Origin of the sequence: Collinsella aerofaciens (assembly GCF_027679495.1) — a bacterium.
Classification (GTDB): domain Bacteria; phylum Actinomycetota; class Coriobacteriia; order Coriobacteriales; family Coriobacteriaceae; genus Collinsella; species Collinsella aerofaciens_AK.
Map to the genome: position 1 here is coordinate 1 of NZ_JAQEKC010000021.1, position 41,239 is coordinate 41,239.

29 protein-coding genes and 1 tRNA gene are annotated in these 41,239 nt (G+C 61.4%); 22 read left to right on the forward strand and 8 right to left on the reverse strand.

The window, feature by feature from the left end:
• Positions 1-196 precede the first annotated feature (196 nt).
• From PGW49_RS07930 to PGW49_RS07950, 5 genes are all read left to right on the forward strand, one after another.
• The gene (locus tag PGW49_RS07930) at positions 197-928 is read left to right on the forward strand and encodes an amino acid ABC transporter ATP-binding protein (RefSeq protein ID WP_055251548.1); all 732 of its coding nucleotides are present in this window, start codon (positions 197-199) and stop codon (positions 926-928) included.
• Between the two features lie 8 nt (positions 929-936).
• Entirely contained in the window at positions 937-1,812 is an 876-nt protein-coding gene (locus tag PGW49_RS07935; RefSeq protein WP_082435536.1) for a transporter substrate-binding domain-containing protein, read from the forward strand.
• Positions 1,813-1,837: 25 nt separating this feature from the next.
• Positions 1,838-2,584, forward strand: a complete 747-nt coding sequence (locus PGW49_RS07940; RefSeq protein WP_035136546.1) for an amino acid ABC transporter permease — start codon at positions 1,838-1,840, stop codon at positions 2,582-2,584.
• Positions 2,585-2,587: 3 nt separating this feature from the next.
• Entirely contained in the window at positions 2,588-3,226 is a 639-nt protein-coding gene (locus PGW49_RS07945) for an amino acid ABC transporter permease (protein WP_055285379.1), read from the forward strand.
• A 170-nt stretch (positions 3,227-3,396) separates the two neighbouring features.
• Positions 3,397-4,020, forward strand: a complete 624-nt coding sequence (locus PGW49_RS07950; protein ID WP_055251542.1) for a cytidylate kinase-like family protein — start codon at positions 3,397-3,399, stop codon at positions 4,018-4,020.
• A 52-nt stretch (positions 4,021-4,072) separates the two neighbouring features.
• Here PGW49_RS07950 and PGW49_RS07955 read toward each other — a convergent pair whose 3' ends face one another.
• The gene (locus PGW49_RS07955; RefSeq protein ID WP_270226188.1) at positions 4,073-5,476 is read right to left on the reverse strand and encodes a helix-turn-helix transcriptional regulator; all 1,404 of its coding nucleotides are present in this window, start codon (positions 5,474-5,476) and stop codon (positions 4,073-4,075) included.
• A 226-nt stretch (positions 5,477-5,702) separates the two neighbouring features.
• Between PGW49_RS07955 and PGW49_RS07960 the strand changes: the two genes are divergently transcribed.
• Positions 5,703-7,694: an LPXTG cell wall anchor domain-containing protein gene (locus PGW49_RS07960; RefSeq protein ID WP_270226189.1), complete on the forward strand. Its 1,992-nt coding sequence runs from the start codon at positions 5,703-5,705 to the stop codon at positions 7,692-7,694.
• Positions 7,695-8,120: 426 nt separating this feature from the next.
• On the forward strand, positions 8,121-14,705 hold the full coding sequence (locus tag PGW49_RS07965; protein ID WP_270226190.1) for a leucine-rich repeat protein: 6,585 nt from the start codon (positions 8,121-8,123) through the stop codon (positions 14,703-14,705).
• Between the two features lie 325 nt (positions 14,706-15,030).
• Here the strand turns inward: PGW49_RS07965 and gltA are convergent, their stop codons facing one another.
• The 5 genes from gltA to glmU all read right to left on the reverse strand — a co-directional run bounded on the left by gltA (position 15,031) and on the right by glmU (position 21,089).
• Positions 15,031-16,440 carry an NADPH-dependent glutamate synthase gene (gltA, locus tag PGW49_RS07970; RefSeq protein WP_022094914.1) on the reverse strand — a complete coding sequence of 470 codons (1,410 nt, stop codon included), beginning with the start codon at positions 16,438-16,440 and terminating at the stop codon, positions 15,031-15,033.
• On the reverse strand, positions 16,431-17,270 hold the full coding sequence (locus PGW49_RS07975) for a sulfide/dihydroorotate dehydrogenase-like FAD/NAD-binding protein (RefSeq protein ID WP_006235793.1): 840 nt from the start codon (positions 17,268-17,270) through the stop codon (positions 16,431-16,433). Before PGW49_RS07975 ends, gltA begins: the two co-directional genes overlap by 10 nt.
• A gap of 374 nt (positions 17,271-17,644) precedes the next feature.
• Positions 17,645-18,274 carry an aminoacyl-tRNA hydrolase gene (pth, locus tag PGW49_RS07980; protein ID WP_270226191.1) on the reverse strand — a complete coding sequence of 210 codons (630 nt, stop codon included), beginning with the start codon at positions 18,272-18,274 and terminating at the stop codon, positions 17,645-17,647.
• 224 nt (positions 18,275-18,498) lie between these two features.
• Positions 18,499-19,485, reverse strand: coding sequence for a ribose-phosphate diphosphokinase (locus tag PGW49_RS07985; RefSeq protein ID WP_022094252.1), 987 nt, complete (start codon positions 19,483-19,485; stop codon positions 18,499-18,501).
• Positions 19,486-19,676: 191 nt separating this feature from the next.
• The gene (gene glmU, locus PGW49_RS07990) at positions 19,677-21,089 is read right to left on the reverse strand and encodes a bifunctional UDP-N-acetylglucosamine diphosphorylase/glucosamine-1-phosphate N-acetyltransferase GlmU (RefSeq protein ID WP_270226192.1); all 1,413 of its coding nucleotides are present in this window, start codon (positions 21,087-21,089) and stop codon (positions 19,677-19,679) included.
• A 199-nt stretch (positions 21,090-21,288) separates the two neighbouring features.
• Between glmU and PGW49_RS07995 the strand changes: the two genes are divergently transcribed.
• The 3 genes from PGW49_RS07995 to PGW49_RS08005 are packed head-to-tail and all read left to right on the forward strand — an operon-like array spanning position 21,289 to position 24,537.
• On the forward strand, positions 21,289-22,176 hold the full coding sequence (locus tag PGW49_RS07995) for an energy-coupling factor transporter transmembrane component T (protein WP_270226193.1): 888 nt from the start codon (positions 21,289-21,291) through the stop codon (positions 22,174-22,176).
• 50 nt (positions 22,177-22,226) lie between these two features.
• Positions 22,227-23,819, forward strand: coding sequence for an ABC transporter ATP-binding protein (locus PGW49_RS08000; protein ID WP_270226194.1), 1,593 nt, complete (start codon positions 22,227-22,229; stop codon positions 23,817-23,819).
• Between the two features lie 4 nt (positions 23,820-23,823).
• Positions 23,824-24,537 (forward strand): DUF6580 family putative transport protein, encoded by a 714-nt coding sequence (locus PGW49_RS08005; RefSeq protein ID WP_270226195.1) that lies wholly within the window; start codon positions 23,824-23,826, stop codon positions 24,535-24,537.
• A gap of 148 nt (positions 24,538-24,685) precedes the next feature.
• Here PGW49_RS08005 and PGW49_RS08010 read toward each other — a convergent pair whose 3' ends face one another.
• Positions 24,686-25,504 carry an exodeoxyribonuclease III gene (locus tag PGW49_RS08010; RefSeq protein ID WP_117746195.1) on the reverse strand — a complete coding sequence of 273 codons (819 nt, stop codon included), beginning with the start codon at positions 25,502-25,504 and terminating at the stop codon, positions 24,686-24,688.
• A gap of 136 nt (positions 25,505-25,640) precedes the next feature.
• Here PGW49_RS08010 and PGW49_RS08015 point away from each other — a divergent pair, with 136 nt between their 5' ends.
• The 4 genes from PGW49_RS08015 (at position 25,641) to PGW49_RS08030 (ending at position 30,387) form a co-directional block, all read left to right on the forward strand.
• Positions 25,641-26,393 carry an NAD-dependent protein deacylase gene (locus tag PGW49_RS08015; protein WP_270226196.1) on the forward strand — a complete coding sequence of 251 codons (753 nt, stop codon included), beginning with the start codon at positions 25,641-25,643 and terminating at the stop codon, positions 26,391-26,393.
• 95 nt (positions 26,394-26,488) lie between these two features.
• Entirely contained in the window at positions 26,489-28,237 is a 1,749-nt protein-coding gene (gene folP / locus PGW49_RS08020) for a dihydropteroate synthase (RefSeq protein ID WP_270226197.1), read from the forward strand.
• Positions 28,238-28,939 (forward strand): hypothetical protein, encoded by a 702-nt coding sequence (locus PGW49_RS08025; protein WP_270226198.1) that lies wholly within the window; start codon positions 28,238-28,240, stop codon positions 28,937-28,939.
• A gap of 251 nt (positions 28,940-29,190) precedes the next feature.
• Positions 29,191-30,387, forward strand: coding sequence for an ATP-binding protein (locus PGW49_RS08030; RefSeq protein ID WP_270226199.1), 1,197 nt, complete (start codon positions 29,191-29,193; stop codon positions 30,385-30,387).
• A 101-nt stretch (positions 30,388-30,488) separates the two neighbouring features.
• Here the strand turns inward: PGW49_RS08030 and PGW49_RS08035 are convergent, their stop codons facing one another.
• Positions 30,489-31,262 carry a type III pantothenate kinase gene (locus tag PGW49_RS08035; RefSeq protein WP_270226200.1) on the reverse strand — a complete coding sequence of 258 codons (774 nt, stop codon included), beginning with the start codon at positions 31,260-31,262 and terminating at the stop codon, positions 30,489-30,491.
• A 196-nt stretch (positions 31,263-31,458) separates the two neighbouring features.
• On the opposite strand from PGW49_RS08035, the gene PGW49_RS08040 reads away from it, so the two are divergent.
• The 8 genes from PGW49_RS08040 to PGW49_RS08075 all read left to right on the forward strand — a co-directional run bounded on the left by PGW49_RS08040 (position 31,459) and on the right by PGW49_RS08075 (position 40,994).
• Positions 31,459-31,535 (forward strand) — tRNA-Met (locus tag PGW49_RS08040).
• A gap of 689 nt (positions 31,536-32,224) precedes the next feature.
• Positions 32,225-34,255 (forward strand): bilirubin reductase, long form, encoded by a 2,031-nt coding sequence (bilR, locus tag PGW49_RS08045; RefSeq protein WP_270226201.1) that lies wholly within the window; start codon positions 32,225-32,227, stop codon positions 34,253-34,255.
• A gap of 449 nt (positions 34,256-34,704) precedes the next feature.
• Positions 34,705-35,100, forward strand: coding sequence for a helix-turn-helix domain-containing protein (locus PGW49_RS08050; protein WP_089573462.1), 396 nt, complete (start codon positions 34,705-34,707; stop codon positions 35,098-35,100).
• Between the two features lie 285 nt (positions 35,101-35,385).
• On the forward strand, positions 35,386-38,268 hold the full coding sequence (locus PGW49_RS08055) for a proton-conducting transporter transmembrane domain-containing protein (protein WP_270226202.1): 2,883 nt from the start codon (positions 35,386-35,388) through the stop codon (positions 38,266-38,268).
• 12 nt (positions 38,269-38,280) lie between these two features.
• Positions 38,281-38,853: an NADH-quinone oxidoreductase subunit B family protein gene (locus PGW49_RS08060; protein WP_270226203.1), complete on the forward strand. Its 573-nt coding sequence runs from the start codon at positions 38,281-38,283 to the stop codon at positions 38,851-38,853.
• Positions 38,853-39,551, forward strand: a complete 699-nt coding sequence (locus PGW49_RS08065; RefSeq protein WP_270226204.1) for an NADH-quinone oxidoreductase subunit C — start codon at positions 38,853-38,855, stop codon at positions 39,549-39,551. The genes PGW49_RS08060 and PGW49_RS08065 overlap by 1 nt, the downstream gene beginning before the upstream one ends.
• 5 nt (positions 39,552-39,556) lie before the next feature.
• Complete coding sequence (locus tag PGW49_RS08070) at positions 39,557-40,645, forward strand: hydrogenase large subunit (RefSeq protein WP_270226205.1); 1,089 nt, start codon at positions 39,557-39,559, stop codon at positions 40,643-40,645.
• A 7-nt stretch (positions 40,646-40,652) separates the two neighbouring features.
• Positions 40,653-40,994 (forward strand): 4Fe-4S dicluster domain-containing protein, encoded by a 342-nt coding sequence (locus PGW49_RS08075; protein ID WP_270226206.1) that lies wholly within the window; start codon positions 40,653-40,655, stop codon positions 40,992-40,994.
• Positions 40,995-41,239 lie beyond the last annotated feature (245 nt).

A 41,239-nucleotide genomic window follows, 5' to 3' on the forward strand; every position in this document is an offset into this window, starting at 1 on the left:
CGTTTTTCGTTAAACGGACGCTAGGGCGTCACCCTTACACCAACATTTTCGACGCGATCCGGATACTCATTTAAGTCTGTCCCCAATGAGTGGGTTAAAGGTTGCGGGTTCTTTACGGGAATGTAGTGTGGGCTGCGGAAACGCGGTTCTTTCCGTACAATAGTTCAACTCGTGTAAACGCAGGGAAGGGACATTCATGGCAGACATGATCGAGATCAAGCATCTCAACAAGTACTTTGGCGACCTGCATGTGCTCAAAGATATCAATCTCACCGTCAAGCGCGGCGAGAAGCTCGTAATGATCGGGCCTTCCGGTTCGGGTAAGTCGACGCTCATCCGTTGCGTCGATTATCTGGAGGAGCCCACGTCGGGCGAGGTCATCATCGACGGTACGCCGCTCACCAAAAAGAATCACCTGGAGATGGCTCGCAAGTATAGCTCCATGGTGTTTCAGCAGTTCAACCTGTATCCCAACATGACGGTGCTGGGCAACCTGACGCTCGCGCCCATCAAGCTGCAAAAGAAGAGCAAAGAGGAGGCGACCGAGATCGCCATCGCCGCGCTCAAGCGCGTCGGCATGGCGCATAAGGCCGGCGAGTATCCGCAGAATCTCTCGGGTGGTCAGCAGCAGCGCATCGCCATCGCCCGTGCCCTGTGCACCAAGCAGCCCATCATCCTGTTTGACGAGCCGACCTCGGCGCTCGACCCCGAGATGGTCCAGGAGGTTCTGGACGTTATGATTGAGCTTGCGCAGGAGGACATCACTATGATCTGCGTGACGCACGAGATGGGCTTTGCACGCCAGGTGGCCGACCGCGTCATCTTTATGGAGGACGGCCGCATCCTGGAGGAGGGCACGCCCGAGCACTTCTTTGATAACCCCGAGAACCCGCGCTGCCGCGAGTTCCTGTCCAAGATTCTGCACTAGGCGCGGTGATGGACATGACGGATATGACGAGGGCGGCCGTGTCGCGCCGTCATTTTTTGCAGCTGGCTGGCGCCGGCATGCTTGCGCTGACGGGGACCGCGCTTACCGGTTGCGGCAACTCCACCAGCGGCGAGGGCTCCGACAAGGGGTCTAAGCTTGCGGCTATCAAGTCGCGTGGCCATCTGAATGCCGGCGTTAAGAAGGACGTTCCCGGCTATGGATATTACGACACTGCCAAGGGTCGCTTTGAGGGCATGGAAGTCGATTTGTGCTACCAGATCGCCGCTGCCGTCTTTGGCGTGAGCTACAAGGAGGCCCGTGCCCAGGAACTTGTCGAGTTTACCGACGTAACGCCCAAGACGCGCGGTCCGCTGATCGATAACGGCCAACTCGACGTGGTCGCGGCGACCTACACCATCACCGACGAGCGCAAGAAGAGCTGGGATTTCTCGACGCCGTACCGCACCGACTACGTGGGACTCATGGTCAAGAAGCGCTCGGGTTTTACCTCGATTGAGGACCTGGACGGCAAGGTCATTGGCGTAAGCCAGGGTGCCACCACGCAGGGCCTGATCGAGCAGATGATCAAGGACAACGGCTTTAGCTGCAAGCCCGAGTTTAGGGCCTTTAGCGGCTACCCCATCATCAAGAGTTCGCTCGACGCCGGCAATATCGACGTCTTTGCCATGGACCGCTCCACGCTGGCCGGTTACATGAACGAGACCGTTGAGCTGCTGCAGCCCGAGGTCAAGTTTGGCGAGCAGGGCTACGGCGTGGCGACCAAGAAGGGCTGCGACCTTTCGGCCGTGGTCGATCAGGTGATTTGCGATCGCCTGGCCGACGGCTGGCTCGACCAAGAGGTCAAGACCTGGGGTCTTGTATAGGCGCATCGTCCAAGGAAGGAATCAAATGCTCGAAGGATTATTTGACGCCGACCGTTGGTCGACGACATTTCAAAACATGGGGCCCTTCTGGGAGGGCTTTGGCGTGACGCTGCAGGTGGTCGTTGCCGGTCTGCTGCTGTCGCTGGTGCTGGGCACGCTGCTGGGCGTGTTCTCTACCACTCGTTCGCGCGTGCTGCGCGCCATAAGTCGCGTGTACGTGGAGTTTTACCAGAACACCCCGTTGCCCGTGCAGGTGCTCTTTATGTACATGGCCGGTCCGCAGTTTTTGCAGGCCATAACCGGTGCCGACCAGCCGGTGCGCATCGCGCCATTCGTGCTGGGCTTCTTGGGCGTGGGCCTGTATCACGCGGCCTACATTTCGGAGGTCATCCGCACTGGTATCGAGGCGGTTCCGCGCGGTCAGATGGAAGCGGCCCAGAGCCAGGGCTTCACCCGTGCGCAGGCGTACTGGTACATCGTGCTGCCCCAGACGTTCAAGATCATTTTGCCGCCGCTGTGTAACCAGGCGCTCAACCTGGTCAAGAACACGTCGGTGCTGGCGCTTGTCGCCGGTGGCGACCTTATGTACCGTTCCGACAACTTTGTGAGTCTGTACGGTTACCTGCAGGGATACATCGTCTGCTGCCTTATGTACTTCATCATCTGCTTTCCGCTCGCCATGCTGGTGCAGTGGCTCGAGCGCCGCTCCAAGGAGCGTCCGCGCGGCGTGAGCCTGGCCGAGCTGGGGCTCGACAACGTAGAGGAGGCCTAGCGCATGGAAATCTTCAACGCGACCAACCTGCTCTACATTTGGGGCGGCTTTGTTAAGACGATCGAGATCTCGGCGCTGTCGATCTTTTTCTCGCTCATCTTTGGCACGGTGCTGGCGCTTGTTAAAAGCTATGCGCCACGCCCGTTCCGTATTTTGGTGAGCGCCTATATTGAGCTGTTCCGTTGCACACCGAACCTGCTGTGGATCCTGTTTATCTACTTTACGGTGCAGGGTTTGGACATTGTGATTTCGACCATCGCCTTTACGCTGTTTACCAGCGCTGTTATGGCCGAGATTGTGCGCGGCGGCCTCAACTCGATTCCGCGCGGCCAGTTTGAGGCGGCGCAGAGCCAGGGCTTCGGCTTCTTTGCCACCATGCGCTACATCATTTTGCCGCAGACGTTTAAGACGATCATTCCGGCGCTGTTTAGCCAGTGCACGACCGTCATTAAGGACAGCTCGTATCTTTCGGGTATTAACGTGGCCGAGCTCATGTACACGGCAAACGTCGTGATGGCCCACGCGATCGACCTGTCGCAGGTGCTTATGCTCTACGGCCTGGTGTTTGCGATGTACTTTGTGCTCAACTTTGGTATCTCGCTGCTGGTGAGGGCATATCAACGCCGTATCGTAGCCGCATAGTCCTGCTTCCCCAAGCACGGCACCTTGCCCCTCAATCGTCGCTTGCGTACATTTAGTACGCGGCGCTCCTCTTTCGGGGCAATCTGCCGCACTTGGGAAACCAGGACGAAGGTGGGGACAAAATGGGAATCAGGGATTGCCTATTTCTCATTTGTTAGAAAGGAATCGCGATGAGCGATCTGGAGAATAAGAAGAATCCTGTGGTCATTACCATCGCGCGCGACTTTGGCGCCGAGGGCCACGAGATTGGTCGCATGCTTGCCGACGAGTTGGGGATTCCGCTGTACGATAACGAGCTGCTGGTGCGCGCGTCGCTGCGCGCGGGCGAGTCGCTCGACAAGATGGCTGCCTACGACGAGCGCCTGGCCGTGGAGAATATGGCGTTTCTGCCCGACCGCTACGATGCACGTTCGTACTCGGACAAGTTGTTCCAAAAGATGAGCCAGGTGATTTTGGATCTGGGCGAGACCGAGAGCTGCATTATCGAAGGCCGTCTGTCCGATTACCTGCTGCGTAACAATCCCAACCACATTGCCGTGTTGGTGACCGCACCCTTTGAGGACCGCGTCGAGATCGTGCGCAAGAAGCGCGGCCTTAACAAAAAGAAGGGCGCCAAGCTGGTCAAGCAGCAGCAGAAGGCGCGCGAGGCGTTCTATAAGCGCTACAGCGCCGGAAAGTGGAAGATGACGAGTGGCAAGGACATCGTCGTCAACCGCGCCAAGCTGGGCCGCGAGGGCTGCAAAGATGTCATCGCCGCTGCCTACCGCTACAAGGTAGCGCAGCTCGAAGGCTAGCCGATCAATAACCACCACAAAGGGGACAAGCACCTTTGCGGTGGTTTTTGTTTTAGGCCGAGGGGAAGGCCTTGGTGAGACCGGCGTGCGTCTGCGTGTCGGTCTTTTGGTAGATGGAGCTCAGGTGGCGCTGTACCATGCGCATCGAGATACCGAGTTCCTCGGCAACCTGCTTGAGCGGGCGTTCATCCTGGGTCACGGCTATGAGCACGTCGACTTCGCGCGGGGTGAGAGCGTGGTTGGCGATGAAGGCCTGGCGTTGCTCCTCGATGGTGGGGGCGGCGAGTGCTTCTTCTGCCAGCTGCTCGCGCTCGCGCTCCCGCTCGGTTTGGGGCAGGCGGAACAGGCCCGCGGCTACAAACGCCGCGCAGGCGGCGACGAGCAAAACGAGCGCACCGATCATAATGAGGGCAACGTTATCCGAGGTCACGAGAGCAAGCGAGATGCCCGATGTGGTGAAAGCGCATACATTGTTGGCGGCGCGGCCCATGCCAGCCCAAAGGGCGGGCGCATGCATGTGCGGTGCCAGCTGTGTAAAGGTGGCGGTAAAGAACGTGACGAAAAAGCCCGAGCTCAGGTAAAAGACGACAAGGCCTAGGTTGGGATCGGCGCCGGCCTCCACGGCCAGGATGGAAATGGTCGAGAGCACGGCGATGCCGAGCATGACAAGTCCCATGTAGCGGCGCTCGGCAAGGTCAAAGATAAGACCGGCGGCAAGGCCGCTTGCCGCCAAAAAGAGGCGCGGCCAAGTCTGCACGGCAATGGTGCCATGGGCGTTGGAGAGTGTGACCACGTTGTCGAGGGTGGAGAACAGACAGGCAAGAATCATGACGAGCGCGATGCTCCAGCATGCCTGCTTGGCGAGGGCATGAGAGGACTCAGCAAAGGGATTGATGGCGGGGCTGGAGCTCTCGGCAGCTTTTTGGGGAACGACGCTGAGGGCGGATATGGCGATAGTCGCTGCGCCAAGGACGATGAGCTCTGCGATACCGCCGCAATTGAGCAGGTTGACGGCGAACTGCATCAGGATGCCCGCGGCATAGGCTGCTCCCGCACCGGTGGCGAGCTTGGGATCGTCTTGAAACGCCAGTGAAAAGGCGTGGTGCGCAGCGGCGCCCAGCAGGCCGAGTCCGAGGAATGCGAGGCAGCCCAGAATCTCGAGGGCAAGCGAACCCGTGGGGGACTGGATCTGGGTCAATCCCAGGATGGCGATGGGAACGGCGGCGCTGACAACTGCCTGGGGCTGGCCTTTGCGTTGGGCGAGACCGAGCAGTGGTGCATATCCGATAAAGCCGAGCACGCTCGCACCCAGAATAAAGCCCTGTGCGATTACAACGCGTTCGGCACCGGCGAGCAGCCCGACGTTGACGTCGAAACGAAACTCGGCGGCAAGGAAGGCGAAGGTGAAGAGCGCGAGTGCCAGAAGCGCGTTGATTTTAGGCCTGCTCAGGTTCAAGGACGGTCCTTTGGGTGGACGAATAATCGTGTCCTCGATTGTAGCGTTCCCGGGACGAGTGTGGCGATGGCGAAATCATATTGAATTAAACCGCAGGTAGAGGCCTAGGTTCACATCTACGAACCTAGGCATATGGAGTCATTTGGCACATCTTGGTGGTACAGGACCACCACAAAGGGGACAGGCACCTTTGTGGTGGTATGTCCCTACGACCAAGGAGGCCGTTATGAACGTAAGCCACTTTGACAAGCAAGCTCAACGTGAGTCCACCTGCTCGCTGGTTCACGGTACCTGGCGTTGTGTGGGTGCCAAAATAGCTTGCGCCGGCGCGTGTGCGCTTATGGTCGGTCAGTTGCTGCTGCCGAGCGTGGCGCTGGCGACGGAATGCGCCGATCCCGCCGCTGGGACGGATGAGGTTGCCGCGGCTCCGGTGACGCCGACGGTTGCGGAGGATACGGCTGCAACGACCGCGCCAGCTGCTTCGACCGCGCCTGCAACCGATGCTGCTCCGGCGGCGCAAGCCACCGTTGAGCCTCAGCAGACAATCCCAGCCGATGCCGCCAATGAGCCTAGCGGTGCTGCGCTCGCTGGGCAAAACGCTTCTGGCGACGACAACGCCGCCATGCCGGCGAGCAACGCCATCATGCCCTGTGGCGTGACCGATGTGACAGGCGGGGGCGGCGTTAGGGTCAATACGACCGTGGTCGATCATTATACGAACTGCGAGCTTTCGGACAACATCACGCTCGAAAAGGGCCAGTCGTATACCCATGATTTTCCCGATGTTGAGGGTGGCATTCCAGAAGCGCTTGCGAGCGAAGTTGTCGAGGTTAAGTACTACAGGGCCGATGCCGCTTCGGGCACTCTGGTCGAAGTTCAGGATGCGTCCATGTCCGACGTGACGGCTCGCTTCGAACCCGTTGGCAATCACATGAGGCTGACGCTGACCTTTACGGGTGGCGCGGCAGGCGGCTCGTATCGACTCACGCGCAATGAGGCTCTCTATATTGGCTCGGCACTGGAGTATACCGGAACTGACTATGAAGGCAGCTCGACTATCCTCAACGAAACCAGGTACGATTATTACCTCCGCTACGCCATCAATAGCGAAATTACGCTCGTTGCGTCAGAAAACGAAGCCCTCCATAACCTGAACGTCAACGACGTGAAGACCAACTACGCGCCCGGCGAGGCGCCCCGCGCGACCGCGACGATTCCCGCTGCTGACGCCGACAAGTACGAGATCGCCTACGAGTGCTGGGAGGAGATGGATGGCAGCGACCCCGCGGAGCTCACGCCCGTTGCCTTCTGGTATTCCGACCCCGCCAAGTATCCGACGGGCGCGAGGAGGATCGAACACTTCGAAGAGGGCAAGTTCTACATGTATTCCGTCGAGCTGAGGCTCAAGGGCGACAATACCGTGGGCAATGACTGCATGATGTACGTCAACGGCCATTGGACGCACCACATCAAGACCGTCAACGGCGTCTTCGCGCCAAACGCTGACAATATGCTGTGCGAGCAGCCGATCGACGAATGGCGGGCCATCGACGTTATCGAGATCAACGGCGCCACGACCACCTTCAAGGCAGGCGATAAGCCGGTCTTTACGGCGAATGTTCCGACGGGCTCCAACTTCCTTCCTCAGTGTGAGTACTGGACGGGTAGCGACGGCAGCGAAGTGAACTCTCAGGAGTTCTGGGATCAGAACATCACGAACCACATCGACGCCTTTAAGCCTGGCGTGACCTATCGCTACGGTATCTACCTCAAGCCCGCGCGCGGATTCTACTTTACGCCCAACACCAAGCTGGTGATCAACGGCCAGGAGGGCGGCTACCAGATGGGCGAAGCGAGTGTAGTTGATCCCGAGAGCGGCTGTATCTTCACTCTGTGGCTCAACACCGATTTGACCTTTACGCCTGAAGCCACGCCGACTCCCGATCCGCAGCCTACGCCGGATCCCAATCCGACGCCGCAGCCCGAGGTCAAGCCCGAAACCAAGCCTGAGACGAAACCCGAGACCAAACCCGCGGCTAAGCCGGCCACGACAACCGCCACGACCAAGACGGTTGAGAAAGCCGCGCCGACCAAGAAGGGCGATGCTGTCCTGGCTACCACGGGAGATACCACCGTAATGACGGTCACCGCCCTAGGTATCGCTGGCGCAACCGTTGCCGCTGCCGGCATCGCCGCAACCAAGCGCCGCAAGCGTTAGGTTTTGGCGGCGGCGCCCATCCTCGGCTTTAGCAAAATCTCAATCTGTAACACCAAGCCAGTCAAAACGGCTCTAGATGTTACAGATTGAGATGAACCGAATGGCCGCCAACCTAACGTCTCGATCTGTAACACGTAGCGGGGAATTTGGTCTCTAACTGTTACAGATTGAGACAAAGCGGGGGCGGCTGGAGCAATATCTCGATCTGTAACAACTACAAGGCTCAACAGGGCCTAACTGTTACAGATCGAGACAAACATCGGAATCGGTTCGCCGACCAGACCCCAAACCGCCACAAAGGTGCCTGTCCCCTTTGTGGCGGTTTGCGCAGGTAGAACGGTAGGTTCGTATATATGAACCTACCGTTCGCTTTGTTTTTGGACGACGATACGCTGGATGACTTTTGGTTTCAGGAAAGGAACGACCATGAGGTGGACCACTGTTCGAGCGCTTTGCCGCCGCCTGACCGTTGCCGCGGTGACCCTCACCATGGTGACGGGTTCGTTGCCCGCGGGCGCGTTTGCCGAGACCCTCACCACCGATAGCACCTTTGTGCAGACGGATGTCGAACAAGTAGACGATGCCGATGCCGCCGACCCCGCGCCCGATGCCGCCGACGCCGCGCCCGATGCCGGCGTTGCCGACCCCACAGTGCCCGCCGCCGATGACGTCCTTACGCCCCCGGACTCCGAGATTGCATTGGCGGCAGGCCTGACGGGCGCCGGGCAGACCGAGAGCACACCTGCGGGTACGCTCGCCACCGATCTTGTCGAGGGCAAGGAACTCGCCGAGCAGCAGAAGCAAGAGGAGGCTTCCGGTGCCGAGGCAACCTGGAACGAGGAACTTGAACTCTGGGCAACCTCGAAGGGCGCCACGGGCGTAAAAGGCGAATACGATGATGGCTACGTGGCCGGCGAGCAGACTCCCGCGCAGTACTACTTCTCGATTGATAGCCTCACCAACGAAATTTCTATCGAGTATGGCGACGCGGGCATTACCACGTTGGAGGTGCCCTCGACCATCGACGACAAAAATGTCGTAAGCCTTACGGGTATGGGAAGCGCTGCGCTCACATCGATCACCTTCGCCCCTAATTCGCATGTCCGCTCGGTTGGAGGCTTGGGCGGCAGCAGCATCAAAGAGATCGCACTGCCCGATTCGGTCGAGGAGCTCAAGAGCTATGCATTCTACAAAAGCAAGACGCTCCAAACGGTAACCTGGCCCAACAACGCGGCCTTTACCACGATTCCCGAGCAGGCCTTTAAGGAATGTGAACAACTTGACGACAAGGTGGTGGCAACGCTGCCGCCTTCGGTCAAAACTATCGACTATCTTGCATTCGCCTATTGCGGCGTGCCACAGTTCTATGTCTCGGACACAACAGTGCTCACCTTTACGCAGATCAATGTGCCGGGCACGGTGGAGCGGATCGGGCACTATGCCTTTGATGGGTGCTCGCATGTGTCGTCGGTGACGATCGGCGATGGTGTCAAATCTATCGGGGCGCTCGCGTTCGCCTCTCTTGATCCTGCGATTGCCGGCAAAGAGATTGTGCTACCCAAAAGCGTGGAAATGATAGAGTGGGGAGCTTTTGAGAACACGAGATACGGAAACGAGACGAACCATAATGCCGTTGCCCTGCGCGTGATGAACCCCGATCTTCAGCTTGGTGAGGCGGGCTATCCGGGCGACTATAATGAGCGCGTGACAATCGATGGCGTAACGTATGCGATTCCCTTTAGTGAAGGCCAGACCATCTATGCCTATGCGACCGATTCGGCTGGCAACCCCTCGATGGTCAAAAAGCTTGCCGATGCCGTGGCCGATCGCAAGGACTCCGTCGATTCCTCGAAGCCTGCCTACACGTTTGAGTGGATGGGCGAGGCGGCCCAGATCACGGGCAAACTTCCCCAGGGCGCGGCGGCCGTGCTCGTGCAGGCGGGGCAGTCCACGCCGCTGGCGGTTGGCGATGACGGCAGCTTTACAGCGGACGCCCTCTCCAAGACGGCAGCCACCCTGCGCATTTCGCTCAGCGGTTACTATGACATGGTGCTGGCGCGCCCGGGCGACCAGATGACGGGCACATGGAATATCGGAGACATTAAGGCGGAGGACTTTACCAAGATTCCGGCTTCGCGCGCGATTGAGCTCAACGTGGGCTTTCTTGAACCGATTGTGGGCCAGGATAAGACCGAACGCATTGAGCTCGATAGTCTCGATAACATCGATCTGACGGTGAAGAGCGGCGGCAAGACGCTTAAGCCTGCCAAGGGTGACAAGGAAAACGACTTCCGTATCCAGGGTACAGCGCTCGTGGTGTCGCAGGCCATTGCCGATGCAGACCAGGATCTGGAGATAACGCTCGAGCCCAAAGACAGCCTCAAGCTGGGTGGGGCGACGGCGACGGTGAAGCCTTCGGCCGGCAAGGTCGATATCGACTTGAAACCCTGGGGCACGGCGACGGTCACGACCAAGGGCGACTACCAGGGCGCCAACCGCGTGCTGGTGTTCCGTACGTCCGACGGCAAGCTAGTCGCCGACGGCGTCACCTATTTGATGGGTTACGAAGACGATGGCACCACGCCTATCATGAAGGCCGAGACGCCGCGCCTTAAGGCCGGTTCGTACACCATCGTCGCCTTTAACAAGACGAGCTACGACATCCAAGCGACGAGCTATTCCACGTTTAGCCGCCTAGGGCTGACCGTGGGTAAGTATATCGCGCAAAAGCAGGTGAAGATTGAGGACGGCAAACAGCTCGACGTGACGCTCGACGTCCCCACGTTTGACGTGGAGACGTATCGTGCCGAGCGCGGGCTGACGGCGGGCTCGGTTATCGCTGATTCGTCCGCGGTCGTTGGCGCGGAGACCGAGCTGCGCATTCATTACGAGCTCAAGGACAGCCAGGCTGCCAAGATTGAGATTCCTCTGGCCAAGGATGCCGTCGAGGATGTGTCCGCAGGCGCTCGCGAAGCCGGCGCCAGCTCCGATGCCATGTGGGCTGCCACAACTTGGGAGGGCGACAACCTCGTTCTCGATATGAAGAAGAGTGCGGGCGCCGATGTGTTTGTGCGCTTTAAGCCTAAGGCCGCGGGCATCTATGCCGTCTCGCCGCTTATTACGCTGGGCGAGGTGACATTGCCGCTGGGAAGCACCACACTCGAGGTTAGCGGATCGCGCATCGAGGTCGACAACACCGACGTTCACAGCCTGCTGGGCAATGTGGCCTACGTGTATGCAGCGCCGGGCAAGAGCGTGCAGCTCACCGTGGGGACGGGCTCGTCGGCTGCAAAGTACACCGGCAAGACCAATAAACTCGGCCGTGCCAAGATTGAATACGAACTGCCGCAGGATACGCTTGCCGCCGAGCGTGTGACGCTCGAAGCGCGCGTGGGCTCGACCGATGTCGCCGCCGCTGCCGCAGAGGTGACGGCTCGCAACTATGTGCGCTATGTTCCGGGTGCTTCGGTCTGGAACTTTGATGTGACGTATCGTGGCGGTACGCAAAACCTGGTCAAGGACGGCAAGGACACGGGTAAGAGCCTGTGGACCTTCCACCATCTGCCGCAAAAGAAGAACGCCTACTGGACGTTCGATATTACGCTCGAGGTGGGAAACGAAGAGGCCGCCGATACGCTCGACCTGTACGTGGACTGCGTGGATGGCAAGACGGTGACGATTCCTCTGACTCAAAAGTCGCGCGAGGGCACCCGCGTGCGCTATGCGGCGGAGTATGTGGACGAGGGTTACCTTAAGCTGCTTAATGAGTTTAACAAGGCGAATGACTCGACCTATGTGAACTGCGGCAACTTTGAGCAAATCTTTATGCCGCAGACCTACCGCATCTCCAATGCTCAGCTTATGACCATGCTGAGTTTTGACGCCAACGCTTCGGCCAAAAAGCATTCCGCCGCGGCCGAGGAGCGCCAGCGGGAGTTCTCGAATGCCGTGCAGCAGTGGCACGAGTATATGATGGATAACTCGTTTAATGATGTCGACGAGGCCTTTAACGACGCGATTGACCAGATGGTCGCCGATGCGTTTGCCGAGGAGGACAAGGACGGTAAAGAGGACGAAGCCCAAGGTGGAGCTGCCCGTAAGGCTCGTCGCGCCCCTGCCGCCAGCGACGGCGAGGGTGATGGTACTGGCAACGACGAGGCCGCGCAGTTTGCGGCTGAGCTCAAGGCCGCGGTCGGCGGGTCGTCGGCGCTGCTGACCCAGCAGGGCGACAGCTATGGCGTCAATGTGGACAAGATGATCTTTGAGGATGCTTACGGCACCAGCGAGGATTGGTATCAGGAACTCGCGGCGGCCCAGGGCGCGAACGCTGCGGATGCGGCCGCCATCAAGGAGCTCGTCGACCATGCATCGCGAGCGGAGTTTATTGCCCAGCAGGCCGAGGATCTGGTGGGCCAGTCGATGGGTATCGGCCAGCTCAACCAATATGGAAGCTGGAATGACGCAACCGCTGCGGCGCTCAACAAGTGTGCGGGCATTAAGGCCAGCGAGTACAACGGCCAGTCGACGAGCGGGTTTAACGATTTGGGCCAGGCGCTCGGCAGCTCACTGAGCTACAAGGCGGCTGACGACGATACCGTCAAGGGCTTTAAGGTCGCCGCGCCCGATGGCGAGCAGACGGCCTATATCGAGTCGGAGTTTATCGAGAACTCCAATAACAACAAGAACCAGGCGCTTCTGTTTAACTCGATCGCCATGCAGTGTGACATTCTGGACAATCTGTACGATAACTGGAATGTGGTCCATAGCCTCAATAACTCTACGATTCGCGGCTGGCTTATGGCTTGGAAGCGTAACGGCGACGTGAGCGCCCATATGAAGCTCATCCGCACGATTCGTTCGCTCAAGAGCTATAAGATCGAGTGCGAGATGTTCGGACAGGTCTTTAAGACCGATGCGTGGAAGGCGGCCGGCCAGGCGTTTCCCGCGGCGACCCAGGGCATCGGCATCTTTACCGGCATTTACGGCGTGAACGATGCCAGCAAGAACTGGGAGAACGTGAACGTCCGTATGCAGAAGGTGAAGGGCGAGCGCGAGGGCTATGAGCTTCAGCATACGCGCCTGCTTGCCAAGCCCGAGAAGACCGAGGACGACTGGAAGTGCATTTACGCGCTGCGCGACGCCATGGAGAAGGCGCGTGCGTTTGAGGATCTGCTGCATCGCCAGCTCTGCCACGACAGCACCGATGTGGCGGTGGGCTCCATTATGACAATCGCCGGCGTGCTGACGGCCGGTTCGGCGGGTACCGTGGTGGGCGCTGCCTATGACGCGGCTTCGACCAGCGTAGGTTCGGAGCGCGCGATTAAGCTGACCAATGCCGAATGCGCCTACGATGTTGCCTGCGAGCAGGTGGAGCGCGCGTGCCAGAATCGTATTACGGTCAACTGGGGCGAGCTGACTGATACCGAGGTCTACAAGGCCAACAAGGACGGCTTGATCTCGGACGAGAAGATGCAGTCGATCTTCGAGGCGCGTTATCGCAATGTGGCTGCCAAGGCTGCACCCGACCCTGCGGGCGTGGTGTACGAGGGCCTGCTGTCCAATACGGTTGAAGGCGCGACGGTTGAGCTGTGGAGCGCCGACGATGCGGCCGGTACCAATGCAGTGCGTTGGGATGCCGAGGAGTATGAGCAGGACAATCCGCTTGCAACGGGTGCGGACGGTGCGTACAACTGGAATACGCCGACCGGCTGGTATCAGGTGCGCGTGACCAAGGACGGGTATGAGGAGGCGCGTTCGGCCTGGCTGCGCGTGCCGCCGATTCAGACTGAGGTGAACATTGGCTTGGCGTCGACGGCGGCGCCCGAGGTGGCTTCGGCCCATGCCTATACCGATTGCGTCGAGGTTGAGTTTGCGCAGTATATGGATGCGAGTGACGATACCCTGGCCGCATTGTGCGCGCAGGGCTTGGGCGACGTGACGTATACGTGGCTCGATAAGCAGGACGATCCCAATGGCAAGCCGCTGTCGCGCGTGCTGCGTATTCGCTATGCCGATGCGTGTGAGGTGGGCTCGACGGTGTCGTTTGAGCTCGACGGTGCTCGCAACTACGCCGGCACGGCCATGGCGCGCTGGGCAAGCGGCGAGCTTGTCGTGGGCGTTCGTGCCGACAAACTCAAGCTCAACGTGGAGCAGGCCGTGACCATGCTTGAGGGCAGTGACTTTGAGCTGGTGGCGCACGTGACCGATAAGGCGGGCAAGCCGTTTGCGGGCGCCAAGGTTAGTGTTGGGCTGGAGTCCTCGGCTATCTGCTCTGTCGATGCCAACCAGGCCGTGACGGGCGAGGACGGCGCGGCGACGTTTGTGCTGCATGGTGCTCTGCCCGGTTTGACGACGTTGACGGCGGCGGTGGACGGCACGGCGCTGTCCAAGCAGGTCGACGTTCGCGTGTCTGCCGAGGCAGTGCGACCGGCGCGACCGGTGGCGACGATTGGTGCGACGACGTTTGGTGCATGGTCGCCCAAGGAGAACTACATTACGGTGCCCAAGGGCACGAAGCTGGAGCTTTCTGCCGAGGATGGCACGACGATTTGGTACACCACCAACGACACCTGCCCCTGCCGTGACGAAGGCCGCGTAAAGTACACCGAGCCTATTGCGCTCGATAGCAACATGTATGTGCGCATTGCGGCACAGCGCCCTGGCATGTCGTACAGCGAGTATTCCGAGCGTCTGAACATTACGATTACGGTGACCGATGAGCCGGCGCCTGAGCCGACGCCCGAGCCGGACCCGACGCCTGGCGACGGCGAGCAGGGCGGCGGTGCGGATGGCTCTAGCGGCACCGGGGTACCTGCGGGCGGCTCGGCTTCGACGACGACCACGGTGACGACGCACAAGTCCAGGGGTAAGGGCGAGAACGGCAAGAAGTCCGGTGGCACGGAGCTTGCCGGCACGGGTGACGCCACCGCGATGACGGTCGCGGCCCTGGGCATCGCCGGCGCAACCGTCGCCGCTGCCGGCATCGCCGCGGCCAAGCGTCGCAAGCGCTAGGTTTTGGTGGCGGCGTCCGTCCTCGGCTTTAGCAAAATCTCAATCTGTAACACCAAACTGCCCAAAACGGCTCTAGATGTTACAGATTGAGATGAACTGTTTAGCCGCCAACCTAACGTCTCGATCTGTAACACGTAGCGAGGAATTTGGTCTCTAACTGTTACAGATTGAGACAAACGTCGGAATTGGTTCGCCGGTCAAGTCCCCGACCACCACAAAGGCGCATGTTCCCTTTGTGGTGATGGGTTGGCCGGCATAGAAAAAGTCCCCGCCGGGCGTGTGCTCGACGGGGACTTTGCCGTTTGATGGCTAACGCTGTAGGTGATTACTCGCCCAGCAGGCTCTTGGTGATGGAAGCGGCGGCCTTCTTGCCGGCGCCCATCGCCAGAATGACCGTAGCGGCACCGGTGACGATGTCGCCGCCGGCCCAGATGCGGGGATCGGTGGTCTGGCCGGTCTCCTCGTCGGCGACGATGTAGCCCCACTTGTTGAGCTCCATCTTGCCGCCGATCTTCTTTGCGAAGGGGTTGGCGTTGGTACCGATAGCCGAGATTGCGACGTCGCAGGGGATCTCCTCGATGGCGCCCTCGATGGGCACCGGGCGACGACGGCCGGACTCGTCGGGCTCGCCGAGCTCCATCTTCTGGACCTTGACGGCGCACACGGAGCCGTCCTCGCCAGCGACAAACTCGAGCGGGGAAACGAGCGGCAGAACCTCGACGCCCTCGGCCTTGGCGTGGTGCAGCTCGGCGCGACGGCAGGGCATCTCGTCCTCGGTACGACGGTAGGCGATGATAGCGTGCTCGGCGCCCAGACGCTTGGCGGTACGGACGGCGTCCATAGCCACGTTGCCGCCACCAAAGACGACGACGTTCTTGCCGTGCTTGGTGGGGGTGTCGTACTCGGGGAACTTGTTGGCCTTCATCAGGTTCACGCGGGTGAGGTACTCGTTCGCGAAGAAGACGTTGGGCAGGTTCTCGCCGGGGACGTTGAGGAACTTGGGCAGGCCAGCGCCGGTCGCCACGTAGATGGCGTCGAAGCCCTGCTCGAACAGCTCCTCGGCCGTGGCCATGTTGCCCACGACGGAGTTGTACTCAAACTTGACGCCCATATCCTCCAGGCCGTCAATCTCGCGCTTGACGACCGCCTTGGGCAGACGGAACTCGGGGATGCCGTAGACCAGCACGCCGCCGCCGGTAAAGAAGGCCTCAAAGACGGTGACGTCAAAGCCGTTGCGGGCGAGCTCGCCGGCGCAGGTGATGCCGGACGGGCCGGAACCGACGACGGCGACCTTCTTGCCGTTCTTGGGAGCCATCTTGGGCGTGGAGGCGAGCTCGGGGCGGTCGCCCAGGAAGCGCTCGAGCTGGCCGATGGCCACGGGCTCGGACTTCTTACCACGGATGCACTTGCCCTCGCACTGGTTCTCCTGCGGGCAGACGCGGCCGCAGATAGCGGGAAGCATGGAGTCCTCGCGGATGGTATCGAGGGCGCCGCCGAAGTCCTTCGCGCGGATCTGCTCGATAAAGCGGGGGATGTTGATGTTGACGGGGCAGCCCTCAACACAGAACGGCTTCTTGCAGTTGAGGCAGCGCTCGGCCTCGGCCAGCGCCATCTCCTCGGTGAAGCCCTTGTCGACGGGGCGGAAGTCGCAGGCGCGCTCGGCAGCCGGCTCCTCGTTATCGGGGGTGCGGGGCGACTTCATATCGGCAACGAAACGACCGTTAACTAGTGGCATGCGCAGCTCTTTTCCTCATAGGCCTTGAGGGACTCGCCCTCTTCGGAACGGTAAGCGGCCTGGCGGGCACGAAGGTCATCCCAGTCGACCAGGGTGGCATCGAAGTCGGGGCCGTCGACGCAAGCGAACTTGGTCACGCCGCCCACCTCGACGCGGCAGCAGCCGCACATGCCGGTGCCGTCAACCATGATGGGGTTGAGGGACGCGGTGATGGGGGTGTCGTACTTCTGGGCGGTGAGGGTCGAGAACTTCATCATCGGAACGGGGCCGACGCAGAAGACCTGGCTCACGGCCTTGTCCTGCAGCAGGCGCTCCAGCGGAGCGGTGACAACGCCCTGCTCGCCGTAGGAGCCGTCGTCAGTGGTGATGTGGATGTGGTCCTCGTCGAGGAGCTCGCGGAACTGGTCCTCCATGAGCAGGAGGTCCTTGGTGCGAGCGCCCATGATGGCGTGGACCTCATGACCGGTCTCGACCAGGTGCTTGGCGACCGGGAAGGCAATTGCCAGGCCGACGCCGCCGCCAATGACGGCGCAGGGGCCCTCGGCCATCTCGGTGGGAACGCCCAGCGGGCCTACGACGTCGCGCAGCGACTCGCCGGCCTCGTAGGTGGACAGCATCTCGGTGGTCTTGCCGATCACCATGAAGATGAACTCGACCCAGCCCTCGTCACCGTTCCAGCCGGCCAGGGTAAACGGGACACGCTCGCCCGTCTCATTGGCGCGAACCATGAGGAACTGTCCAGCGTGCGCATGCTTGGCGATTGCGGGCGCCTCGATGCGGAACTTGAACACCTTCTCCGAGAACTGCGTCTTCTCCAGGATCTTATACATAGAACCCCTCTCTTGTTAGGGCCGCCGAACCGTGCCTCCACGGAAATGGACGGTAGCCCGAATAAAACCGTACGCGCACAGGCGTTGTGCAGACATACGGTGCAAATTATACCCTCATGGACATGTCACTTACGTGTGTCTTCGGCTGTTGAGAGCAGGGTTTATCCACTTTGGCCTACCAAAGGGGGAGAGGTTTATTTTGGTCGGTTTTATCAGGTAAAACGGCAAAGGGGGCCGGCCTCGCGCTTCGGTGAGGCCGGCCCCCTTTGGAGCGTTGCATATGTATGGCGGCACAGGGTTTATTGCGACGCGGCATCCGCGGCGTTTCCGCATATAAAACCTGCCAAAATAAACCTGTCCCTAAATGGTAGGTTTTAGTGCTTGCCGTTGGCGGAGGCGGCACCGTTGACGTGGTCGCGGGCATAGACCACGCCGTGCACGATCGCCAGGCCGGCGGCGTCGGCCGCGCGGGCGCAGGTGTCCTGGAAATCCTCGGCCTCGCGGGCGCGCAGCTGCTTAAGAACGTAGTCGGCGACGGCCATCTTGCCGGGAGGGTTGCCGATGCCGGTGCGGATGCGGCTGAAGTCGCGGCTGCCCATCTTGTCGATGATGGAGCGCAGGCCGTTGTGACCGGCGTGGCCGCCGCCCACCTTAACACGTACGTCGCCGGCGGGAATGTCGAGCTCGTCGTGGATCACGAGCAGCTCCTCGACCTTGATCTTGTACTCGCGGCAGAGCTTGGAGATGGGGCCACCCGAGGTATTCATATACGACTGCGGCTTGACCAGCACAATCTGGCGCTTGCCGCCCTCTTCCTCGGGATCGTTGATGTTGATGAGCGCGACCTCGGCGCCGGCCTGGTTTTTCCAGTACGTGACGCCGGCCTGACGGGCCAGCTCGTCGATCGCCTTAAAGCCGGCGTTGTGGCGGGTCTCGGCATATTCCTCGCCAGGGTTGCCAAGCCCGGCAACCATGCGAATCTTAAGCGGCTGTGCAGCTGCCATATTTGTCCTTCCGTTACATAAAAAGTTTAATCAACGACAAAGGCTACCACGCCCGCCGAAGGCGAGGCTTTGCTTCAGCGAAATCCCACCAGACAAAAGCGCGGCCGCGGCAGAGCGAGCCGTCGGAACAGAAGAAACCCCCGCGCGACCTTTGCGAAGCAAGGGGGAGCGCGGGGGTTTCTTCTGTTCCGACGGCGATGCGCCGGGTTGCAAGGACGATGCGACTACAGCGCGAAGTCGCCGCCGACGAGCGTGGAGACGGGCTCCTCGTGGTAAACGGCGGAGATGGCCTGAGCGAACTCCTCGGCGACCGAGATGGTCTTGATCTTGCCGCCGACCTCGACGGGAATGGCGTCGGTGACGAGGCACTCGACGATCGGGGCGTCGTTCAGACGCTCGATGGCCGGACCGGAGAAGATACCGTGGGTGGCGCAGACGTAGATATCGCCAGCGCCCATAGCCTTGAGCTCCTTGACGTTGGCGCACAGGGTGCCAGCGGTGTCGATCATGTCGTCGTTGATGATGCAGGTCTTGCCCTTGATGTCACCGATGATGCCCATGACCTCGGCGGCGTTGTGGCGCGGACGGCCCTTGTGGGCGATGGCCAGGTCGCAGCCGAGCATGTCGGACAGCTTCTTGGCGGCCTTGGCGCGACCCACGTCGGGGGAGACGACAACCAGGTTGTCGGTGTCGAAGTGCATGTCGTTGTAGTACTGGCCAAACAGCGGCAGCGCGGACAGGTGGTTAACCGGGATATCGAAGAAGCCCTGGATCTGGCCCTGGTGCAGGTCGAGGGTGATGATGCGGTTGACGCCGGCGCGCTCGAGCAGGTTGGCGACGAGGCGGGCGGTGATGGGCTCACGCGGGCCGGCCTTGCGGTCCTGGCGGGCATAGCCGTAGTGGGTGATGACGGCGGTGATGGAGCGGGCGGATGCGCGCTTGGCAGCGTCGGTGGCGATGAGCAGCTCCATGAGCATGTCGTTGACGTTGCCGCCGGCCACGGACTGAATCAGGAAGACGTCGGCGCCGCGGACGGTTTCGTCGTAGCGGGCGTAAATCTCACCGTTGGCGAACTGCTTTAGCGTAAGGCCCGAAAGCTCGACCCCAAGGTACTCAGCGATCTTCTGAGCGAGGGGACGGTTGGAGGAACCGGAATACACGCGGATGGACTTGCGCATATTCTCCGACTTCTCGGGATCATTAATCGGCATTACCCTTCTCCTTTATATCGAATGCCATATAGATGCCTTGTTGCATTGTAACCGCGCGGCGGGGTTTATCGAGTCTTGATAACGTCTTTACCGCCAACGGACACGAACCGACCACTCATCCGGCCGCGCAGGTCACGATAGAAAAAGGAGCCGCCCCCCATGGAACAGCTCCTTAGATGCTTGGTAAAACGTTATGCCTTGTCGTCCTCGTGCAGGCGGCGGCGGTAATTGGCGGCCCAGCCCTCAATATTTACCTGACGGGCGCGGCCCAGACCGAGTGCGTCTGCCGGGACCGGCTCGGTGATGACGGAGCCGGCGGCCACGAGCGCGCCGTCGCCGATCTGGGCGGGCGCGACCATCATGGTGTCGGAACCGATGAAGGCGTCCTTGCCGATGACGGTCTTGTGCTTGTGCACGCCATCGTAGTTGCAGGTGATGGAGCCCGCGCCCACGTTGACACCGGAGCCCATGGTGGTGTCGCCGATGTAGGACAGGTGCGGCACCTTAGAGCCCTCGCCGATCGTGGACTTCTTGATTTCCACGTGCGTGCCGGCCTTGGAGCCGTCGAGCATGTGGGTGCCCGGGCGCAGGTAGGCGCGCGGGCCGCAGTCGACGCCGTTCTCGATGACGGCCTCGATGGCGATGGTCTCATCGATGGTGCAGCCGCTGCCGACGGTGGTGTCGGTGAGGCGACTGTTGGGGCCGAGCTGGCATTCCTCGCCCACGGTGACGTGGCCGATCAGATGCGTCTGCGGCCACACGACGGTGTCGCGGCCGATAACGGCGTCGGGGCCGATCCAGGCCTGCGTGGGATCGATGAACGTGACGCCCTCGGCCATCCAGTGCTCGTTGATGCGGTCGCGCGCGATGGCGGTGAGCTGCGCGAGCTGGATGCGGCTGTTGACGCCCAGGCCGTCGCGGTAGTCATCGCAGTGGAAGATGGAGACCGCCTGGCCGTGACCCTTGAGGATTTCGAGCATGTCGGGCAGATAGTACTCGGACTGCGCGTTGTCGTTGCCGATCTCGTTGATGTGGGCGGCGAGCTGCGCGCCGTCGAAGGCGTAGCAGCCGGCGTTGCACTCCAGCAGCGTGGCGGCCTGCTCGGGCGTGCAGTCCTTCTGCTCGATGATGCGCTCGATCTGGCCGTCGGCGCCCAGCTTGATGCGGCCGTAGCCAAAGGGGTCGGGCGGGGTCATGGTCATGACGGTGCAGGCGAGCTCGCCGGTGGCGACGGTCTGCGCGAACTTGGCGACGGTGTCGGCGGTGATGAGCGGCAAGTCGCCGTTGAGCACGACGACGGGGCCTTGCGTGATGCCGCAGGCCTCGAGCGCGACCTTCACGGCGTGGCCGGTGCCCAGGCGCTCGGTCTGCTCGACGCACTCGACCTTGGTGGCGCTGCTGGCGTAGGCGCCGTCGATGAGGGCGCGCATCTCGTCGGCGTGGCTGCCGATGACGACCACGACGCGGCTGCAGCCGGCCTTGATGGTGGCGTCGACGATCCACTGAACCATGGGCTTGCCCAGGATCTTGTGCGAAACCTTGCAGTGGTTCGACTTCATGCGGGTGCCCTCGCCGGCAGCGAGGATAATTGCGGTTGCGTCCATGTGATCTCCTGTTACGTTATAGAGACGTGTGTTTGGAAACGATACACGGCGCAATATGATACCGCAGGCATATGTTGAGCGCGTAGCGATTGGCTCATGGCGGCCGATGTCGGTGCCGCCGGCGTGGCGTTTGCGCTGCTTGCGTGCGGCGTTGGCGGTGCTGCGGAGCTGTCGTTTGAGCGAGGGGACGGGGGTGCCCGTGGACAACATACAAGAGGAGTTTGGCGGCGAGCCCGTCGCGGCATTCTCGATGTCGCATCCGGCTGTGCCGGCCCTCTACATGGTGCTGACGCTGGGGCTCACCATGTTCTCGATGCAGCCGGTGCTGATTGCGCTGTCACTTGCGGGCGGGCTGGCGTATGGATTTGCGACGCGCGGGGCTGCCCGCACGCTGGGCGCACTCCGCTGGCAGCTGCCGGTGATTTTGATTATCGCGCTGGTCAATCCGCTGTTTAGCGCCTCGGGCTCGACGGAGCTGTTCCGTATTGGCATGCGCGCGGTGTATCTGGAAAGCATGGTATACGGCCTGTGCATGGGCGGGCTGTTTGTGGCGAGCGTGCTGTGGTTTGAGGCCGCGGCGTCGATGCTCGAATACGACAAGGTGCTCGCGCTGCTGGGCAATGCCGCACCGGTGATTGCGCTCATGATCTCGATGTGCATGAGGCTTATCCCACAGTTTTTACGCCGCGGTCGTACGGTGCTGGCGGTGCAGGATGCGATTGATGTGCCGGGCCGCGCGCCCACCGATCCCGTGCGATCGCGCCTGCGGGCGTCGAGCGTGTTGATGGGCTGGGGCATGGAAGATTCGCTGGAGCGCGCGGACGCCATGCGCTCCCGTGGGTGGGGCGCCGCGACGCGTCGAACGACGTATGCGCGGTATCGGCTGGGGCGCGGCGATGTTGCCGCGCTGGTCGGGCTTGCGCTGTTTGGTGCTGCCGCGGTGGCCGTGGCGGCGACCGCGACGACGCAGTATTCGTTTTATCCGCAGCTCTCGGTGCCGGCGCCGTGGCTGGGCTATGTCGTGTACGCTGCCTGGATGATGCTGCCTTGCGCATTGCACGCGATTGATGAGAAGAGGTTTGGCTGATGGCTCGGTTGGACAGGGGCCCGGTGTCGGGCGCTGCGTGCGGCCCGGATATGCCAGCGATTGAGGTGCGGAGCCTGAGCTTTGCCTACCCCGATGCTGATGCTGCGGTGCTCGAGGGGCTCGACTGGTCTGTTCCCCAAGGTGCATTTGCGCTGCTTGTTGGCGGTACCGGATCGGGTAAGTCGACGCTGCTGTCGCTGCTCAAGCCCGAGATCGCTCCGGTGGGCGAGCGCACTGGCGATGCGCGCGTGCTGGGCGAGCCCGTCGCCGACATGGATGTGCGGGCATCGGCGGAGCGCGTGGGTTATGTGTTCCAGGATCCCGAGAACCAGATCGTGTGCGAGGCCGTGTGGCACGAGATGGCGTTTGGCCTGGAAAACTTAGGCATGTCGCGTGACGAGATGCGCCGTCGCGTGGCCGAGACCAGCTATTTCTTTGGGTTGGAGGATTGGCTCCACCGCGATACCGATACGCTTTCGGGTGGCCGCAAGCAGCTGCTGTCGCTTGCCGCCGTTCTGGCGCTGCGCCCGCACGTGCTGCTGCTCGACGAGCCCACGTCTCAGCTCGATCCCGTTGCCGAGAAGAATTTCCTGCACGCGCTGTTTCGTGTGAATCGCGAGCTGGGCTGCACGGTTGTTGTGGCGACGCATCAGCCGCGCCCAATGCTCGAATACGCGACGTGTGCGTACCGGATTGAGGATGGCCGCGTGCACGAGGCGGCGGATATGGCATCTTTGGGACGCCGAGAATCGCTGTTTTCCGATGACACGTTGGGGTGGGGTGCCATCCGATGTGCAAAAAACGGAGTATTCAGCAGGCGTGAGGACAATTTGGGCTCTCTGGAGCCGCCCGGGGACGTATCGAGCGCGAAAAAAAGTTCAGAATTGGACAAATTGTCCGAATTTGTGGCGCAAACGTCGCTCGAGAACGGCTTGGAAGCCTTCTCGCGCACGGATGGAAGCAGAATACTCCAAAAAATGCACGTTGGGTCGGCTACCACCCTGTCGGAAGGTTGGTTTCGCTACGATCGAGCGTCCGGCTGGGTGTTGCGTGGGCTCGATGCGTCGTTTTCGGCCGGTGCGGTGCATGCGGTTGTTGGCGGTAACGGCTGCGGCAAGTCGACGATGCTCTCGGTGCTGGCGAAGACCGCCAAGCTGCAGCGCGGCCGCATGGTGCGCGGAGCGGCCTCGGCGGCGCTGCTGCCTCAGAATCCCAAAGCATTGCTGGTTGCCGAGACGGTTCGCGATGAGCTGATGGAATGGGCCTCGACCTGCGGATATGACGAGAACTTGGCGCGGGAGCGTGCGGCGAGCTTGGGGTTGTCGGGTCTGGATGGACGCCATCCGTACGATCTTTCGGGCGGGCAGCGTCAACTGCTTGCATTGGCAAAACTGCTGCTAATCGGCCCCGAACTGCTATTGCTCGATGAGCCCACCAAGGGTCTAGACCTGTTCAGCCGCCGCACCATCGCCCGCGCCCTGCGTGACCATGCGAAGGCTGGCGGCACCATCATCATGGCTACGCACGATTTGGACTTTGCCGAGCAGGTAGCCGACGACGTCGCCATGATGTTTGACGGCGAGATTGCCTGCATGGAGTCCCCGGCCGACTTCTTTGCCGACAACGTGTTCTATAGGGCGTGATGGGATGACGGACTGTCGTTTCTCGCGTTTGCTTGCAAAACTGGAGATCCCGCTGTTGTTGGCGGTGCCGGCGGTGATGGCTGCCGCGTTGCTGGCGGGTGTTGAGCAGGCGGCGTTGGCCATGCTGATTGTGGTGGCGCTGGTGCTCGCGCTGTTCTTTGCGGGTTACGAGGCATCTCGTCCGGGCTTGCGCCAGATTATGCCCACGCTGGTGCTGGCGGCACTGGCGGCGGCGGGGCGCATTCTGTTTGGGCCCATTCCCGACTTTAAACCGGTGAGCGCCATCGCCATTATCGCGGGGGCGACGCTTGGTCGCCGCAATGGTTTTATGGTCGGTGCGTTGGCGGCGCTGACCAGCAATTTCTTTTTTGGGCAGGGCATGTGGACGCCGTGGCAGATGTATGCCTGGGGCCTGGTTGGCTATGTTGGCGGCGCGCTGGCGTACGCGGGTGCGTTCGACCGCGCCGACGGCACCGTGCGATTGCCGGCGCTGATGGCGTATGGCTTTGCGTCGGGCTTGCTGTACGGCGTCGTGATCAATGCGTATGACATCATCGGTTTTGTGCAGCCGCTCACCTGGGCAGGCGCCGTAGCGCGTCTTGCCACGGCGGTGCCATTCGATATCACGCACGGCTTTGCGACCTGCGTGTTTTTGGCCGCCTTGTACAAGCCTTGGTGCCGTCGCATTAACCGTGTCGTCGTGAAATACGGACTGTAGGGCATTTCGCGTTCCCACACGAACTTGCGGTGGAATAGTTCTCGTTTTTGGCTATTTGCTGCCCAAACAGGAACTACTCCACCGCAACTTATAGGGGGAGAGGGGTCACATGATCTGTTTTCCTCTGTCCCCCAGGAATTGCTTGGCGCTAGAGCTCTAGCGTGAGGGTGACGGGGCAGTGGTCGCTGCCGAAGATATCGCCGCGGATGCCGGCGTCGCGCACGTTGCCGGCGATTGCGTCGCTCACCAGGAAGTAATCGATGCGCCAGCCGGCGTTGTTCTTGCGGGCATTAAAGCGATAGCTCCACCAGCTGTAGACACCCTCGACGTCGGGGTTTGCCGCGCGCCAGGTATCGGTAAAACCGGCGTCGAGCAGCTCGGTAAACTTACCACGCTCTTCGTCCGAAAAGCCTGCGTTGCCGCGGTTGGACTTGGGGTTCTTAAGGTCGATCTCTTCGTGCGCTACGTTAAAGTCGCCGCAGGTCACCACGGGCTTGCCGGTCTCGCGCTCAAGCGCGCTCAAAAAGCCGCGATAGGCATCGTCCCAGGCCATGCGCACATCGATGCGCGCGAGCTCGTTTTGGGCGTTGGGCGTATAGACATCCACAAACCAGAACTTGTCGAACTCCAACGCGCAGACGCGGCCCTCGGTTGCGGCTTGGGCGACGAGCTCGGCCGCCTCGCCCTCGCCGGCGTAGGGTAACAGCGCGTCGGCGTGCAGCACGCGCAGCGGTTCCTGGCGGCTAAAGACCGCAGTGCCCGAATAGCCTTTACGCTCGGCGTAGCTCCAGGTTTGGCGATAGCCGGGCAGGTCAATATCAACCTGGCCTTCTTGCAACTTGGTCTCTTGCAACGCCAGGATATCGACGTCGAGTTCTTGCGCGATCTGGATAAAGCTCGGGTCCTTTTTGAGCACGGCGCGCAGGCCGTTGACGTTCCACGAGGCGAAAGTGTAAGTCTGAGGCATGGTGTCCTTTCGACGGGGTTGGCAGGCTTAAGATTAGCGCAACAGGGGCGGTGGTGGGCACCGCGCGTGCTGACCCAAAGGCCGCATGCTGGGACATCGCCCGACGCTGCCCGACCAACAAGGACGGAGGACTCATATGACGCAGGCGATAACGGACTCCAAACAGGCCTCCGCCGCGCTGGCGGAGCTGTTCGGCACCCACAAGCGCGTGGTCTTCTTTGGCGGCGCGGGCGTTTCCACGGCGAGTGGCATCCCCGATTTCCGCAGCGTGGACGGCCTATATCACCAACAGTTTGCCTGCCCGCCCGAGACCATGCTCTCGCATAGCTTTTACGAGGCGCATCCGGCCGAGTTCTTCGACTTCTACCGCACCAAGATGATTGCGCTTGGCGCCAAGCCCAACCGCTGCCACACCAGGCTGGCCGAGCTGGAGCGCGCCGGCAAGCTGAATGCCGTGGTGACGCAAAATATCGACGGCCTGCATCAGATGGCCGGCTCGCAGCGCGTGTTCGAGCTGCATGGCTCGGTCCACCGCAATGTCTGCCAGACGTGCGGCGCAGTCTACAGCGCCGAATGGATTTGCTCGCGCGAGCACGAGGACGCCGCGGGCGTGCCCGTGTGTCCTGCGTGCGGCGGGCGCATTAAGCCCGATGTGGTGCTCTACGAAGAGCCGCTCGACGAGCATGTGTTGACCGGTGCCGTTGCCGCCATCGCCGCGGCCGATGCCCTCATCGTGGGCGGGACCTCGCTCGTGGTGTATCCGGCGGCGGGCCTTACGCGTTACTTTACCGGCGATACGCTGGCCATTTGCAACCTTGCTCCCACCGATCAGGATGCAAATGCCGACCTGCTGATTTCTTGCGACATCGCGGCCGCGTTTGCGTTCTAGCCCGCGCGCGCGGATACAATAGAAAGACTGAGTGCAAAGCGACCCCGCCGCCAGCTCCCCAAGCTCGGCGGCGTGGGCATTTTAGGAGGATGTTCATGGCGAACGACAGCAAGACATGGCGGTGCGGAAAGTACGAGCTCAGCTTTGACCGTCCGCGCATCATGGGCGTCCTCAACGTGACGCCCGATTCGTTTAGCGATGGCGGGGAGCACTTCGACCCGGATGCCGCCATCGAGTACGGCCTGGCGATGCTCGACGCCGGCGCCGACATCATCGACGTGGGCGGCGAGTCCACGCGCCCCGGCTTTACCCCGGTCAACCCCGACGAAGAGGCTCGCCGCGTGCTGCCCGTGGTGCGCGCGCTGGCCAAGGAGGGCGCCATCGTCTCGATCGACACGCGTCATGTGGCGGTTGCCAAGGCGGCCGTGCGCTGCGGCGCCTCGATCGTCAACGACGTGACCGGCTTCACCGATCCCAAGATGGTCGAGTTTGTTAAGACGAGCACCTGCGGCGTCATCGTGATGCATGCCGGCGAGGTCGCCGCGCCCACCCGCACGCACGCAACGGTGCAGCTCGATACCTCGGCAGCGGCGTTTGTTGCCGAGAAGGCGCGCGAGGCGGCTGCCGAGGCCGCGCGTGAGGCCGAGAAGCCGGCTCGCCGCCGTCGCGGCAAGCTGCTGGGTGAGCCCAAGGTTGAGGCCAAGCTTCCGGGCGGCGTGGTGCAGCCCTCGTTGCCGTTTGGCGAACCGGAGCCCACGTCCGAGCCCGCAACCGAGCTGGGGCAGGAGACGCCGGCCGCCGAGCAGGTTGCTGCCGCCGAGACCGTCGCGCCCGCGCCCGAGGCCGCGCCCGCAGCCACCGAGGTCGCATCGGAGTCCAATGACCACCTGGCAGCCATGATGCGCCGCAGCGCCCGCCGCGAGGAAGCCTACGTGCCCACCTCGCAGCTCCGCCGCTTCACCCTGCCCGATTCGGCGCCCATCATGCGCCGCGTTATGGGCTTTCTGTCCGACCAGGCCCGCACGCTCATCCATGCCGGCGTGTCTCGCGACCGCATCTGCATCGATCCTGGCCCGGGCTTTGGTAAGACGGCCAACGAGGACATCGTCATCCAGCGCGAGACCGCCAAGATGGCCTCGCTGGGCTATCCGCTCATGTGCGCCGTGTCGCGCAAGCGCTTTGTGGGCGCTGTCTCGGGCGTGACCGAGGCCGCCGAGCGCGATGCCGCCACGTTTGGCGTGTGCCTGGGCGCCATCCAGGCCGGCGCCAACATCGTGCGCGTACACGATGTCGCCGGCTTCGCGCAGTTCCTGAACGGTTATTGGGCCGTTGCCAAGCCGCAGCCGCGCCGCGCGTTTGTGGCCGTGGGCTCCAACCTGGGGCATCGCTGCGACAACATCCGCGCCGCGCGCGACATTATCGCCGAGATTCCGCTCACCTGCGTGTCCAACTGCTCGCGCATCTACGAGAGCGAGCCGGCCTACGAGACGCGCCAGGACGCGTTTGCCAACGCCGTCATCGAGATTAAGACCGAGCTGGCGCCGCTGGTGCTGCTCGACGAGCTTATGAAGATCGAGGCCGAGCTGGGCCGCGACCGTTCCAAAAAGGCCAAGGCCAACGGCCCGCGCACCATCGACCTGGACCTGCTGTGGATGGACGGCGAGACCCACGGCGGCAAGAAGCTGCGCCTGCCGCATCCGCTGATCGGCGAGCGCGACTTTGTGCTGGTGCCGCTCGAGGACCTAATGCACGACCCGGCGCGGTTCTTCCGCTACAACGGCGTCGAGGTCAAGGAGCCCGAGGACCGCGTGGGCCATATCGTGGGCGAATTGGGGCGTATGTAGATGATCGAGATGAATGCTGTTGCCGCCGGTACCGAGCTCGACGCGGCGCGTGACGCGGGCCGCGAGGGCTTGTCCGCGGGCTGGTGCGCGTGGAGTGCGGGCGATGCATCGCTGACGTTTTCGCTGGTCGTGCGCCCCGATGTGAACATGCACGCCTTCCACGGCCTGCCGTTTGTGGCCGCGATGGGCATGATGGACGCGCTCGTGGGAACGGCTGCAGCATCGGGGCTGGGCCTTGCCGGCAAGGTGGGCATCCAGTGGCCGAGTGACATTGTGTGCGGCGCGCCTGCGTTTGAGACGTCGCTCGCGCGCGTCGCCGTCAACGGCGGTGCCGGTGCCGCGGGCATGTTCGGTGCCGTGACGGTGGATATTGAGCGTTCGGCACTGAGCGAGCTCGGTGTAGATGATGCCGACGAAGTGCTGGTCGAGGCGCTGGCCGCGGCGGCGCTCGCTCGCGTTGACGCCTGGGCGGCTGTTGCCAACACGCCGCAGGGTGCCGCTGGTCCGCTGGCCCCGGTGCTGGGCGAGTACTTCGACATGGTGCCGCTGCTGGGCCGTCAGGTCGCGGCGGTATCGCCCAACGGCCTGCCGCTCGCAGTCGGTGTGTTTGCGGGCCTGGACATCTGGGGCCGCGCGACCATCAAGACCGACGCCGGCGAGCAAGAGTTTCCGCCCGAGGCCGTACGGATTCGCGGGCTGTAGCGCGAGGCGTTCGCGCCCAAAGACAACGATGACAACAAGACCCTCCTCGGCCTGCACCGGGGAGGGCTTTCGCGTGACTGCAGGGTGGCATCTCGGTTCTATTCCTCAAAACTGAAAATCTTTCGATTTTGAGGAATAGAATTAAGCCAGCTCGGCCTTTAGCGAGGTATATTCGTTACAGAGTCTATTCCTCAAAACTGAAAAATTTTCTTTTTTGAGGAATAGCGATAAAAGACCGCAGGGAGGCGTCAATGAAACTCATCAATAGAACGTCATATATGGACACGTTGACGAGCCTTATTGGCGTGCCGGACATCAAGGTCATAACGGGCATTCGCCGTAGCGGTAAGTCAAAATTGCTCGAGGCCCTCCGCGATTACGTGGAGGCAAATCTGTCCAATTCGAATGTCATCCATATCAATTACAACCTCGACGAGTTCGAGGGCCTGCTCGAATATCATGCCCTGCTCGCCTATGTAAAAGAGCATCGAGTGCCCGACAAGCAAAACTTCCTGCTTATCGACGAGGTTCAGATGTGCGACGGCTTTGAACGTGCGATCAACAGCCTCCATGCATCCGAGCAGTACGACATTTTCATTACCGGATCGAACGCCTTTTTGCTGTCGAGCGATCTGTCGACGCTCTTTACGGGGCGCACGTTCGAGATTGAGGTGTTCCCGTTCTCGTTTGAGGAGTATCGTTCTTACAGCGATGGAGGCGAGGTCGACCGCGACTTCGATGAGTACGCGAGGACCGGCGGCATGTCCGGCTCCTACCCTTATCCGTTGCAGGAGCAGCGTTATCAATATCTCTCCAATGTCTTTAAGACCCTTATTGTGAGAGATATCGTGCAGCGACATAACGTGAGAAACGAATCGGCGCTGCTGCGCATTGCCGATTACATGATGGACAACGTTTCCAACATTACGTCGGCACGCAACATTACGGATGTTTTGAATGCGGATGGGCTAAAGATAACGAACAAGACGGTCGGCGCGTACATGGGGTACCTGTGCGATGCGTTTGCCTTCTATAAAGTTCGTCGATATGACATTCGCGGCAAGAAATACCTTAAGAGCGGCGAGAAGTATTACCTGGCAGACCATGCGTTCAAATACGCGCTGCTCGGTACACGCGATATGGACTGGGGTCGCGTGTACGAGAACATGGTGGCCATCGAGCTGCTGCGCCGCGGATATGAGGTATACGTCGGCGTACTCTATAAAAAGGAAATAGACTTTGTAGCAATCAAGCGAAGCGAGAAGCTCTACATTCAGGTGAGCGACGACATCAGCTCGGATAAGACATTTGAACGCGAGATTTCACCACTGCTGAGCATTGGCGACGCGTACCCCAAGATGATTCTCGCCCGCACGCATCACGAGGCCACGGACCGCAATGGGGTGCAGATCGTGGACCTGGCGAGGTGGCTGTGCGACGAGGCCTAGCAGAAAGCCCTATTCCTCAAAACTGAAAAATATTCGTTTTTGAGGAATAGGATCGATGCGTTGCCTAGTTCGCCCCTCGCGCTCGTGCTTAGGTCCCCGTCCTACCCCAGCTCCTGCATGCGGCGGTAGATTTCGCAGATACCCTTGATGGTGAGCTGGCCGTCGACTATGTCGAAGGCGTCGGTCGAATCGGCGACGATGCTGGCGAGGCCGCCCGTGGCGATAACGGTGGCGTCCTCGCGCCCCAGTTCGCGCTTCATGCGCGCGACCAGGCCCTCGGCCATGGCGGCGGCGCCCGTTACGGCGCCGACCTTGATGCACTCCTCGGTATCGCGGCCGATGGCGTGCCCGGGCGCCTCGAGCGGAACGCTGGCGAGCTTGGCGGCTCGGGCGGCGAGCGCGTCCATCGAAATGCGGATGCCCGGCGCAATCGCTCCGCCAATGTAATAACCGTCCTCGTCGATGACGTCGATATTGGTCGCGGTGCCAAAGTCCACCACGATCGCCGGCGCGCCGTAGAAGGTTTCGGCAGCGACGGCGTTGGCGATGCGGTCGGCACCAACGGCCTGGGGGCGCGCCGCCCGCAGCTTGGTCACCGCGGCCGTCTGCGGCCCGATGACGATGGCGTCCGCGGCAATGCGGTCGGCCACGGCGTGCCACTCGCGCGAGAGCTGCGGCACCACGCCCGCAAAGGCGATTGCGTCGACCGCGTCGAGCGAAAGGCCGTACATCTTAAAGAAACCCATCAGGCGCACATGGATCTCGTCGGCGGTATAGGAGCGGTCGGTGGGCATGCGCCACGACTGCACCAGCTCGTTTCCGTCAAACAGACCCATGGCCGTCTGCGTGTTTCCCATATCGATAGCGAGCAGCATGTCTACTCCCAGTGTTGGCATAAAAGGACGCGCACCATTGTATACGCGCCGCCGACGGCGCTCGGCTGCGATTCGTTTACGCTGATATGGACTGAGGGGTTTAAATATGAAGGAATTATGCTCTACGAGATTTTCCTTGCCGTTTACCGAACTCCCACGTAATATTCTTTCTTGCGCACATGAGGCGCCCAGACATTGCGGGGTGGAGCAGTCTGGTAGCTCGCCGGGCTCATAACCCGGAGGTCGTAGGTTCAAATCCTGCCCCCGCGACCAAGAACTTGCAGCTCGTCGGCCTAGCCGGCGAGCTTTTTTGTTATTCCGGGACTGTTTTCTCAGCCCAATTCTCAGCCTCCCAAACAAAATCTCGATCTGTAACATCTAGACCCGATTTGGACGGCCAGGTGTTACAGATCGAGATGTTTCGGCAGGACGGTCTTCGTTTGTCTAAATCTGTAACACGAGGGACGGATTTTGCCGAGTTGTTGTTACAGATTGAGATCTTTCGGCAGGCCAGATTGGTTTGTCTCGATCTGTAACAGTAAGGGGCCAAAAGTCGGTCTAGATGTTACAGATTGAGATGTTTGGTCGGACCGAATTTGTTCGTCTCGATTTGTAACATCTAGGGTCGTTTTTGGCCTGTAGGTGTTACAGATCGAGATTTTCCGACGGAACGCTTCCGTTTGTCTCGATCTGTAACAGGTGGAGGCCAAAAGTGGGTCTAGATGTTACAGATCTAGATTGTTGGGGATGGGTTGAGAGGAATGTCTCGATCTGTAACAGTAAGACCCGGTTTTTGCCGAGTAACTGTTACAGATTGAGACAAACCGACGGGCCGCCCCGCCCCATCCACCTGCCGCCACCTGATATTCGCCGATTTCCGTTGCGCTGCTGTATTCCCATGCCATATCCTCTAGACAACTACGCGGCAACATCGCCGCCGCGCCTACAAGAGAGGAATGTCCATGACCGCACCTGCATCCAAGCTGCTCCAGCCCATTACGGTTGGCCCCCTTGAGCTCAAGAACCGCATTATGTTCCCGCCGCTGACCACCGGCTACGAGGAGCGCGACGGTTCCATTGGCGAGCGCAGTCTGGCTTTTTACGAGCGCCTGGCCCGTGGCGGCGTGAGCTACATCGTCATCGGCGACGTCGCTCCCGTCATGACCGCGAGCCCCACGCCCAAGCTGGCGACCGACGCCCAGATCCCCACGTTTAAGGCGCTGGCCGACACCGTTCACAAACACGGCGCCAAGGTCGCGCTGCAGCTGTTCCACCCCGAGTACGACGTGCCCGGTGTCGGCCGCATGGTCATGGGCTCCATGGCCGCCGCCAAGGCCGCGCAGGAGGCCAAGGCCGCCGGCGACGAGGAGACCTTTGCCGCCAAGATGGCCGAGTCCAACGAGATTCGCAATCAGGCCTACGCCAAGCTGCACCACGACATGCAGCACTTTGTGAACGAGGCCAGCGTGGAGCAGCTCACCCAGATCAAGGAGGCCATCGCCGCCTCGGCCGCCCGCGCGCAGCAGGCCGGCATCGACGCCATCGAGGTCCACGGCGACCGCCTGGTGGGTTCGTTGTGCTCGGCTATCCTCAACCAGCGCACCGACGAGTACGGCGGCTCGTTCGAGAACCGCGTCCGCTACGCGCTCGAGGTCGTCGCTGCCATTAAGGAAGCCGCGCCGCAGCTGATGGTGGAGTACAAGCTCCCCGTGATCATGGAGAACCCCGACGGCACGCCGCGCGGCAAGGGCGGCCTGCAGCCCGACGAGGCCTGCGAGTTTGCCAAGCTGCTTGAGGGCGCGGGCATCGATATGATCCAGGTCGCACAGGCCAACCACACCGGCAACATGGGCGACACCATTCCGCCCATGGGCGCCATGCCCTACAACTGGACGCTGCCCGTGGCCGAGCGCGTTAAGGCCCTGGTCTCCGTGCCGGTGGCAACCGTCGGCCGCGTGGTCTCGGTCGAGGCCGGCGAGAAGATTCTGGAAGACGGCGCCGCCGACATCATCGCCTACGGCCGCTCGCTCATGTGCGACCCCGACATTGCGCTGAAGGCCGCCACGGGCGAGCCCATCCGCGAGTGCCTCAACTGCAACAAGGGATGCGTCGACGCGATTCAAAACCGCAAGTACATCTCGTGCGTGCTCAATGCCGAGAACGGCGACGAGGCGACCATCGCCATCAAGCCGGGCGAGGGCGACAAGAAGATCGCCGTGGTGGGCGCCGGTATTGCCGGCCTGGAGGCCGCACGCGTGGCGGCCAAGCGCGGTTACGATGTGACCGTCTACGAGGCGAGCGATCACGTGGGCGGCCAGATTGTGCTGGCGGCCGCGCCTCCGCGCAAGGACGAGATCATGCGCTCGGTGGAGTACTACGAGAAGATTCTGCCCGGCCTGGGCGTGAAGGTTGAGCTCAACCATGCCGCTACCGCTGAGGACCTCAACGCCGCTGACGCCGCGATTGTGGCCGTGGGCGCGCACGATGTGGTCATTCCCGTACCCGGCGCCGACTCGGAGAAGGTCGTCTCGAGCTGGGACGTGCTGGCCGGCAAGGCGGAGCTTACGGGCCGCGTCGCCGTTATCGGCGGTGGCCTGGTGGGCACCGAGACTGCCGAGTACCTGCTGCAGCACGGCTGCGAGGTGGCGATCGTCGAGATACTCGACAAGATTGCCGCGGGCGAGTCCGAGACCATTCTGCCGCTGATTATGAGCGACTTTGCAGAGCACAACGTGGAGCAGCATGTTAAGACCCGCCTGACCGCCATTACCGACGAGGGTGTGGAGGCCATTCGCACCACCGAGGACGGCGCCGAGGAACCGGTGAAGATCGCTTGCGATTACGTGGTGATGGCCGTGGGCTCCAAAGCCAACGCGTTTGATCTGGATGGCGTGACGGTGCCCGTGACCTGCGTGGGCGACTGCTCGGGCGAGCGCACCGCCGATATTGCGAGCGCCATTCGTACGGCATATCACGCGGCAAACGAGCTGTAGTTGAACACCGCGGCCAGGCGGGGCGGTAGCACGGATCCGTCTCGCCCGGCTGTGTCCCGTCGGGTGTCAACCGGTGCGGGGCCTGCAAGCGTAGCAGGTCCCGCCCTTTTTGTTTTGCTCCGGTGGATGGCAATGCGCGGTAATCATGAGGAGTGAGGACGTCTGCTGCCTTGCAGATCACTCAAAATTATTGGGGGAGGGGTTAATAACTATATCCTCTATACCAAAGGACATAAAGAGATGCCAATTTTGTTGACAAGCGAATGACGATTAGCTGCGAGTCAGCTACCAGCGTAAATAATCGATAAAGAAATGTCGTAATTTGGTGCCAAATGCCCAGATAACGCCGCGTCTATTTTAATTAACTGCTTTGAGCAAACAGTAAAATGCTACTATCTAACTTGCACGTAAGAAAGCAGATTAACGGTTAAGGCTAAGAAGTGGCAGGTATGTCGGAAGCAACAAGGACTCGCACGCATGCGCCTGAGGTCAGGCAGCGCGCCGTCGAGATCCTCCAAGAGGGGGTCGGTCATCGCGCCCTCGCCGCGGAGCTTGGCATTCCCCAGGCCACGGCTCGTCAGTGGGCCCGCGCGTATGCCGTGGGCGGTGCCGACGCCGTTCTCAACGCCGGTTCGCATCATCACACCTATTCATACGAAGTTAAGCTCGCCGTGGTCAAGGACCGCTTGGAAAACGGCTTGACGGTTCGCGAGGCCATGATCAAGCACAAGATTCCCAGCGAGTCTTCGGTCAAGGCTTGGTGCCGTCAGTACCGCGAGAGCGGTGAGTCCGCACTGGTCGATAAGCCGCGCGGTCGCAAGCCGCGCGTTAAAAAGGCGGAATAGCAAACGGGATGGTGCGCCCACAGGGCGCATTTTTCTTGCCGCGCCAACTTTTTGGACCGGCGCGAGCCTGTCGGGACATCCTCCAAAGTGGTCAATAAACTGCGCGCAGTGGCCCGCGCGCCTGTCGCTGCGATAGGGGGAGCGTCGCCTCTCTGCTCCAAAGCGGACGTGCCCTTGCCCCGTACGCCTAAAACTCCCCAGTTGACCGAAAACCCGCCGCCGCTACTCCTCAATTGAGCTATAACGTTAAACAATTGCAGCGTTTTTGCATGGGGGAGTGATGGTATGACGCTACTGTATTTCCTTACCCTGTTTCCGCTGGTACCGGCGCTGGGCATGCTGCTCGCGCGCGGTGACCGCGCCCGCGATGCGGTGGGGCTTGTAGGCTCCGGCATTATTATGGCGGTGACAGTTGTAGTCGCCGTCTTGTTTTTTGGCACGGGTCCGCAGAGCTTTGAGGTTGCCCCCGGCACCTCGCATGTGCTCTCGATCATCAGCTCCGTCATCGACGTAATTCTGTGCGCCGTCATCCTGTACAACGCGCACAAATATAAGAGCGTGCTTACCACGGTGCTCGGCATAGTCCAGCTGGTGGGCTCGCTCGTCTTTGCGGCCATGACGCTGCCTGCGGCCGAAGCCGTCACGGCGACGCCGCTCTACCTAGACTACATGAGCGTGATCATGGTCCTCGCCGTCGGCATCGTCGGCAGCCTTATCTGTATCTACGCTTTGGGCTACATGAAGGACTTCCAGGCCCATGATGAGCACGAGGCCGCGCTGCGCGGGCAGACCGCGCCCGACCGTCGTCCGCAGTTCCTGGCGCTTATGTTCCTGTTCCTCTCGGCCATGTTCGTCATCGTGACGAGCGACAACCTTGAGTGGCTATTCTGCGGCTGGGAAATCACCACCGTGTGCTCGTTCCTTATGATTGGCTATACGCGCACGCCCGAGGCCATCAAGAACGCCTTTACCCAGATCATTCTCAACATGCTGGGCGGCATCGCGTTTTTGGCCGGACTCATGTACCTGCACGTTAACGGCATGCCGCTGACCATCTCGGGCATGATCGAGCTTTCCGGCGCCGGAACCGCGCAATCCGCGCTGCTGGTGATGCCGGTCATTCTGCTGTCGCTCGCCGCCCTTACCAAGGCCGCGCAGATGCCGTTCCATAGCTGGCTGCTCGGTGCCATGGTTGCCCCCACGCCCACGAGCGCCCTGCTGCACTCGTCCACCATGGTCAAAGCCGGCGTGTTCCTCATGGTCAAGCTGAGCCCGCTCTATGCCATCTATCCCGTGACCGGCTTTATGGTCACGAGTGTGGGTGCCATCACGTTTTTGCTCGCTGCCCTCATGGCCATCTCGCAGAGCAACGCCAAACGTGTGCTCGCGTACTCCACCATCTCCAACCTGGGCCTCATCAGTGCCTGCCTGGGCGTCGGCGCGCCCGAGGCCGTATGGGCGGCCATCTTCCTGATCCTGTTCCACACGGTGGCCAAGTCGCTGCTGTTCCTGTGCGTGGGCACGGCCGAGCATCATATCGGCAGCCGCAATATCGAGGACATGGACGGTATGTTCAGCCGCATGCCGCATCTGACGCGTCTGATGATGCTGGGCATCATGGGCATGTTCGTGGCGCCGTTTGGCATGCTCGTGTCCAAATGGGGCGCCCTGGTGGCATTTGCCCAGACCGGCAACGTGCTCATGATCATGGTGCTGGCCTTTGGCTCGGCCGCGACGTTTTACTTCTGGGGCAAGTGGCTTGCCAAGCTTTCGGGCGTTGACCCCACGGCTCAAAACGTTGAGGTCAATGTCCATAAGACCGAATGGATGGCGCTCAACACCATCGCCGCGCTGCTGATTCTGTGCTGCGTGGCGTTCCCGGTTATCTCGAGCGGTCTGGTGTCGCCTTACTTGGCCATGGTGTTTGGCCGCGTGCCGTACGTTATCGGCAAGGACGCCATGTATCTGATGGTGGTTATCGTGGCGTTTATCGCCGTGGTGCTGCTGACTTCATTCCGCGTGAGCAATAAGCCGCACGTCAACGTATATCTTTCGGGCGTGGGAACCGACAATTACCGCCATTTCCGCGGCTCGATGGGACACGAGGTGAAGGCCGAAAAGCGCAATTGGTACTCGGAGGACGCCCTTGGCGAGAAGCGTATTGGCCCCGCGGGTAGCGTCGTGTGCTGCAGCATTATCGTGTTTGCGCTGCTGTGTTGCGCGTGGATTGGGCCCGAGCGGCTTGCCATGAGCGCGCCCTCGGTGCTGCGCGGCAAGTATTTTGAAGGCTCGGGCGTCGTGGGCATATTTATTGGTACCGTGGTGTTTGCCCTGCTAGCGCCGCTTGCGGGCGGCCTGATCGACGGCGTTGACCGTAAGCTTTCGGCTCGCATGCAGGGCCGCGTGGGCCCGCGCCTGCTGCAACCCTTCTACGATGTGGCCAAGCTCCTGCGCAAGGCCCCTGCCAGCGTAAACACCATGGACGATACCTACATGGCGTGCGCGCTCATCTTTACCGTGGTGGGCGGCGGCATCTTTGTGTCGGGCTCCAACACGCTGCTGTGCGCCTTTATGGTTACCCTCGCCGCGATCTTTGTGGTGCTGGCGTCCGCCTCGACGCAAAGCCCGTTTGCCCAGGTCGGCGCCGACCGCGAGCTGCTGCAGGTCATGAGTTACGAGCCCGCCGTTCTGCTGATGAGCGTGGGCCTGTACCTTGCCACCGACAGCTTCGATTCCATCGCCGTGACGGGGCAGTCGGCCCCCATCATCGTGTACAGCGCGCCCATTTTCCTCGCGCTGCTCGCGGTGCTTACCATCAAGCTGCGCAAGTCGCCGTTCGATCTTTCGTACTCGCACCACGCGCATCAGGAGATTGTCCAGGGCGTCGCCACCGAGATGAGCGGCGGCACGCTGGCCAAGATGACCCTTATGCACTGGTGCGAGACCGTACTGTTTTTGATGTGGGTGGGCATGTTCTTTGTTTGGGACAACCCCGTGAGCTGGCTGGTCGCCCTGGTCGTGATGGCTGCGACGTATTTTGTCGAGGTGCTGATCGACAACACCTTCGCCCGCAGCACCTGGCGCAGCTGCTTTAAGCTCGGCTGGGGCGTGGCGCTGGTGTTTGGCCTGCTCAACCTTATGCCCATCCTCGTCGACGTGTTTATTTAGGAGGCGGCGTTTATGGATTATAAAATGTCGCGCTCGCCGTGGGTTATTCATTACGACGGCTCGAGCTGCAACGGATGCGATATCGAGGTGCTGGCCTCGCTCACCCCACTGTTCGATGCGGAGCGCTTTGGCGTGGTCAACACCGGCAACCCCAAGCATGCGGACATCTTTTTGGTGACGGGCTCGGTCAATGCCCAGAACCTGCCCGTCGTGCGCCAGATCTACAACCAGATGCTCGAGCCCAAGTGCGTGGTGGCCTGCGGTATCTGCGCGTGTTCGGGCGGCGTGTTCCGTGATGCCTACAACGTGATCGGCGGCGTGGACCGCGCGATTCCCGTGGATGTGTACGCGCCCGGGTGCGCCATTCGCCCCGAGACCGTGATCGACGCCATCGTTGAGGCGTGCGGCATTCTGGACCAGAAAGAGGCCGTGATGCGCGCCGGCGGCGACCCGCTCACCGTGGGCGGTGCCGCCACCTGGGATGGTGGCGTTGAGCTGGGCGAGGACGGGTTTGTGGCTGCGGGGGTCGGCGACGCCCCTGCCGGGAAGCCTGCCGCGCCCGCCGCTGCAAAGGAGGCCGAGTAATGCAAAAGGCAATCTATACCACCGTCGGGATCGATGAGCTGTTGCCGCATGTGCAAGCGCTCAAGGGCGTCGGCGCGCGCTTTGTGCAAATGCACGCCGAGCGCAACGTCGACGACGGTTCGTATCGCTTGGTCTATACGTTTATCAACGTCCGCGCCGCGCAAGAGCAGATTGCGCGGGACGGAAACTATGCGATTGAGAACCTGGTAGTCGAGGGCATCGACCAGTACCAGGAGATTCCGTCCATCAGCTCGTACTATCCGGCGGTATTCCCGTTTGAGAACGAGGCACATGACCTGTTTGGTCTTGCCATCGCTGACATGCAGGTCGACTTTAAGGGCTTTTTCTACCAGGTCTCGACTGCCGAGCCCATGAGCGTCATCACGCCCGAGGTGAAGGCTGCGCGAGAGAAAGCCATGAAGGTCCGTGCCGCCGCCGAGGCCAAGGCGCGCAAGGCTGCGGCCGAAAAGGCCGCCGCTGCGGGGGAGGGCGCTGGCGATACTGCGGGCGCTGCCGTCGCTCAGCCCGCTGCGGCTGCCGGCTCCGATGCTCAGCACGATGAAGCTGCTGCCAAGGCCGCGCTCAAGGCCGCCGAGCTGGAAGCAAAGCTCGCCGCCATGGATCCCGAAAAAGCGGCCAAGGTCCGCGCGGCGCTTGCCGCCAAGGCTGCCCGCGACAAGCAGAAAAAGGAGGCGTAAGGTCCATGGCACATCGCTCCGTTATTCCGTTTGGCCCGCAGCACCCGGTGCTGCCCGAGCCGCTTCATCTGGACCTGGTGATCGATGACGACCGCGTCATCGAGGCAATTCCGCAGATCGGCTTTGTGCACCGCGGGCTCGAGAAACTCACCGAAAAGCGCGACATGCATCAGTTTGGCTACATCGCCGAGCGCATCTGCGGCATCTGCGCCGTGGGCCACAGCTGCGGCTATGCCAGCGCCTGCGAGCGCATGCTCGACATCGAGGTGCCCGGCCGCGTGCAGTACATCCGCACCATTTTGCACGAGCTTTCGCGCATTCACTCGCACCTGCTGTGGCTGGGCCTGCTCGCCGATGCTTTTGGCTTCGAGGCGCTGTTCTATCGTTCGTGGACCCTGCGCGAGCAGATTCTCAAGATCTTCGAGAGCACCTGCGGCGGCCGCGTGATCCTTTCGATTAACGAGATCGGCGGCCTTAAGCACGACATTGAGGACTCCGAGCTGGCGGGTATTGTCCAGACGCTCGACGCCATGCGTCCCGACTACGAGGCCCTGGTGCATACGTTTTTGGACGACAATAGCTGCGGCGAGCGCCTGCACGGCGTGGGCGTGATCAGCAAGAAAGACGCGCTGGAGCTTTCGATGGTCGGCCCGTTCGGCCGCGCCTCGGGCGTGGACTACGACGTGCGCATGTTTGGCGACGGTGCCTATGCGGATCTGGCCGCGTTTGAGCCCATCGTGGCGACCGACGGCGACTGCTATGCCCGCTGCCAGGTGCGTTGCGCCGAGGTCACGCAGGCCATGGACATCATTAAGGAGCTTGTGGGCAAGATTCCGCACGACGGTATCGGCGGGCGCACCAAGCTTACGCCGGCCGACGGCGCGCGCGGCGAGGTTGTGATTGAGCAGCCGCGCGGCGAGGCGTACTACTATGTGCGCGGCAACGGCACCAAGAACCTGGACCGTTTCCGCGTACGCACGCCGACGTCGCAAAACCTGGCGGGTCTGACACATGCGCTGCAGGGCGTGCTCCTTGCCAACGTGCCCATGATTATCCTGACCATCGACCCCTGCATTAGCTGCACGGAAAGGTAGGCGCGGCATGAGTTTACTGACATTTGCCAAGACGGCCTTGGGTTCTATGGTCAAGCAGCCGGTCACGGTTTGTTATCCGCAGGAGAAGCTGACGGCGCCCGAACGCTTGCGCGGGCATATCGTCAATGACATGGACGTGTGCATTTGCTGCGGCATGTGCGCGCGGCGTTGCCCGGCGGGCGCGCTCGCGGTCGATCGTAAAGGCGGTACCTGGTCGATCGACCCGTATGCCTGCGTGGTGTGCGGCGAGTGCATCGAAAGCTGCCCCAAGCACTGCCTGAGCATGGACACCGCCCGTATTCCAGTTGCGGCGGATAAGACTCCCACGGTAGAAACCAAGCTGGAATAGCGCTGGAACAGGGGCCGGTGGGGCAAAAATGCCCCACCGGCCCCGCGCGTGAACGCGCGGTTGGGCCGCCACGAACAAAACTATGCCGGTTTACGGAGCTGGATAGCGAACCTCCGACCATACGGAAAATCACAAAAACAAAACCGACGCTCCTATAAGTTGTCAAGAGGCAGTTTGCGGGAGCGCTCTCTCCAATTCGCACAGGAGCTCGTAATACCTCCTCTCCAGTTTCGTCGACCGCCGTC

Bases quoted from the DNA above. Each gene is read 5' to 3' on its own strand.
- PGW49_RS07930 (WP_055251548.1), top strand. From the start codon at position 197: ATGGCAGACATGATCGAGATCAAGCATCTCAACAAGTACTTTGGCGAC.
- PGW49_RS07935 (WP_082435536.1), top strand. From the start codon at position 937: ATGGACATGACGGATATGACGAGGGCGGCCGTGTCGCGCCGTCATTTT.
- PGW49_RS07940 (WP_035136546.1), top strand. From the start codon at position 1,838: ATGCTCGAAGGATTATTTGACGCCGACCGTTGGTCGACGACATTTCAA.
- PGW49_RS07945 (WP_055285379.1), top strand. From the start codon at position 2,588: ATGGAAATCTTCAACGCGACCAACCTGCTCTACATTTGGGGCGGCTTT.
- PGW49_RS07950 (WP_055251542.1), top strand. From the start codon at position 3,397: ATGAGCGATCTGGAGAATAAGAAGAATCCTGTGGTCATTACCATCGCG.
- PGW49_RS07960 (WP_270226189.1), top strand. From the start codon at position 5,703: ATGAACGTAAGCCACTTTGACAAGCAAGCTCAACGTGAGTCCACCTGC.
- PGW49_RS07965 (WP_270226190.1), top strand. From the start codon at position 8,121: ATGAGGTGGACCACTGTTCGAGCGCTTTGCCGCCGCCTGACCGTTGCC.
- gltA (WP_022094914.1), bottom strand. From the start codon at position 16,440: ATGCCACTAGTTAACGGTCGTTTCGTTGCCGATATGAAGTCGCCCCGC.
- PGW49_RS07975 (WP_006235793.1), bottom strand. From the start codon at position 17,270: ATGTATAAGATCCTGGAGAAGACGCAGTTCTCGGAGAAGGTGTTCAAG.
- pth (WP_270226191.1), bottom strand. From the start codon at position 18,274: ATGGCAGCTGCACAGCCGCTTAAGATTCGCATGGTTGCCGGGCTTGGC.
- PGW49_RS07985 (WP_022094252.1), bottom strand. From the start codon at position 19,485: ATGCCGATTAATGATCCCGAGAAGTCGGAGAATATGCGCAAGTCCATC.
- glmU (WP_270226192.1), bottom strand. From the start codon at position 21,089: ATGGACGCAACCGCAATTATCCTCGCTGCCGGCGAGGGCACCCGCATG.
- PGW49_RS08000 (WP_270226194.1), top strand. From the start codon at position 22,227: ATGCCAGCGATTGAGGTGCGGAGCCTGAGCTTTGCCTACCCCGATGCT.
- PGW49_RS08005 (WP_270226195.1), top strand. From the start codon at position 23,824: ATGACGGACTGTCGTTTCTCGCGTTTGCTTGCAAAACTGGAGATCCCG.
- PGW49_RS08010 (WP_117746195.1), bottom strand. From the start codon at position 25,504: ATGCCTCAGACTTACACTTTCGCCTCGTGGAACGTCAACGGCCTGCGC.
- PGW49_RS08015 (WP_270226196.1), top strand. From the start codon at position 25,641: ATGACGCAGGCGATAACGGACTCCAAACAGGCCTCCGCCGCGCTGGCG.
- folP (WP_270226197.1), top strand. From the start codon at position 26,489: ATGGCGAACGACAGCAAGACATGGCGGTGCGGAAAGTACGAGCTCAGC.
- PGW49_RS08025 (WP_270226198.1), top strand. From the start codon at position 28,238: ATGATCGAGATGAATGCTGTTGCCGCCGGTACCGAGCTCGACGCGGCG.
- PGW49_RS08030 (WP_270226199.1), top strand. From the start codon at position 29,191: ATGAAACTCATCAATAGAACGTCATATATGGACACGTTGACGAGCCTT.
- PGW49_RS08035 (WP_270226200.1), bottom strand. From the start codon at position 31,262: ATGCTGCTCGCTATCGATATGGGAAACACGCAGACGGCCATGGGTCTG.
- bilR (WP_270226201.1), top strand. From the start codon at position 32,225: ATGACCGCACCTGCATCCAAGCTGCTCCAGCCCATTACGGTTGGCCCC.
- PGW49_RS08050 (WP_089573462.1), top strand. From the start codon at position 34,705: ATGTCGGAAGCAACAAGGACTCGCACGCATGCGCCTGAGGTCAGGCAG.
- PGW49_RS08055 (WP_270226202.1), top strand. From the start codon at position 35,386: ATGACGCTACTGTATTTCCTTACCCTGTTTCCGCTGGTACCGGCGCTG.
- PGW49_RS08060 (WP_270226203.1), top strand. From the start codon at position 38,281: ATGGATTATAAAATGTCGCGCTCGCCGTGGGTTATTCATTACGACGGC.
- PGW49_RS08065 (WP_270226204.1), top strand. From the start codon at position 38,853: ATGCAAAAGGCAATCTATACCACCGTCGGGATCGATGAGCTGTTGCCG.
- PGW49_RS08070 (WP_270226205.1), top strand. From the start codon at position 39,557: ATGGCACATCGCTCCGTTATTCCGTTTGGCCCGCAGCACCCGGTGCTG.
- PGW49_RS08075 (WP_270226206.1), top strand. From the start codon at position 40,653: ATGAGTTTACTGACATTTGCCAAGACGGCCTTGGGTTCTATGGTCAAG.